This is a genomic window from Alteromonas sp. ABH4_457 (assembly GCF_056160625.1).
In genome coordinates this window covers 1-49,768 of sequence record NZ_JBSWXN010000004.1, presented here as the reverse complement: position 1 = coordinate 49,768, position 49,768 = coordinate 1, and the positions used below count along the sequence as shown (strand labels likewise).

Genomic DNA, 49,768 nt, shown 5'->3' with positions numbered 1-49,768 from the left:
TAGAGACACCAAGTTTATCAGCCACGTCCTGAATTCGCATATCCAGTTCGACACGGCGTTTGCGCACAAATTTTCCAAATCGAGTAACCATAAAAATCCCCAAAAACGAGGGTTTATAATAACGTGAATCTCATATAAAGTCAACTACATAGCAAGATCATTATCCGGCTCTCGAAATGACTCCGGCATGCATTTTTAATCACATCCTCAGCCACGTCTACGGGTTGATTATATTAACCATAAATACCCCGAAATCTACTATACTACATATTAAATCTATCAAAGCATTCTACTAACGCCAAATAATTTTAGTTTACTTTTTCATTGACTTGTGTTATTTTTGTAAGGTTAATTCTTACAATAGGTATTCGCAAAATGACATCTGAATTCATTAAGTATCTCGAATCACAATTAGCTCCAGACTCACCTTTACAGTCTGAGGTTGGTAACATCATTCTGCGCGTTTCTGATAACACTTTGGCGGCTCATCGCATTGCCCTAGCCTTGGCAAAGAAAGCCAAGGAGTATAAAGACGATCAGTCTGAAAAAATTCTCTCTGAACAGTATAGCGACATCAGCTTGGAATTCAGCAACGTTATTTTTTATAATGGCCGCAGTGTTACAAGAGCACCAAATGTTCCCAATAAACCTGCACTCTCCCCCAAAGGAATCGCCAAGGTGATCATAGAAACAACGATAAAGCGGATGGTAAATTGATTTACTTTTAGTTGTTTTTGTGTTATTATGTAGTTTCTGACTAAGAGAGGAAATACATACATGCCAAACTCACACCGCCGACCTTGTATTTTTAATTGCGTACTTAGTGGTACGTTCGCCCTGATAATCATCATGGCCGCTGCCGGACACTTTTAGCAATAATGAGGTTGAAGCACTGGGCTTCAACCTCCCCTTGACCCCCTTTTTATTGTTACACTTCTTCTTTTTCAGACAGGACTCTTTATGCTAGCTATCGCAGAAAGCCGAGCGCAATACATTGACAACTTCGTTAGCTCCGATAGCGCCATGGAAATACGTTCAACCATAACTTCAAAGCTATATGATGTCATTAAACAGGTTTTATTTAAGAACAACACACCTGACTCCATTGATGGGATCAGAAAAGCCTGCCTGAGCACCAAGCAGCAGACCTTAATCGACGTCACCAAGCTGAATAGAGATGAAATCGAAAGCAAATCCACATTACTCAATAGTGGCATTGAGTCATTTTTTACCTTTCTTAATCCTAACGACAGCGAAATCGTTCAGCTTTACGAACTTTCGACCAAAATAAAGTCTGACGCAAGACAATACAGTTCCAGAGTCATCATTAAGAATGACAGAGGGATGTTTGAAACAAACATCAAAATAACCTCTGAAGCCGTTGTCGATGCATCTCTTTTTACTATCCCAAAACAGATTCTTACGATTGAAGTTTCTGCTTACAAAGAAGAGGAAGATGATTTTTTCACCAGAACAAAAAGAGAAACGTTAATTGAGTTCCATGATGACTTAGACACCATAAGCGACAGATTTATCCTTATCGACTTCCTTGATTACCTTAGATGCATTAAAAAACAGAATTTACGCATCGAATACGGAGAATGGCGACTCACGCCATTTAATGAAACTGAATCAGAGATGCTGACTCTCGAAATTCTCAACAAACTCCCCTCTATCTTAACTGATCCAGATGGTTTGACCATGCTATCCAAATCAGTTTTTCTCTATGATTTAAACTTTTCTATCCACATAACTTCCTTAGACCTCCACGACGCGCTTAGTGTTCTGGACAACCTTTTATATTATTACGACGACGATATTCACGTCAGTAAATGGGTAAGTGACTATTTTCAAGAGTCCATACCTGTGACGCTGGCACACTGCCTACTCTCCGCAAAAGACAATAAAGATGTCGATATGATAGCTGGCCACTTTGCTAACAGTCTTTTCGACAACGGCTTTGAAGACAAGCCCGAGTTACAGAGTGCAGAGCGCATTTACAGCACATTTGATAATCTCTTCAACAAGATTGAATACGAAGTAGTCAGCTTCGACAGTTATTTGGACTCAGAAGGCAACCCCGTAGACTATGCCAGCAGACTTAAGCGGTTTTCTGAAAGCGCTGCACCGATAATCAATGATGACAACTGGTAATGAACACGCATTGACACTTGTCGTTTATTGTGTTATTATATTTTCATCAACTGAGAGAGGAATGCCAAATGACTGCCAACACCGCTATCGAGAAAATCAAAGCACTGTTTGAAGACCTGAACGCTACCATCTGCACCATCAAGCCTACAAAGACCTATCCCGAACTCGCTGGTGTCTTCATCAAACTGGCCAATGCCATCCACGCCTACGAAGGTGACAATGACGATTGGATCTATATCGGTGAAGGTTATGAGTGCAGCCTTTCAGAGATGATTCCAGCGGCTTACTGGCATTACACCCAGTGGCATGCAGGTCAGGAATCTGAAAGCTATGCAGCCCTGAGTGCTCTGGGCCAAGTCTACCAGCCGGGATTTGAGACAGAGCCTGATGCAGATGATGACAGCCAGACAGAACAATACTTTGTCTTCTCGGAACTGAATAAGATGGCTGAAGAGGATCAGAAAGCCAGCGCGTAATGACAGGAGGCTGGTGGCTCGCTCACCAGCCTGACATTCTATGAGCGAATATAGCAAGTATTGCACTGCAAACTTCATTCGGGCCTTCGCCGACACCGGCCATGAGTTTCAGCTCTATATCCAGAGACCTTGCCTTGTCGGCAGAACTGAAGCCACGTACCTATCAGCTTACGCCAGACGTAAATATAAGCCTGAGTTTATGCTTATTTCAATGTCTGAGTCCAGTCCTCATGAACGTCAAGGCGCGTAAGTTGTGAGTCTTCCAGCCACCTACACTGGACTGTCGGACAAGACCACTGAAACAGACTTAGAGAATATCGGGACGTTGCTATTTTCAGCCAATGAATACTCGATCATCACCTCTCTGGTGTCGGTGGAGCATCTGCGACGCAACCTTGTTATCAACACCATGAGCAATGCCAATGAAGCGTGTCGCGTAAAAACGTTCTCTGACTTTGAAGGACAAGGCGATCCTGATGCTTACGCCGCCTACCTTAAAAATGAAGACGAAAGAGTCATAACTGCCAACAGAGCGGGGGAGACGCAGGATACTATCTTTTTTTCTATGGGTCGTGTCCATGGTATTGACCTCCTCTTCTTTGACAATTAAGGCAGAATGATTGGTATTTTCCTCATTATTATTGACAGATGGTATCATTTGTGATATTATGTGTGCATCAACTGAGAGAGAACGCATTATGTCTATCGCCTACAGCTACCTGAGCAACACATCCTTCACCGTCACCGTTGACAATGGCAATAAAATAAAGGTGTTCGCGCAAACACCAATGAGCAGTAAAAAGTCCATAGAACAATACCTGAGCACATTCAAGCGCCGCAAGACCAAGCCAGAGTACATGGCTCTGGGATGGCCGAATAGCCTCGAAGATATGGACGGAAGCGCAGTGGTAAAAGTTCCTGAAGGCTTTAGCGGTATTTCTAATGATTCCGATCAGAGCGAGGGAGATATGGAGCAGGTTGGCACCCTTATCCTGAGTGACGGCAGGTTGCACATGCTGACATCCATCAGAGCCATTGAGGATATCCGCCGTGAGCGTCGCTATAAGAAGATGCAGGATGGCAAAATGATGGCAGCTGGCATCAGCGACCCCGAGGAATATAGGCGCTACCTACGAGATAAGGACGAAGAGTACGCCATCAAATACACCAATGGCGAATCCTCGCGTCCGTTCTATCTTTGCGCAGGCTACGAACACGGGCTTAGTTTCTAAAAGGTGGTATAGTGCCACCTCCTAAGGTTATTCAGGCCGAAATCATAGTTGGCTGCACAAGGCAATTTTTATAAACAGAAAATCTTAATCAAAACAAATGGGGTAAGACATGGCTAGTTTATTATTAACACTGTGGGCTATAGGACTGGTTTTTCTACTCTTTCTGGCTCTCGATTATTACATAAATCCGGAGCCGTTTTTCAAAACTGCACTTACAGAATTTGAGCATAAAATCTTTATAGGTTTTGCAATTTCTTTAGGTCTCCTTCTCTTCACCCCGATTGTTTATTTATGGGTGCGCGACATCTACATGGGCGAACCAGAATCATACTGGCTTCTGCTTTCTATCTTATCAGTCGGCCTGTTCGTCGCGATATCAGGTTACGTAGTAAACAAGAAGAATAAAACATAATTTATCTATACACCTAATTTCTTATCAACTGTGACCTGCATGCTCTGGTTAATGTGTATTCTGTTGACATTTGATGTACTATGTGTTACTATATGGGCAGCTAATCAACAGTGAGATTTGTGAGATTTCATTCAGATGCCTATCGCCGCTTTTTCGCACATCATCAGCGACTATCGAAGCTACTATAAAACGTACAATCCTGACGCGCTGATTAATAACTCAGTAAAAGCCGTGATTGATGCCAATTACAGTCATATCACCACGGATGAGTGGGAAGAGGCGCAGACTCATTTGTCAAACTTTACCGGTGAGATGCGGGCAGCAGCGGATGCATGTCTCGCGTCGTTAAACCTGCCTGTTGTGCCGCACAGCGAGGTGGTCGCCGAACTTGAAGAACTTAAGCAACACTCTCCCCTGCCTCTCTCCGAGGTGCCGGAAGACACATGGCACAAGCGGGACGTGCTGACAAAAACGTTCTACCTGAAGGATGATGAAGGCTCCTACACTCCACACTACGCCTTTTTCTATCCAACCGGTCATATCGATGCTGCTTATCCACTTATGATCATTGTTGAGGCCAAAGACTATGAGGTTGCAACACACATGTAGCGACACAGCAGTATTCCTGCTATGGTGGTGAAAATTTCGCCACCCGCACACCACCATGCCTCAGCCTGCCGACTTCCAGCACATCGTTTCCAAACTTGTCTTTGGAGGCGGCGACCTGATTTACAACTCTGTTCAGGATTTCCTTAGCCTTCAAGACCATCCCCTCCCCGCCTACTGGTTGGCCATTGAAAATGGCGAGGCATCACTGACTGAGAATGACAGAATAACGCTGGTGGCTGCACTTATCTCACTAGACCTTCCTCTGGTAGGTGAGCCAAACTTTCTTATCGAGGATGGCACCATCAAGATTGACGTCGACGTTAACTACGACAGTGGCCCAGTTACGCACCACGTCTGGTTTCTTCCTGAAGGTGACGACGACACGACTGACGCCACTTTCTGGATCTTCCAGAAGGACGAGTTTGACGAGTACGGCGGCATGGTTATTTTATAAACTCATATTAGTGACTTATTGCGTTGACATTTAGTTATACTTGTGTTACTATGCGATAACTGACTAAGAGACAAATGAAATTATGAACTGCATATCCACCAATCTTGAAGTACGCACCAATAAAGGCCTTGCTGAAGCAAAAGACAGCACGCTTGCTGAAGCGCTGTCAGGCAAGTTTGTTCAACCTGTTCTGCGCACAAAGGACTACGAAGTACTTCGTACTCTGGAAGTTAACCACGTCGATGAGGAAGGCTGCACGCAAAATCGTATCAGTCACTCCGTGTTTTTCTACAGTTCCGGTAAGGAAGTCGCATTGACCGATCTGACAACACTGGACTTTGTTATCGCCAAGCACTACACGAAATTAAATCAAGCTGCTAAGCAGTGAGACTACCGGTCAGATGGTGGGTAGGCCACCAGCCAGACCAAAAAATGCAAACTTTATATTGACAATATCTATAATCTGTGTTATTATGTAATCATCAACTGAGAGATGGTATCTATGCAACACATTACAACAATAACGGGTAACACAATCACCGCCGACCTCGGCCTGCCCGACCTTGCCGCGACAGTGTTTGATGATATTGAAACCCGATTCGACGACATTTGCCCGCAAAAAGGATCGCAGGTTTCTTCGCCACTTCATTTTTTGGCGCAGTCTCTGCCCTTTGCAACTGGCATTGCGGCCCTGCCCGATCCTGAAGGTAATATCAGGATCTGCATTAAGTGCGATCCGGACTACAAACTGTCTAACGTAGCGCTACGCACGCAGGCTGAAACGGTATTTAAACAGTTTAAGCATCGATTTGTCACAGGCGACGATAAAGCCTTGTATCAAATTGCTGTGGTGTGTGCGGCACTGCCAGACACCGCAAAAGTGATTTTAAAGAACGAACACGGTATCCACCTTCACCATACCCCTGTCTTCAATGACGATGGTGTCGCGGTACTGGAGGCGGACGTGGGTGGTAAGACCCTGACCGTCAACGTAACACACCGTCAGGCCGCTCAAGCGGGCTGGTCAGACACATTCACAGTCTATGTGCGCAGTTGGGACAACTAAACCCAACTGGCCACCCCTACGCGATATACGAGGTATTATATGAACGCAACTGTTTTCATCACCATGAAACGTCTGGTTAACCGCATCCGCGCCATCTACCCTGAGATGCCCATTCAGACCCTGCCCGTCTTTTTGGAGGTCACCCAACGACCCGCAGGTATCACCCCGTCTGAAGTAGCGGATATCGTGGACATGACCCGCGCCTCTGCTGGCCGCCATTGTAATCTTCTGACCAAAACCGCCATGAACAACCGCCAAGGTCTGGATCTGTGCGAGTGGAGAGAGAACAAGGAAGACAGCCGCTCCAAGCTACTGGTTCTCAACAAAAAGGGCAAGCTACTGGCCAAAGAACTGGAAGATATCTTACTGGAACTTAAAAAGTAAGACCGCCCCTTATGCCGCATTGACCTCACGACTTTACTCTATCCTTATTTAGTCGTAAGGTAGTCTGACAAACGGGTGTGGAAGTGACAAACGTGACACACTCGCGCTGTAGCCCTGCATCCGTCGTCACCATGAGGTGCAGGGTTTTTTCTATTATTTTATTGACAGGTAGTAACCTTTGTGTTATTATGCTTTCACTGACTAAGTGAAGGAACAACACCCCATGCCAACCACCAACCTCCTGAACGTGCGCAACATGAAAAGCGCTCTGATGATGGCTATCCGTAACAACATCAAAGCGTTGGTAGAAACCTATGGCGAAGAGCATGGTGGCGTGAAAGCCCTGAATATCTCTGCCTACAATGTGGAGTTCAGCGCCAAGCATATTACTCACATCAACAGCGAGGTAGGTCTGGACTGTGATGGCTACCAGTATAGTTTATCCGCCATCCTCGACTCCGGCGCACTGGATGATGTGGTCGATGCGATAGAATTCACCAAGTGCGACAGAAAAGACTAAGCGCCACGATATTCATTGAGGCGGCGTACTGCCGCCTTCCTGCTTTTCAACCCGAGTAACATTTATGCATTCACCGAAAGATCGTTTTCAAGCCTTACTGCCGTTTTTAACTCACGAAAACATGCTGACCATCATCAACACGCATAACGCCAAATTACTTTCCACGCTGGATATTGATTTGACTGAGTTGCAATGCGACAGCCTCACTGCGCTGTGCGAAAAAGCCGAAGTTCCCAAGACTGACGTCATTTCAGACAAACTCATCCGGCAACTATGCAGTGAATTGAGTGAACGCATCAGCGTGTCCGACATAGAACTCCACGACCCTATCACCGCACTGGAAAGACCTGTCAGGTCAATCGCTCTGAAGGCTCTTTCGCGGGCAGACGTCCTTAAAAACAAGCGCCCTGATGAACAGATAGGCATCGATTGCATTCGTTTGCTCTTTGAACTTCAAACAAAGACTGACACGCCGCCACCTGCTGAATTCTTCGAAGCGCTGTCATCAATATCACTATCTGGCAGCATACTGGATACTATGTGTCAGCACATTGCCGACCCCGAATTTGACAATCCAATCGCTTTTCGTTTTCGTTATGCCATGAGCGATTTTTTGACGCTTCAAGCCAATTTGCCCGCAACATCCATCGACGCGCTTTTCAGCTACCTGCAAGATTCAAATGAAGTCTGGTATGCCACATTTCTTAGACGCCTGTTTATACAGAAGCACCTGACACCTGAATTGCGCCAGCAATTGCACTGTATGTTCCCCTGCCTCGAAGAACAGGCAGATCGGCTACAAGGCTCGCTATCACTTAAGTTGACCGATGATTGAGGTAGAATGAAAGAACAGATTGCAGCTCATTATCTCATGCCATGCAAAGCGTTTTTTGAATTGCTATCAAAAGACATTCGTCCACGCACGGCGATGAAAAAAGCAGAAGAAATCCAGACCACACTGCGCGACAACTGGATGCAACAAAATCCTCTGGAGAGTGATGACGAGACACCTTCACGCCTGACCTTCAGTGGCGTCAGCATCGAATGGAGCGAATCGTCCGGACTTCGTATCGAACCCGATGGCTACGGCCCCCTCCGCATTTCACCGGAAGGCGCAAAATTAGCCATAAAACTGTACGAAGCTGGCCACTGGTTTAGTAAGGCACCTAAAAGCCTCACACCGGTTCCACAAACGCTGACTGACTATGCCAACAGCGGTGAAGCGCTCGCCGAACTGACACGCAAGGAAAATGCAGAGCGAGATGCGCTATGGGAGCAGATGAACTATCCCGATTCGATAAAGCCGGAACAGTTCACCTACAGCCTGTTAAATGAAGTCTTCATTCGCCATTTCGGGCTGGAAAGTGGCTTTCGCACTATGCTAATCGGCGACATTAAAGTGACCAAGTATGTCCGCGCCTACTCTTCCAACTCCGGCAAGACCAAGGACTACGAAGTAAAATTCTCATGGACGGCTCCGGATGGCACAGAGAAGTCGCTGACCAAAGACAGTGCATACACCCAGAATCGTCGCAACGATGCCGAGCGTAATCACGGCCTGCCCAACAGACGCGGGTGGCGATAGAGCGTCAGATGAGTCATTAAATAGCAATGTACTAGCACATCGCTATTTTTTGTTTCTTATTGACAACATGAATCGCTTGTGTTATTATGTTGGAACTGAATAAGGTATTTTTACGAGGTAATATAGAACATGAACGCACGCAATTCTCTGATCATAGCTGCAACCTGCTTCGGACTGGTCGCAACATTTGGAATAGGCGGCCTGCTTTTTGTTTTAGCCATCTGCGCGGTTCTTATCCTCCGTAATATAAACCGGACGTACCGTGAAGCCAATGAAGCTTTTCAAAGAGACAGGCAGTGGCTTTTAGAGAAGAGCAGTACCAGCAAAGGTTACCGCTCACGTCCGGCAACGACCTCTTCTGCCAGTTCCGCTGCTGTGGCGACACCAGCCGAAGCCTCCACCGTTTCTGCTTCTGACTGTTCATCTACCACCTCCTGTGATGGCGGCTGCTAAGCCGCTTTTCCCGACAGCCGACACAATGACCACATACCTATGGAAGCCACAATGACACATTCTTTTACTATGCAGTACCGAGATCCGAAAGCCGATGATTACACCAGAGACAACGCCATTTCTGAAGCCTTTCAGATCATAAAACACCTCTGCAACACGGATGATCTCAAGCAGGCTATCCTTACAGGCAAAGCGCAGACTGTCGACGTTCTCAGGCATAACGCGCAACGCTCTGTAGCCAGATTGCGTAACGCCATGCTGAGCAATGACAAGGGAATGCTGTTAACTGAGGCTGAGATTGTCGCCGATGTCCTGCTGGCCTTTCCGCAGGACGCTGTTACCCGCATGGAGCAGGAAATGATCCGAACCAATAAGTCAGGCGGCAACCTGTTCGGCTGGGTCGAGTACGCTCCGATGATGACCGGTGCCATCTTTCTGGCCGAGAATGCCCAAGCCCTCTGTGAGGCTGTCTGGGCGAATGAAAAAGAGATTACCCTTATCCTAAAAGAGAGATACACCGCAAGCCTGTTTAGTCACGCCGTAGCCAGCCTGCTCTATCCTCAGGAAGCATAACCACCTTTACTGCGCCGGTCACCTCTCTCAGTCCACGACCGGCGCAGTAACCCACTTCGTCAAAACATTACCAACGGGCAATGCTTTCTGTTTACTTTTGTTATCACTTGTGTTATTATGGCCTCATCAACTGAGAGAGGAATCTGGGAATGAAACAGTGCTATAAGCTAATCGACAATCTGACTGCTTTTGACATCACAAGAAAGGCCATGCGCGATCTCGACCTCAAAACACACAAAGTGTGGGGAAGGCTGCGCACCGACTTATCTCACAAAACAGGGTTAAGTGCTCCACACCCAGAGACACTCAAAGTTGTAAACTTTGATTTAATCAGCCGTCGCTATCCTTCTATCGACGCCTTTGATATGGCACTAACAGACGAGCAGATAGCAACTTGCCTCGTTCCACTTATCACTCCCCGCGCAGAACAGGTGTTTGAGGTTATTCAGGATACTTCAGGCAACAGCAATAGTTACAACTCCCCGAGTCGGGTTGAGTTACCAAAGGGCACGCGCCTGCTCATTAAGAGCAACGAGGGCACCAACCGTGGCGATCATTTCAACGAAATCGTCGGCACCGGCAAGAAAGTTTCTGTTTTTGAAGGCCGCTCCTTCCACCCTTATGATGTAATCCACCTCGATCCCCGCTTCTTTAAGCTGGTGGCATAGCCACCAGCTTTCGACTCACATAATGCATATGCCACTTGACTTATAGTTTTATGTGTGTTATTATGCAGTTTCTTTAGGGGATGAGGTGTTTTATGTCGGTGCGTGATTTTGTCTTTCAATCTATTCAGAAAATGCAAGATTCTGGTTACGCATTCACCCGCGCTCAGTACACAAACACACTCACCGGAACAAAACAGGCTGTCATTGAGTCTCTGTCCGTTTCGCTAAACAGTGACGGCAATGCGCTGGTGATTTTTGGCGACAACGGCTCATGCAAGAGCCTAGCGTGCAAAGCTATCGAAAGCGCAGTACAAGCGAACTCCGAGTATGAAGTCCGCACCGTATCCATGGGTAATCGAGCCTCAAAGTCTATCGGACGAGCCTTCATCTTCGGGGATGAGGACAGACAGTCTACCGGTGCCACCAGCATCAGTGGCGTACAGAAAGCCTTTGGCGGGGCAGACGCTTATGATGAGCCTTCACTCATCATTCTGGACGAGCCTGATCTGGGCTTGTCCGCAAAATATGCCCGCGCCATGGGCCGATTCATAGCTATGGAAGCCAACCGACTAAAAGACAAAGGCGTTTACGTTATTGTCGTTTCTCATAGCCGCGAACTGCTGAGCGCTTTCCTTAGTGAACTACCCCACCCTGCTTCGTATCTTGGCTTAGACACCGCTACGACACTCAGCGGCTGGCTCTCTGATGACGAAGAAAAGTCTATCGATGACTTACTCGCAATGGGCAAACTCGGGCGCATAAAAGAAATGGCGATAGACAGAGAGATAGATGCCACGCGCAAGAAAAGAGCGCAGCATTCGCGATAAGCTTGCATGGCCTGAACGCCTTTTTTCGCTGATTTCATCCAAATTTTTTCAATGGCCCCCATCACTTTCTCCATTCTTAAGCTGGTGGCATAACCACCAGCTTTCGACTCACATTATGCATAAATAAGTTGACTAAAATTATCATTTGTGTTATTATATGCTTACTGACTAAGAGAGAGGTTCACAAACATGTCTGCACAAACTCCACAAAGCTATATCGGCAAAGACGGCTATGAAAAGGTATTTGTCTCCACAGAAGGCGCGATGAACGCCCCTCGTGACACCGTATGGGATAATGGCGATATTGAGGCATACAGCACACTGGTGCCGTATGATCACAAAACAGCTACCCGTGTTTTCTTCGTCTCCGGCAAGAATGGCGATGAGTTCGGCCAGTTCGCCACCAAAGAGCAAGCTGTTACTCAGGCTGTCAAAGTGGCAGCAATGTCACCCGAAGAACGCCGTGCCATTGAGGGGTAATCCCCTCCACCGACGACTGTCTTTTTTACGGAGTATCTTTATTATGACTATGGCAAATCACGTACCACGCGACACCGGACTCATCCGCACACTGAATGAAGATGATGTGACCTTCTTCCTGACAGATCATGACGGCGCACTTAATCCCAATCCCGAGGGAATCGTGACCCGTGGACTGAGCGCCAGACTGACGGAAGAGGCTGTTGAGGCTATCAAAAGCGCATTGCCGCTGATGTTATCACCGGCTCATCAAGCTGCAATTACCCTGATAGAAGAACAGGTGGTAACCAAAGTCGTCAAACAGAAAGTAAGAGCTTCAGCTTTACTGTCATCGACGCCAGAGAGTGTCAAAAAGGCAGCCCGTTACCGCGCCTGTATCGACATACAGCGGGATATTGATAAAAACAAAAGCCAGTATCAACAGCAACTGCTTCAGCAGCTTACTGTCAATATCAACCGCCTGCTGGCATCTCTGTAAGTAATTTCACGCCGCGCCACTGACTGGCGCGTAAACTTGATTTGTCGGTAATTTAGACATATATTTGTGTTATATTTACTGACAAGAGGTGTTTATGAGCCTATTAAGCGCAGAACTTGCCGACAACAAAGGGATCATCTCCCCTAAATCCATTGCTGATCGATTTCATGTCACATTGCACGAGGTCGCTGGAATGGCAGGCGTAAGCTTAGCTGTACTGCAACGAACCCAACGCGCCCACAGCGCCAAAACGCAAAGCACCCTACGTCAGATGCTGGAAATCCTAAACATGGTAACACCGTGGGCTGGAAGCCCTCTGGCGGCTTATGCATGGTATCGCAGCGAACCCATCCCTGCATTCGGCGGCATCACCGCAGAAAGTGCGGTAAAAATGGGTAAAGCGCAGGCCGTAAAGGAATACATCGACAGCATTGCACTGGGGGGTTATGCCTAAACCTCGCTTAACCTTCAAGAAACCTGTTTCTGACGTATTTACGACTTATACCGGCCATGTGTTCCGGTGTCACGATCCTCGCTGGTCATTCCTGCCGGATTCCGGTGAAGGTGCCAGACTAAAAGGCGGACGATTCAACAAAGTAGGAACCGCTGCGCTTTATACCAGCCTGACGCTTGAAGGCGCGTATGCCGAGGCGCAGCAGGGATTTACCTACAAACCTCAGCCGCTGACTATCTGCACTTACGAAGTCGAATGCAGCGAACTGGTGGACTTAACCTGCGACCACACCTGTCAGATACTGGGTCTCGATCCGAGACTGCTCGCGGCAGGCTGGGCACTTGATCCTTATCCTGTGACCCACAAGATAGCCGATGCGCTTATCAGAGATGGAGTGGCAGGCATTATTGTACCAAGCTTTACAACCACCGCCCCCGCTGGTGCCAAAAATATCGTATTCTGGGACTGGTCAGCCACCCCACCGCATCAGGTAGTCGTGATTGACGACAATGACCGGTTACCTAAAAATCAGGATTCATGGACATAGGAGCGACAGCATTGAAATACCCTTTTATCAAAACAGCTTTACTGACTTTTAGCCTCATAATGAGTGGCATGTCGCACGCTACCAATCCTATCCCTCAGCCAATTAAGCAGGCTCCGCCCGTTTACTATTTTAACCAGTTCATGGGGTGCCTGATGGTATTAGCCACAAGGGCTGATGGCAGTGTGCCGGATAATGCAGAAATGCTGATGATACGTCTCAATGGCGTTGAATCTGTCCATTCTGCGGTCGATAAAAGCGGCCATTTGCATTTTGATATTACCACCATGAGCGGGGCGCATTATGGTGTGAGAATGCCGGACAATGAGCAGGACAAGCATGTCGACTACTACGATCAGTTAGTTTTGGGGCTGCGAAATTGCGGGATGCAGTAGCATTAAATCGCGTTTTTCTTGTTTACTTTTGGCGTTGTTTATGTTATTATTCATTCACCGACTGAGGGGAATATTAATATGCCATACGGCAAGCAGAAAGCAGCTGTACGCCAGTACTTTCAATCTCATTTTGAATTCATTAACACCCACGTCCCTGCTGTCGTGCAGCGTATCCGCGAGAAAAATGGCGACACCTGCACGTTACCGAAAACCACCATCAGCGCCGAACACATTGAGCGCTTTCTGAGCGCCATTGATGCTGCGATTGACCAGATGCTACCACATCAGCCTCAGCTGACGCTGGAGGTAGATTACCAGCCGATCTTTACCTTAGAGTCCATTATCCGAAATACCTTCGGAGACGAGACTGAGGCATTTTGCAGGCAGGCAAAATTTCCCTTTAAGCTTCAGATCCGGATTTATCAGGATAAAGTCAGCATCTTTAATAATGAGATGAAAGTACTGTAAAAGTGTTGACATATGTTATCGTTTGTGTTATTATTTGCTCACTGACTGAGAGAAGGACATACACATGACGCCAACACCTGAGCAACTGCAAATTACACTCAGCCCTTACATCGCCAAACTGGACAGCATTCAAAACAGCGACCTGAAACCTTATCCGAAAGGTGAGGCGCGTATGAAAGCACTGATTGAAGCCATGGTCGCCATGGCGGCAGCCTTCCACTTCCCTGCTCGTGTACAGTATATGTCGACGGGCGAACTCACCTTCTGTGGCGATTTAGGTAAGCCACCTCAATCCGGCTGTGAGCCTTACGGCGAAGCACTGGCGGCATGGCTTAACACCATCCCGACCCGTACTGGCATGGTCGCACACACCGGTTTTGTCATGGCCTGCAACGGGTGGTGCTACATCAACCACTTTGATGCAGAAAGACTGCTGCGCAGCATGGTACAGCCTTCCACAGTATCAGCATAAGGACACAGCAATGAGAAACGAAGAAATACAAGCGATAACAGGGACTGTACTGGATATCGCCGTTGCGGTGGCACTGGATGCACCTCATCACATTGAGCGCAACAATGACAATGAAGTGACCGGCGTATGGGTCGAAGCCGCATGGCTGGCGCAGTATATTCCTGACACCGACGCTGATGCTGGACTGGTGCAATTCTCACCTTCCGGCGACTTTGCTCAGGGCGGCGCGTTAATCAACACCATTGGTGTCGATCTGCGCCAGTACCGGACACCTGACTACGCCATTCTGGATGCGCGGCATTTTGATGCCAGTAAAGGCGATGTACTCAGGACGCCGCCGAATCAAACTCGTCAGATGGTGTACCGCCCCAACAAAAAAACAGACTTTGAAGGTAGTTGGCTGGCGAAGACACCCACCTCTTGCAGTCAGGTCTCATGGAGCCGTGACCGCAATTATACCGGTGACACTATGCTGGTGGCGGCAATGCGCTATATTGCCGCTTTACAGGCGACAAGCCATGATTAATCAGGCGCTGGAGTGGCAGGACGATCCTGCTGATTATGAATACAATGAGGACGAATTCGGCGCATTTTCTGACTTTCCGGTATCGACCACGCCACAGCGCGACCCCCTGTATAGTTAAAGATCATATGGCGATGCCGGATTCGATCCGGCGCTATCATCTTTAACTCATAATACTTTCAAATCTATTGTTGACGCTTGATGTCATTTGTGTTATTATATTTGCATCAACTGAGAGAAAGGAATTTAAACTATGGCAACGTTAATCACCAACAACCCTTCCGCCAATTTTCACACTATCAACTTTGATGTTGACGGCCTGACCTGCAAAACCCTGTACCTGATAGGCATTGCCCTGATGGGACTGGAGCAGCCGACACCCGCACAGCAATACGAAAGTCTGGGCGCAAAAAATGTGAACCTGTTTGATAACCACGATGACAGCGTGACTCTGGCTTTCTATACCGAGGAAGGTGCAGAAGAGGTGAAAGACGCAGTACTGAAAGCTGTAGAGGATTTATCAGCCCGCATAACTACCACTATCACGCATACCAAACTACTACTGGACGCTTACCCTGTCGATGCGACAGTTAACACAGCGCATGAAGGGGTCATGACCGCCTTCTGCGAAGACTACCCTCTGAAAGATGCCAACAAGCGCTCTTCATCGCCTGAATGCACCCTGTGGACAGTCACAACGGATAACGCATTGAACCTTGAGTTAGATATACTCGTTCATACAGACAGCGAGTCCGGCAAGGCAAACGTACACCTGAACATTACAGACACCCTATAGGAGGTCGCATGAAGCCATCAAAATCAAGCATGATAGAACTGGAATCTATCAGCCTTGCTGAACTGGCGGAACGCCCTGCTGGCAGCTACGGGCTTTACATTCAGGCCAAGCGAGAGGATATGGAACCCAGCCTTGTCCGGCAGCGCCTCAGCACCACCGCCAAATCCGTATTCTCCCGTACAGGGCGTACCTGCAAAGTAAGTAAAGTACTGCTGAACCATATCCCTGATGGCAATGAAGAGCCTTCAGCCTTCTTCATGACGAAAATCGAAGTCATCAAATAGTCTGCGCCGCGCCAGCCTCTCTCAGTCAACCGCTGGCGCGGCACCTTTTCTTCTTTGTTTATCCACCCTTCTGCTTCGTTCCTCTCCTGAAGTATTTTGCATTTATTGCACAAAATGAATTGACATATATTATCAGTTGTGTTATTATATCTTCACTGACTAAGAAGAGGGTAACACATGAACGACGTTAAGCACGCAACGCACTACCTGCTCGACAGCGTATGGACACTGGGCTACAAAGAGGTTGGCGAAAAGGTTGAAATCGTCAGCTATGATCGCGACAACCCGATTGGCTACGAAGACCGCAAAAGTGGCAAAATGCTGCCATCCTGCAAGGTTATCGAGGACGACAAGCGCACCGTAAGAAGCGTGAAGATTGACGACAAGACCTTCGACGTCAGCAACCCTGCCTTCATCTTCAGCTACTCAGGGTAGTCACTGTGGGGCGGCGATGCCGCCCTTGCCTCACTAACGCATTTCACTAAAACATCATTCGGAGCCTGCGACGATGAAAATAACCAGCATACCACTGCTTCACACTCACACTGTCACGGTATCAGGCAACATCACCGCCGATATGGTTACGTTCAATAAGCCTGACTCCCTGTGCAGCGAAGACGTGAACAGCTCCCTGACGCTGGAACTGTATCAGCGGGTAACGATAAAGCCGGAGCACATTGAGGCAATCAGACAAGCCTTGCCGAGCGAAGCATTCCGCCCTTACGTGGTCGAGTCACAAGCCATCGGCATGGATAGCGACAAAGGCATGCTACAACTCACTTTCACATTACAAGATGCGAATGCAGATGAATGGACGGACGAGGCGATAAAGACCGTCACCCAAAAGGCCATTGCAGACAATGCGGATAAGCTGAAAGCAGAGGCACTGCGTGAGCTGAACGACAGCTTTCGCGCCCGCATCGACACCATCAATACGCAACAAAAGCGCATGGTAACAGGGTTTCTACGCGCCCCTGCACGCATGCCTTACAAACTTAACAAAACACTGCCGGAAGAGGCGCAGGCGAATATCAAAGCCGCTGAGGCCAGAATCGAGGCACTAGAGGCGGAACTTGAAGCCGCTCATGAGGCGTATAACGATGCGGCAAGACAAGGCTTAATCACTCTTCTGGAAGCACAGGGCGAGGCCGGTAAGGCCGTTATTGCCGACGCCAAACTCAAAATATAAGCCTTTCGCCGTGCCAGCCCCCTCTCTCAGTCAACCGCTGGCGCGGCACCCCAACCGTTTATTCTTCTTCATTTTCTGGCGCTACCTTCTCCGCACAAGCCCTTTTCCCACTCTGCTTAAAATAGCATTAGAAAAACACAGATAATTCACAAGCAAAGTGATACGCAAGCGCAGAAGTCCGGGAGATCTGACGCTCACTGCTCAGGCAACTTAAGAAAACTGCATCAGGAATGCTTAACCCGATATTCACGTACCGAGTCCGTGGGTTCCTCTTCGCTTCCACCTCCCACGAGTGTCGGCATGATCCATATAATCACTTTATCCAGCCGTTCAGCCCCGTACCCCTGCTTTCGCCAGTGCCCTCTGCGCCAATGCTGCCGCATCAAACCTTCAGATACACCTTCACTTATTACCCGCTTGCGCTTCTGCGCCTCTGAAAGCCGGACATAAGTAACGGGCAAATGACCCATGGCCCGCAACTGCGACTGCGCCTTCTGTTTTTGCTTGAGTGTTTTTGCATGCAAAACTTTCTCTGTGAGCGCTGTTGGCGCATCCACATTATAGGCCGTCTCAGAAGGCCGGTAAGCTGACAGATAGCACAGGCAATTAGCCATGTACTCCATGGCCTTATGAATAGCCTCCCTCGCGCTGCTCAAATCACCCGACTCCCGCTTGGCACGAGCCTCTCTGACATCTTTTACGCCGTACTCGCTCAAAATATCATGCGGGGCTACCAAGTCCCACTTTGCTATAATGTCTTTTTCGATAGTCTGATCTATCACTTCACCAAGACCCCCCTCTGCATTTTTATCCATCAGAAGCGCAAAGTAGTCCGAAGGCGAGCGCATCCAGTGCTCAGAAGGGCTGGACGGTTCAAGAACCAGACACACCTGAAGGTAGTGCGTTCTGTCATCATCAATTACGTAGGCACCTATAATGCCTCTCTTTCCCCACATAACAGGCCGGTGAAATTGTATATAGTAAGCACCATAAGGGGATTTTAGCGCTGACAGCGGGATATCACTTGCGCTGGTATTCTCAAGCATCTCCCCGAGCGTTGAATCAAAACAAAAGATATTATTCCCATGTGCAGCGCAGGCTGCACTATACAGAGCCAGCGATATCTCTTTACTGAAATCAGTTTGAACCGTTTCAGGCTCCACCTTTTTCTTCATCAGCTCAGCATTCCACTCTCTGATTATCCTGTTACTCACCATGCTTGCACCCATCTGTGTACCCCCATGAGAGACATGCGCGTTTTTACAAAAATTGAAAAAAGGCCGGTTCTTTTGATACCAAGATGGATGAACAATCATATAATCACCTATTGCTGTTGTTTTGTTTTTCGAACTTCAGTTACGTTAAAGTCAATAAAAGGCATCTCAAGCTAAAGTTATTTTCAGCAATTATTTTGCCCTACACTTTAATAAAGTCTACGAAGTCAAAAAGCGAACATTTTTCTGAATTTATTTGCACGCTCTTCTTATTTTCCGGCGACTGAGAACTGACAGCCAGTGAAAAACGCTTTTTTTTAAAACAGAAATTCTGTTGACATATAATATCAAATGTGTTATTATATGCTCACTGACTAAGAGAGGAACGGCAGATGAAAAATCAAGTAACTGTTATCACTGGCACCACTATTTCCGGTGTATTTAAAGCTATTGGTAAGGCAAGTGCTACAAGCCGTGTCGTGGAAGGATTTAAAAATATGGCCGCAGCCCAGCGCTATGCACGCGACACCAGTATGGAGCTGCTTCGCACATATACCCGTGAAGAGACTGCCAAAATGGATGCCGATGCAGCACGCATCCGCAACCTGCCTGTACTGGCAGACTGATCTTATTTCTTAGCTGGTGGATTGAATCCACCAGCTAACTCTTGCGAGGCAATTAACGACATGACGCAGTACCAAAAACGCGGATTTCCTGTTAAACCTGTCGGCTTTAAAAAAGGCATGAGCAAGACACGTATTGCCATGGAAGTCGAAGCGCACCTGAGTCTGAAATTTGATGCACGCCAGCAAACACATCCGGCCTCATGCGCCGAGAGCATCATGCAACGATATTGCGGATTTTGATGTATTTTATTGACAAATAATATTCAACGTGTTATTATATTAACACTGATTGAGAGGATAACATCATGAATACTCCACACCCTGATATGAAATACACGCTGCAAACCACTGCGGGAAAAAATACTTTTGCGGTATTGGCCATGACAGACTTTCACGGTGCCCCAACGTATGATCAGCACCGCATCATGACCGCCCTCACCAGTGCGCTGGAGGCGGGCCTGTTCTACAACACCGACGTGTATGCCCATGCCCGTGAGCAACTGTTAGATCTCGTGCCGCAGCATGTTCACGACAGCTACGAAGGCAAAAACGAAGGCGGCGTCTTCGGGATGGACTTCTACTACGCCCGACAGACTGTTGAAGCGCGATTGGAGCATTACGCCAACCTCATCGCCTACCGCGCCATTGAAGCACTCAGCCCGCTCAAGGTCGGTGATGCGTTCAAAAAATTCACCTTCTCACACCACACGTTTTCTACGGTGGTCGTGCGTGGCCTAGAGCCGCACAACGGCGTGATCTTATTTGAAGGCCGCAAGCGTGGCTCTGCGAGTCGCCATCAGTTTGCACTTGGCGCTAATGATCCGCGCCTGCTCAGCCGCCTTGCTCCGTTCGACGTAAAAGGCGACAGCGCAACAACGACGGGCAGCACGATTGTCATCAAAATCGGTGGTAGCCGGAACCTGTTTCCTCTCGTCAGCCTGCCTGCTGCTGCTTAAATACCTGATCCCAAAGGAGCGCGATATGCAATCCACCACACTGCGCACATTACCTCTGGCAACACTACAGGAGTTGCTTGAGCAGTGTGATTTGCCCCAGACCAAGGAAGGCTTACTATCGCGCTTTCAGGTTGCCATCATCTTTTCAGGCAATGACAAAGGTGAAAAGTTTGCCACGCTGGACACGCGGGATCAGGACGCACGCTGGTGGCATGAAAACCGACATACCAAAAATAAATACTGGCGGGAATCCAGCCCAGCGTTGTATTGCTTTACCGATTATTCAGACTCAGAAGAACGCTCTCTGTATATGGTCGCACTTCGTGCCATCAATCCAACCTCCTGCGCCAGACATCTTGCGTTCATAGTCCACAACGAATGATATAAAACTTTATTGACATGCGATGTGTGTTGTGTTATTATGTTTGCACTGACTGAGACAAGGACTGAATGCCATGAAAATTAAAACCATCAATTTCCCCACAACGTCATTACCGCTCTACATCATTGAAGAGGATATCACGCCCGAGGATGTCATGGCAGTAGGTGATATCCCCGTCAACACGGATTTTGTCAGCACATCACCCGTGCAACTTGAGGCGGGCAAACTGTTTACCGTTATGCCATCACTGAAGCCGGTGTTGAACGAATTGATTAAGAAAGCCCAAGATCAGGCAACCATATCTGACTTTCATCTCGACATGGCCAAGAACATTCTGGACGGCATGGCCGGAACATTTACTGATGTGGTTAAAGGAACTTACACCCGCATCGGCTTTCGTCAGCATATCCAGCCGCAGGTGGATGCGCTTAATGCCAAGGTTGAGGCCGAGCATGAATGTTTGACCGAAGCGGCGGTGATACGCATGAACGTCGCGCTGGAACGACTGGTGGAATCTCTGAACAATGACACCTATAACTACACCCTCGACGCAATGGGCGGTCAACTCGATGACTTCCCGATGTCGGACGCCCAGCAGGACGAGGTATCCCGCGAAGCGGCTAAGATCAAGTCAGTACAGGCGCAAATCAAGGCGCTGACCGAAGAACTGCACGGGCTACAACACAACCAGAAAATTCTCCAGCAGCAGACGGTCACAGACGTCCTGTGTAACAGCGCAGGAGAATCTGACAAAGCCGATGTGCATCGTTTCATTCTTGAAGTGCAACATGATGCTAACGAATACGACTCCGGCGAAGTAGAGTTCGACTAATCTTTTCGCCGCGCCAGCATCTCTCTCGGTCAACCGCTGGCGTGGCAACTCACAGCAGTATTGATAACATAAAGTATTGACATGTATTATACTTTGTGTTATTATATTATCACTGACTGATGAGGAAAGCAAAATGGCCAAAGTAATCACACTGCAAAAACCCGACATTCAAATTAACGTCTTAGGCAACAACCTGCAACTCACCACCCGCCCTGCTGAACTGGTGGTTGAGAATGGCAACCTCATCTGCCGAGATATCGACGCCCTTGCCTATGACTGCGAAATACGCGGTTGTATGTGGATTGCTGAGCCACTTCGAGCGTGGGCTGAAGCACAAAACGGCTACTGGGACTGGGAAAATCCCGAAACCATCTCCTTTACTCCTGACACTGAAACCACCTTCGTCGTGTGAGTTTCAGTGCAATCTTAGTCGATGACGCACTGGCGCGATATCGTTTTTACCTGTTGCGCCAACGGGCTACCGCGTAGCCCGCCCCCAGATCACGCAAGGCAAAGAGCATGAACACTGATATTGCATATCCCGAAAAGCCCCAGTCACTTGAGAACAAAGCGACTACCAGCTTTCTCAACCCGCGCCTTTTCCGTCAGTCAAATATTCCCTGCGTGGTCGCTGAGGACGGCGTAACCGTGCTTTTCGCCTCAGACAAGGCCAAGGCAGGCTATTGCCTGATAAACGCCCGTGAGGCCGGTGAGGCGCTTTATCTGACCGTATGCAGCTACCACACTGAGATCATCCCCGTCAAAGCACTGGATGACTATGACGCAGCCAGAAAGACTGCACAGGAGGCACGCCGCCAGCAGGCAAAAATACAACGGGCCGAAGCACTCAAAAACGAGAAGTGTCGCGCCAAGGCACACAACCAGTCCCTGAACATTCCCTTTAAATGGGCACTGGACAACAAGACGGTCTTATCCGGCCTGTCTTACCACAGCTCAGGTGATGGCCTGAACCGCGCCAGCGTCACCCACGTCCGAGTCATGGAGGATTTCAAAGACGGGCGATTCTCCCGCGAGGCTGGCGACTTTCTGTGTGGCAAGGATAACAGCAAATACCAAGGCTACAGCGAACCGGAGGCATGGGAAAACAGCGCCCGTAAGGTAACCTGCAAACAATGCCTGAAGGCGGCAAAACGGTTTCAGTCCTGAAACCTCTGCCTGTACTGATGCAGGCAGTGTGTTAAAAACAGCTCTTTAATTTTACGCACAACCTCCTTTGTGTTATTATGCCTGTACTGACACCCTTGTCATTACAGGTATACAATGAAGACATTCTTAATAGCAGCATTACTTTCGGGCAACACAGCAACGGTCAGCTACCCAGTAAACACACCCGCCACACCAATCCAGTTACAGGTACACCCATGGACAAACAAGGGCATGGCCGATCAGTACCTTGATTTAGCTGAGCAGCAAATTGACATCCTCTTTCAGGGCATCCCCTTTCACTCCTGCACACTCTACCGCCAGAAGGACATGTACCGTTTTTTTGACTGTGATCTGCTGCGCATAGTGGATAACAAAGTGGAAATTGAGCACCGTCACCCGCTGATTCAGGCGATGGCACAAGGCGGGAACAGTCCCGCCCAATAGAGCCTGACATCCTGTCAGATCTTATTCTTGTTGCTCGACCCATACAATCCTGTTTCCCTGATGCCCCTGCAAATACTTTATAAATTAATATTTTATTGACTTAAAGCATCTCTTGTGTTATTATGTGCTCACTGACTGAGAGGGTATATATATGAACAAATTCACATTAGGTATTGTACTGGTATTAGCGGCTTTCACCGGAGTGTCATATTATTTTGGCGGACTCGTGCTGGTGGGATGCGGACTTATCAGTCTTGCATTATTTACAGGCGTAGCCGCACTGGCTATCGGTTCTTTTGATGCAGACGTTGCCCCTGAAGACGCCGAATATGACAGGGAAAACCAGTGGAAGTATGGCCGGTGATCTCCAAATACGTGACGGACACTGCCAATGAATCTGCCTGACGATATCACTGATGTACTGCATGCCCTGCCCGATGCAGTCAATGGCCACGGACTCGGATTCTATTTTGAGGAAGGCGGTTGCTGGGGGTTCGCGCTGGCGATGCAACAATGGCTGTCTGTGCAGAATATCGAATGTCAGCTTATTGTCATGAGCGACTGCATGCACGCCATGGTCAGAGTGGCTGATACGGCTATTGACCATCAGGGTGCCTCGCGGGTGCCTGCATTCACCGCAACAAGCCATGCATCGCTGGTGGCTCAGGCTTATACCTGCGGGATAGACGCTGCAAATCTGACTGTTGATACGGAACTGGCGCAGGAAGTGATCCGGACGGCCTGCGAACTGGCAAAGGAGCGTCATTAAAGCAGTCTGCTGAATTCAACATCACAAAATCACGACAACTGACAGTAAAATTGAAAATGGAGTTACACATGAGAAAAACCTTCAAATATCTTTCAGCCGCACTGGTTGCATTTGCCTCACTGGCGCTGAGTGGCTGTGGCGCTGACAGCCCTGTTTACCCTGACAAAGTAGCACTGAGCGACTGGAAACTGAATTCGTCAGATAAAGGCCAGATCTACCTGATCTCAGAAGAAGAACGGCAGAAAGCCATCAGCGGCATCGCCCAGTACAAAAGCGCCGGTGGTGAATTTCCTCAGGATTATTTTAAAGCCAGTCCGTTGAAAAAAGATGGCGTTTATGATCTCACTCTCAACTCCCCTGTCAGTCTTGACGGTTGACTAAAAACGCAACGAGCGCAACAAAGGCGTGAATTTAAATGCTATATTAATTTGACAAACCCTCATTTAACTGTATAAATTAACAGGTGCAATATGGCGTGAATGTCCACTACTCAGCTTGCCAAAAAACACGGCGTCTCATCTCAAACCATTAGGCGTGATGTCGAAGCGGGTGTGTATGAAAAAGTTGAAAAGTTACCGAGTGGCCATTACCGAATTTTCGTCCCTGAAGGTGTAGTTATTGGTTATGTCAGAGTCAGTAGTGCAAAGCAAAAAAGCAGCCTTGCTACGCAGGAAGCGATCATCAGAGACGCTTACTCTGACGCTGCAATCATCAGCGACATTACCAGCAGCTTTAACTTCCACCGAAAAGGACTCCAGCACCTACTGGAACGCGCAGTGCGCGGTGATGTCATCCATGTTGTGGTTGCCTCACAAGATCGCCTTGCCCGCTCTGGATTCGAACTTATCAAGCACCTTATCGAACTATCAGGAGGACAAGTCACAACACTGGATGACGCGCCTGACGCCGCTGAGCCGTTTGATACAAACACCCTTGTCGGTTTTATTACCAGCTTCTGCAACAGCTACTACGGCAAGCGAAGCGCCAAACGTCGTCGTAAAAGCCACTAAGAAAATACGTTTTTTTCCGCACGATGAAGAGAAGTATAAGCAAGCACTTTTCTTGTACCGCCGCGCCTACAACCTTGCCGTAGAACGCTACCGCGAAGGCACACATCGTGATGAAAAAGGTGAGTTAATCAACCTTCGCCCTTGGGTGAAATCTATCTGCGAACCTGAGCAGAAAGGCGCTGGGCGTGTTTACAACTCACTGATCTGCGACAACGCAGTACGCGAAGCGACGAAAACCTTCGTTGCGGTGCGTAAGAAAAATAAGCAATTGAGCAAAGGAAACTCACCTGCTCAAATGCATTTTAAGTCCCGCCGTGGAGACGTACATTCCTTCAGAATGTGCCGCCTGCCAGCGGGGCTAAACCCCGCCGTAAAGGCGCTGGACAAGATCACACTGACTGAATCTGTACCGCCTGAAGCTGTCGATCAGTCCGTGACAGTTACCTGTAACAAAGGCCGCTGGTTCATCAATGTTCAGCAGCACATGACGCTAAAATCCGAGAAACAAGGTCAGGCTAAATGTGTGAGCATCGATCAGGGCGTGCGAACTTTCGCCACCTGCTACAGCCCGAGCGAAGTCATTGTCGCAGGTGACAATGTAGCGAAAGAAAAGTTATTTCCGCTGATGAAAAAAGTGGATAACCTGCTTTCGCAAAGACAGCGAATACTGAATCAATGTAAGGGCATCAAATTCCCCGACATGCCGCAGTGGGCAAGGGATAGACTAACCTACATTGATAAAACTATTCGCCATCTGAAGTGCAAAAAGGAAGATATCGTCAGGGATCTGCACCAGCGTCTGGCGCACTACCTGACCGAAGAATACGATGTGATTTTTCTGCCGCACTTTCAGACCCGAGGCATGGTAAAGCGCACCAAAGGCCGTGTCCTTCGTCGAAACACTTGCCGCCAGATGTTGAGCCTTGAGCATTACGCTTTCAAGCTACGCCTTAAATGGCTGGCGAAAAAGAAAGGCAAGTTAGTTTTCGACACTAACGAAAGCCACACTTCCAAAACTGTGTCTCACACGGGGCGGGTCATTGAAAACTTAGGCGGCAGAAAAATAATACACGATGAAAATAAACGCATAGATCGCGACATTAACGGCGCTCGCGGCATTTTCATCAAAACACTTTCACAGGCAACTTGAGCCTTAATCATAACAGCGAAACCCGCATTCCCGCATTTTGTGGCGTTCGTTGCGATTTTAATCAAGGGCAAGCATGCAAAGTGGGTGGTTGTGGTAGTCGCTGCGAGCCAGCGCTCAAGAAACATTGCCGCTGCCTTCGATACGGATAACTTTGCCACAACCGACCCGTCAGCAAGTATGTTGCTGAGTCCCGAGGGCGCGACATTACGGCCTGACAAAGGCGCACAATACTTTCCTGCCTCATTCATGAAACATCCGGAACGCATTGATGCCAGCATTTATCGTGCCCTGACCGGTGATAAGCTGTAGATTTATCTCTCCCAATCTTAAGTGCCGCATGAAACCGGCACTTAGCAACCAACCTCAAGCAGTCTGTTCAGGTTAAATCTTTTATTTGACAATCATTCACCTTTGTGTTACTATTGTTCTATCAACTGAGAAGGAACCCAACCATGAGTAACGCATTCAAGCCGCAAGTGCCGACAGAGAATCCTGCCAAGCATTTTCATCAGGTGAATATCAAGGATGTGGTATTTGCCGGACAGGCGCTGGCCTTCTGGAGCAAAGACGCCCCAATGACCTCGCCGGAGGATTTACCTCGGCTGGACATCGAAAAATCAGACATTCTTATCAGCCAGCTTGATGCGCTTAAAACGCTATTGCTAGCCCACCGCGCTTCCCTGCTTGACCGTGACATTATCACCGTCTCGGTTAAAACCAAGGGCACCAAGCGGCTGCATATTGCTTTCAAGCCTACTGAAGGGGATACGGTAGAGGTAGTGTCTTCGTATGTCGATAATGAGATATACACCCCTGACGGCAACCTGCTGTTTGAGCATTACAGCCCGACACTGAAAGACGGAAAGATCACTGCACTGACACGGGAAGGAAAAACCTTTCACCTCAGCGCACCCCTGACCATTCCCGAATAACGATTATGCCGCGCCAGCATCTCTCTCAGTCAACCGCTGGCGCGGCCTCCCCCTTAAGCACACGACCATGACACGAGCACACCGACGCATTAAACTCTCCACCGACTATGGTGACGATGAGACTTTTACTATCACATACAATGGCGATCAGTTTGTCCTGACAGTAGAACCTGAATACCGGCGCAATGGCACGCAGAACTACGATGGCTATTTTCCCCGCTATTGCTCCACAATAGGATCAGCAAAAGCCAGCCTCACACGCTTTATGGGCAAGCCGCCCAATCCGTGGCGAGAAGAAAAGTAAAACCTTGGTGTTGACATGTGTTATCGTTCGTGTTATTATATATCTACTGACTGAGAGAAGGAATACCCATGAAATTAGACGCAGCCACTTATGACAACATCCGGTTTGTTCAGATCAAAGAACCCGTGACAGAAGGCGATATTGAACGCACTGACAATGATTGCTTTCGCCTGTCACCTGAAGCTACAGATACCCTTCAGGCTATCTTTCCGTATTTCAATTGCGGCACCACCCGCCCTGAAATCAGCACACCGGAAGACGCCGCTTCCGTGTTTAACAAGCTGATTGAAGGTATAATCAAGAACACAAACGAGCTTATGTGCAGCGCACTGCGGGAAGCCAAAGGCACCCGTGAAGTGATAAAACACTTTCCTGAAGCTGAGCGGAACGTCATTGCTGCTCTGGAGAAGTCACTGGAAGAAAAAATTCTTTCCGGCGCAAAGTCTGCTCAAAGGGAAGGCGAATTCTTAGAAAACTACCTCTATCAATGTGTAGAGGATTTCATCAATAAACACACCCGCGCTCCTGAGACAGGTACGCTGACAATTCTGACCTTCGGCCATACCCCCGAAGCAAAGGACAATTATATCGCCAAACTGAGCGAAAACTTCGGACTGATTCCTGAAATAAAAGAGCCTGTCAGAGGGCCAACAGGCGCAGGCTGGTACATCCAAATTAACATTGAGTGCAGCCCCGAAAAAGCCGTGAGACTCGCACAATGCATCGAGATTGCGCATACTGATAACCTAAAGTCAGAACACTACGCTGGCCAGTTCATTTACAAAGAGAATGTTCATTCATTCTTCAGCCTGAATCCTAATTTTACGCCACGCAGCCAGCACATGCTCCGCGAGGACGATCAGGCGCTATACATCGACCAAAAAGTCGCTTTTAAACCACTGAGTATAGATTAATACAATGACGCGCCAGCATCTCTCAGTCACCGCTGGCGCGTTACTCTAAATGCATAGTTGACATCACCTCTCGTATGTGTTACTATATATGCACTGACTGAGAGGAATCCGCATGAGCACAACGCGCAAACTTGACACTTACTTTGACAACAATCCACTCGGCGTGGCCGCTGATCACTTCGGTCTCGACTGGGATGACGACATCCTGCCTGTAACCGGTGGCGATCACCATGTGAGTGTGGAAGAGACACGCCGCTGGCAGTTCGGTAACGTGGTCGTAGCTATCTACCGGATGGTATCAGGCCGCTATGAACTGACGGCCTATGCAGCATAGGGGATCACCCCCCTGTCTCATCAGCAACCACCGTGATCTGGCCGAGTCCGGTAATGTTCATCTCAAGGTTGTATTCACCTATTGCGGCGCAGGACGCCAGCAGGTTGACAGCTAAAGCTGAAATCACAGCTTCCTGCGACATCCCTGTATCCTGCGCATATTGATTGATAATGTCATTGATTTGCTGAGTATGATGCAGCTGTATTTTCTCCTGCCCGTCCTCTGCTAACTCAATCTTATCCTGACTCATCCATCTCTCCTAGTTGCTGTGTTTGTCCAGACTACCGGTATTTCAATAGGATTGCATCCCGAAACACCTTCTCTTTTTATTGACATGTGAAATCACTTGTGTTATTATATGTTCACTGACTGAGAGAGAGAATGTATATGACTACTTTAGCAACGATCACCCGCCCTACCCTGACTGAAATCAACGATGAGTACCAGTGCGACACAGCTTACCTGCTGGTAAAGAACGACCCGAATACGCTGGAACTGTTATTTAAAAACCTGTTTGTGGTAGCGCGGCGGTTTCTGGGATTCAGCACCCGTGGCAGCAGCGGCGTATTTACGACCACTCCTTATTCAGACTCGCTTCTGAAGGCCAGCCCTGATAGCCGTAAGCGTCTGGCATGGAGCCGTGAAGGCAACCGGATCATCATCGAACCCAACAGCAGAACCCCTGCTGGCAAAGAAAAGACAGTACTGGTGCTCACTACCACCAATATACACCTGCTCAAAGCCCTGAGAGACACGCAGAAAGAGCTGGACAGGGAAGATCGCACCACCATTACCTCCGACATGGTAAACAGCAACGTGGTGTACGGCATGCTGCTGGTGGAATACTGGGACGACATGCTGCGCTTTGCCGCCACCCACGCAAGCTACGATACCAAATGGCAAAGTCTGGTCGCGTAAGCGGCCAGTGTTACCTTATTGAGTTGACTTGTGCTATCGCTTGTGTTATTATATGTCTACTGAATGATGGAGTGATATTGATGTCAAATCGGTACGAAGGTCACTGCTACCGCTGTGGCCGCGAAGTCGGCAAAGGCAAGGGATTTGCGGAAGGCACGCACAAGCACCACCGCGAGATGGGAATCACAGCCAGAACGGTCATCCGCTGCAAGCAATGCCACAAAAAACAATTTATGAATGGCAACGCTGAGAAGCTTATCCGGACGCTGGTTAACAACAACCTGCACCCCTCGGAATGGGAAGCAACCATCTATTTTGACAATATCGGCAGAGGTCACATCCGTATTGCGGCGACCCCGAAAGGCTGTCCGAAACCGGTGATGCTGATCACGTCCATCACCTCTCGCCAGCCTTCCGAAGGCGAGATAGCGGTAAAGCAGGCCGCGCTTGGCGCTCGGATAGCTCGAATTCAGGAACGCATACAGCAGATAAACACCGGCACATAAGGAATACCATGATAGAACACACTATCCTCAGCAGCAAATTCCGTCAGGCCAGAGCAGAGAACCTGATCGAAGAGGCACAGGAAATACTGGATGATGCCATTCACAGCCTGTTTGAGCGTGCCGCAAGTCCCAATGCTCCCTGCCCGTTCGAGGATGAGGAGGCTTACGAGGCACACATGGATGCAGCAAGCCACGATGCTTCCGATCTGAATAATTCCGGATGGGACGCCCAGATCCGGCATATTGTGGATGCAGGTGCGGCGCAATGCGTCATGGACAAACTGGACGATATTTTGAGCACATGAAGACAAACATCGTATTGCTGAATATTGTTCCTTTTTCTTTATTCCTACATTGACATTAATTCTCTCTTGTGTTACTATATGCTTACTGACTGAGAGGATCACACATGACTACACTGGCAACCATCAACACCGTTGAATTCCAACCTGAAAACAATCCGGAAGTGAACGACATCGCACACGCGATGCTGGTAAACAACTCCCTCCTGATGGATACGTTTTTTCAGGGGCTGTTTGTGGTTGCCAGACGCTTTTTAGGCTACTCCCCTCGCGGAACCAGCTTCCCCTTCACCACCCGCGCTTTTTCGCAAAACCAGCTGAAAAACAGCATCCATGAGCGTCAGGACTTGCAATGGGGTCGCGACAATGGCCGCATTATTATCGAACCTAATGCCGCCACGCCGTCTGTTAAAGGCCGCGAAGCCCTCACTCTACAACTGGACGGGACTGACCACCAGCTGGAAAAGCAACTCTGGAAAACAAACGAACTACGCGAACCAGAAGACAAGCTGAAGTTCAACGCTAACGACACCAAGGCGCTGAACAGCAACGCCATCTACAGCCAGCTTGTTCACGAATACTGGGACAGCATGTTGCGATTTGCACGCAATAATCAAAGCTACCACCCAGCGTGGCAGCAGGTAGGAGCCTGATATGCCTGAGTCAACTTACTTTTTTCATAACTGGGCGCGAGAGCGCTGGACAGTCACCCGAAACGGCGAAATCGGCGTCGGGGAGCAACCGTGGATTCTCGACGATACCGGCTGCATCAATGGAATGGGTGACTTTCGCACCAAGCGCAAGGCGCAGACATGGATTAGCAATGGGTGCCCTGTCGAGGATGGCGAGACGCTCATCTGGGCGAAAAACAGCCAAGACGCCTTCCGGCAGTCTCAGGCACTGCCGGAGAGCAAAAAGAAATGAGAGTATTCGGCAAGGGCCAAAAATATCCCGCCTCTGTCATCAAAGTTGGTGCCATTCTGTACCGGTTCAGTGCTTTTACGGACGATGATGGCAAGACAAGCATTAACCTTGAGGAGTGGCATGTCAGAAGCATCAAGCGTAAGCGCGGCAGCCAGTCAAAATATGGCATCAAGCGATTCGATGCGGAATTCAATCAGGACAAGTACGTCAACCTTACGCACAAGGTGAAAGATCTGACATGGGGCAAGCGCTCGCGCAAGAACGGCGACTTCGGCTTCCTGCCCTCCATTCCCGAATACTACAGAAGGCAATTCAGGGTTGGCTCTGATTTACCCACAGGCATTTACACTACACCACTGGCGGCACTGAAATTTGCTATCAAAGACAAGGAAGATGAAATTCGCCGGTTTGCTGACTACCAAAAAGAAGAAGACGATCCGGAAGAGATCGCACTCTGGGAGGAATCAGTCGAAGAATCACAGAAAGAGCTGCGACTTCTCAAGGCAAGACTGACCCGTTTAAAAAAGTAAAGCAGGAGATATCAATGTACGCTATGTTCGTCAATCGTGAGCCTGAACTGTTAGATAACCACAAAAACATTGTGACGAGAAAGGCAGAGGTAATGGCCAAAGATCCCGAGGCCGAAGTTGATATCACAACACCGCACTATTGTGGCCATTGCCAGTCACCGTTTTTCACCTCACATGACGCGCTTTTCTGTCCCTGTGACGATCCGGACTATCGCCTGTTTTAACCACACTAAAGCGCCTGCCAGTTGACTGACATCGCCATGATAGCAACCAGAGGCGCAAAACCAAGCCACAATCAAATACCTAACCCCATATCAGGCAGCGACTGACGCTCAGGTGTCCCTAAAGACGGTGACGGCCTGACAGACCGATTGACAAACTCACGCGCATTTTTAAGGCCCATATCTCTGTATGCGTCTTCCAGCCATTTCAGGGCGTTCATTGCAAAATCTAATTTGTCTTCAGGCATGACGATTACTTTCCGTTCTTCTACCTGACCAACCGATGGGAAAGGCATAGAGGGTGTTTGATTGATTTGGCCCTCACTCACACCCTGCATTGTCCCTGACTGACCTTCAAAAGCGTAACAACACGACTTATCTTCAGCCGATATATCAGACCCCTTGTAAGACATTTCCTCGAAAGCCAAAGAACATTTAGGGGTTGAGAACGGCGACAGCAGGCTAGAGGAAATCTTAATCGTGGCGCACAACACAACATCCCCCTTTTCAAAGCGCTCGGGGTCGCTACTAAGCCACATTCTATCACCATTAACAACGTACACACCTTCGGACTGTTCAAGCGACAGGTTTTTGATATCCTGCACCGATGTTATCTGTGTATTACTCATACATCACCTTATTGTATTAATACCTTGTTTATAAAATTACTTTAGCATGAAAGGCGGCAAAAAGTCATTCTCAGACACAAAAAAAGGCCGAATCACTCGGCCTTTTTTAATCTATCCTCACGACAGCAAGCGCATCAGGCAAAGCCCCTCATTATTGACGGCCTTACCTCTTTATTCAATTTGTCGACAGCAGCATCAACCGCCTTCGCTTGTTGCTGATAATCACGCAGGCGTTTCGCCATATCCATTCGGGCTTCTTTCATCAGTGACGAGAGCGAACCCCGTCCTGACGCCACACCCAACAGCAGCGTACTGGCACCGGAAGAGGCCACCTCACGCAAACTCTTATGATAAATTCGCACCCAGCGGTATCGTGGCGACCCATGATGATGTTCTGTCGTAGCCTCCACTGTCCATTCACCTGCGCGGTATGTTCTTTTCATCTCAACCCCCTCCGGTTACTTGCACGATTCAATGACACTGGCTACCTTACCGACTTTCTGTCGGTAGTTATTCGCGTTCCCGTCATTAAAAATCGTCAGGGTGATAGTTTCACCATCTGGGTAAGTCACATCATAACGCCATCGCGGCACCGCATTTTCTGTCGGCAGTGATGTCTGCATTCTCACAGAGCGAAAATGCCGCACGTTTAACCATGTAAGATCGAAACTACCCACCCCTGCTGCATCACCCACAATCAGACTACACCCCTTGGCGTCTACAATGGTGGTCGGCATACTCTCGGCATTCGCCATATTAGCTGACAAGCCCATTGCTGTTACGGTGGCGATAATCAACCCTGCTGCCCGAAATGATGCTTTCATTCGCTCTTATTCCTTCATTGATTCTGAGTCTTTATATTATCACTATTATTATTATTTGTCAACTGTATTACGGTTAACCCTCCACCTTCCGCATGTTTTTACAAGCATGTTTTCTCTATCTTTGCTGTTTACTTTTGGTTCTCGCTGTGTTATTATTTCATTATCGAAATTCAAGAAGACAGCAGATGAAATTACGTCACGAATCCGTTTTGCAAAATCACATCCTGACAATAGAGAAAACCATCACGGACACAGATCTGGTCATCAAAGACATAACACCGGAAACTCGTAAAGCGTTTTGCTGGGGCGTACCGAAAGTGATTTTTCGCGCCACACTGAAACCGGAGCTTATTGCGGACATCGAAACCGCCATGCCAACCCCTGTCCCGCTCGGCAAGCTTAAAGACGGCGTGGAATTCGTCTTGCGTTCTGACATCATCCTCAGCGACAGGATATCTGACGAACAGGCTGATAAATTTCGCGCTGAGATTGAAAAACTGCAAGAAAAGGCAGGTAAGAAAATCACGGCGAATCAGATGATGCGGCATTTTATCGAAGAGCTTAGAACAGAGTTGCAGCTCATCGTCAATCAATGGAACGCCAGTGTACTGGAGCGACTGGCAGTCAACATCCACTCCCCCACTATCATGGCCCAGTCAGTTTTGGAGGAGTCTGAGAAAAAGACCGATCAAGAAAGGCTGGCTAAAATCAAGCACCTTGAGAGAGCCATGGAGGCCGTATCCGAGCAGATCAACGAACTTCAGGAAGAGTCCCGCAGCCTTGCTGAAGAGAAGCTCAGAATTGAACGCAAGTCTGTCATGGACTATCTGGCCCGTCACTGCGACAAGACCAGCCGCGCCATGTTCAATGAGGTTTACCTGCAATATGCCAACAAATCAGCACACCCATAAGGAACATGCCTATGAACACAACCGATACGCTGCTGTTTATCACCAGCCGCCTAGCGGAAAAAAGCAGCACACCAAAGCACTCAGTTATCAGTATCGAGCCGAGCGCCGCCGCCGAATTCCTGAGCAGAAAGCCTGAATCAGGGGAAACCGAGGTCATTGGCGAACTTACCTACACAGCTCAGCCTCGCGTACAGACGCTGGAAGAGGCGACAGCGCTTCAGGCTGAAAACATCATGTTTGCAGTCGGCACGCGCAATGGCGAAAATCTCAGTAAACTCATGGATATACGAACACAACCACAGGCGGCATTTGCTACGTGCGAGTTTCTTAATCCGGACTACTTCTACGTCTTCCCTGTGAAGGCTGAGATCACTCAGGTGTTCCATAGCGAGGAAGAACTGGCAGCAGTGTGGGAGGTGGCGTGAGTCACCTCTAAAATATCACATTCAGGTTGACTTATAGTTTAGGTTGTGTTATTATTGTTTCACTTACTGGGAGAAGGGATTACTATGACTTTAAGCAGCATAAAAGATTACTTTATTGACTATGCACGAGACTCTCGGACATCCGGCGGGCAGCAGTTAGAAGATGCTATCGCAGGCATGACTGACGACATCGGCGATCTGCATGAGAAAACATGCAAAGACGGAACGCAGTGCCTGTACTGGCCACTGGATGACAAGCATGTACTGGCATTCTTTAATCGCAGCGAGACCGGAGCCATGACAAGTCCCGACAACCATGTTGCGTACCTCTACGGCCAGCCTGACTGGGATGAGGCTGATGCAGAAGCGTTGGTAATCAGCCATTCAAAACCTTAAGGGCCATTGACGCACCGGTACTGCCCAGCCGGTTACCGGTGCAATCCCCCAGTAATTGAGCAAACCCTGTCTGGGTACAGGCCAATGTAAAGCCTGACAGCATCACGCCCTCAGATAGGGAGATTGCCACCGCATACCTGCGCAGCCTGTCAGCCGTGATAAAATAATCAATTTTGTTGACACATAATATCGTTTGTGTTATTATAATCTCACTGACTGAGAGAAAGGAATTGCAATCATGAGTATAGCTGACGCTTGCGCACAATGGGGCGCTGACATCAAAAACGAGGTAATGCATGATACGTGGGGCCATCTGGGGCCAACCTCGGGCAAGCACAGCCTCATTATCACGCTCGCCTACTCCGAATTCGGCGATACCGTCATGGTTAACACCCAGCACCCAACGTTGGAAGAATCCCCGTGGCACCATGCGAATATGCAGAAGCTGGTTAACGAACTGACTGACGGCGATGACATTGAACAGGGCGGCGTATACCGGTTCGAGGGCACCTGCACCTACGGCTACACAAAAGAGGATGTCCAGAATGAGTTTCGGGATCGCATCAGTGATTGCGAATACGATGCAGAACGGGACGCCTTGGACGGCAAAGCCAAGCTTGAAATGCTCAAAACCATGACTGGGCAGGGCACGGCTGAAGAAATGCTGGAGGCGCACTCTCTGGAGCATCTGAATACCTGCTTGAAAGCTTGCGAAATTGATGAGCTATCTGCCCTGCACGTCATCACGATGACAGACTGGGAAGGGGATATCACCACGCTGGTGGAGCCTGTTTAGGCTCCAACCACTGCATCTACACACCCCTTACATCACCATGATTGAATTTTTGTAGCTAACTTCTACAATTATTTTTGTGCTCTGATGGAACATCTGAAATAGGCACCTTTAAGAACGGCAGATTCAAAAAGGAACCACCCCCATCTGTGTGAAAAACATTATCAAACCGGATTAATCTTGTTGACGTGTGATGTCATTTGTGTTATTATTATTTCACTGACTGACAGGAAGCGACATCATGGAATTTACCACTATTCGTAAGAACAACAAAAAAGTCATTTCCGGACACATTAACAGTGCCGCTGTCGTTGCAGTATTCCGTCAGGGGGGTTACCACCCGATGGACAAAACCACAGCCCTGACACTGGTGCAGGAAGGCAAGATCAGAAACGTCTACCTCGACAATAACGAGCGCCTGACTATGGACATGACTGACCGCACTATCGGCCAGTATGTTACGACCTTTCCTTCACTGGCACTGGCAGAGTCTCACCTGTACTCTAAAGACTATGCTCGTATTCATCCTGACAATGAACTGGCGGCATTTACACGCAGCCATTGACCCCGTTCGCCGCGCCAGCATCTCTCTCAGTCAACCGCTGGCGCGGCACTAACCACCTATACCACTGCCCGTGGGTGTAGGTGTATCGGTAGCGACATAATCAACGCGCAAAAAGCCATAAAAACACGTAAGAATGTTGACATGTGTCATCAAATGTGTTATTATATTTGCAACAACTGAGAGAGAACAATACCATAATGAAGACACGCACCACACCCCAGCCTCTGCGCCGTGATACCGCCGACAAAGAAGTGCAGGCGCTGCTGGGCGCAGGCAATGCAGGCCAGCTGGAATCCGACGTGGTGTACACCACCCAGCTGCATGTCCTCAAGTCCAACGCCTATTACATCGGGCAGCTGTGTGTAGAGGAAGATCACGGCTTTTGGTCTGCCACGCCCTACTCCCGCGAGTCAGGGTACTTCCCCACCCGAGAGGCGGCGGAGGCGGCACTGGAGGGTTACCGCCAATCCACTATGCAGTTGCACTAAGCACCTGCTTGTTTTCGCTGGTGGTATCACCACCAGCCTTGAACCTGAATGCAGCTGAGAGAGACGATTATGCAATTATTTGGTATTTACGCTTCACAGTACGAAAATACAGAAATCATCCACTACGTGGCGATTGATGCTGCCACCAAAAGCATCACCCACAGCAGTGAGCCTGACAGCGCCGAGGATGGCACTGGCGACCACCTGCGCGACACCGTGCAGATTGAGCACAACGGCGAGTATTTCGAGTTCCCGTGCGAAGATGGCGATCTGACAGAACAGGGTAAGCTTGAACTGACCAACCTCTATGAGGAAACCATGCTGGCTGACATTGCCCAAGATCCCGCCTTGCTGAAGCATATTGCCTGACAAAGAGCATGGCGGCTGACCCTGCGTCCGCCGCCTGTGTGTTTTTCGGCCCTTGGAATACCCGACTTTTCTTATTTGTGTTGACATTTAGTATTTACTGTGATATTATATATTCACTGACTGAGAGGACACTTGTATGACACAGAGCAAACCGGTTTTTCAAGACACACACATCACCGACATCCAGCGCGGCGACACCGTTGAACACAACGGCAAGCTGATGACCGTCAGCAAGTACGATATTAAACACGGCGGCTTCATGGGGTCTACCCTGTGCGGCGACTCCTACAAACTCGGCACAGTGTCTGTGAAAAAAGTGGTGGGCTGGGTATAACCCAGCTGCCCTGAACAAGGATATCGGGAATGATAAGCAACCATCAGATTAAACGCTTCAGCAAAGACGGCCTGACTGTTGAAACATGGACATTTTGCTTTATTGACTTCAACGTCCATCTGGATAGCTACACTTGTGGCGTGCGCCAGACCAAGCGACACAAACCGCGCATCGACAAGCGCTGGGAGCGCCTCCATGAGCGCAGAAGGAACATCGACAAGCCTGCCGTACCAAAGGACGTGAACGATGAACTGCTGATTTGGATACAAAGCCAGATCACGCCGCGCTATGACATCAAATAACTTTTCCGGTGCTGGTGGTTCATCCACCAGCAAAATAACCCTTTTTCTGTTGACATGTGATATCACTTGTGTTATTATGCATTCACTGACTGAGAGAAAGGAAATACATCATGACAAAACACATCATTAAAACAACCACCAACAATGGCCTAACCGTTGAGACGTGGGAATTCAGCAATATCGGAACCAACCTGCGCCTTGACAGATACACCTTCGGCCACCGTCCTACCACCCGACACAAGGCTAAACCCGAAAAAATCTGGGATCGCATTAAAAAACGCGAATGTAACACTGACGAGCCTGCCGTACCGGTGGCTGTGAAACAGCAGGCCGTCGACTGGCTGATCAGCACAATCACAGTCAGCTTCACTACTGCTGAGTAACGCACAGGCTCTTGATTCAGGCGGAAATTCCCGCCTGACAACCTCTATTGAATTGACTGCATTGTTAATTTGTGTTAATATACTATCACTGGTTAAGAGAGAACTGCACCATGAACAACTCCATCGTATATAACACTCCTCACAAGCTTCGTAACAACGCCGATGTCAAAGCAGCATTTGGCAAAAGCAAGACCTCACAGGGCGTTGACAGCTTCGAAGACATGGCATCAGGCCGCTTCGTGGCCACCGTGGTAAGTACACCGGATTACAAAATCGAGCGGGTCACCTGCGTGAACTACGAAGAATACGGCAAGATCCTTAACTGCACCTTCTGGCGGTTCGTAAAATACGGGTTTGATACCACGGAAATTCACGACCCTAAAGATCTCGAAGCAGCCGTAGAAGCTTTCTACGCAGAACACCCGTCTCTGGCGTCCTGACATCTGACAGCAGGTGAGTTACCTCACCTGCCCCAATACCCTGAGGATAATAAACATGAGCAAGTCCGCCACCCCTGTCACTCCCGATAGCCTCCATACGTGGGCCATGCTCTATACCCGAACAGCAAAACAGGAAGGCAGGGAACGCACACTACCAACCTTTCAAGAGGCTGCCAGCCACTTCAGTGTCGAACTCGAAGATATTGAACATCTCATCTACGACTACGATGGTGAGGGCTATCTCGGTGAGATCACAGGATTCCGCTCCGTATCGTTCAGACACAGCGCAACCCGCATCAAAGATATTGCAGACTATCAGATAGAAGCAGACTTAATCTAATCTTTTGTTGACAGTCGCTCTCATATGTGTTACTATGTATTTACTGACTGAGAGGATACCGCATGACAGCCATTGAACAGATTCTTCGCACCCACGCCCTTGGCGACAACCTGCCACTGAGCATCACCAGCATCAAACACTTTACAGCACAGCGCTGCATCGACCTTAACTCAGTTGAAGACTTAGGCGTTGACCAAATCCTGATTGGCACCGTGCCTACAGGGAATATCGCCCTGCTGACCCGAGACAGCATTTACCAGCTCCGGTTCGCGTTTCTGGTTGACCCAGAGCGTGACGACCCCATCACCGAAGTATATGGCAATTTCTCCGATGCGGAGATTGTCGGTGAAGCGATCAAGGCAAAGCGCATTATTCATGTTTTCAACCGCGCCAATGACGCCTATCGCCCAGAGGTGGAGCTGAGTGAGATCCACGCCTTTACCACCCGTGAGGCGGCAGAAGAGTACCTGAAAAGCCTCTGAACTACCTTCTGATACGGCGCGTTTACCCCCGCGCCGACCACATTCCCGACATACCCTTGATTAAAACCGCAGTGCAGTATTTTTACATTCCCATGTTGACTTTTGATGACTTTTGTGTTATTATTTGTTCACCGACTGAGAAATGGAATCAATAATGAAAGACACTATCATCAAAGCAGCAGAAAAAACATTCGGCACAGTTGTCGCGGTTCAGAAAAACATACTTCTGATCAATCGTACTAAGCATTCCACCCAAACCCCTGACAATGAATACATGACCATCAAAGGCGGTGAGAACGAAAATGGCATCTCATTCCATTCCGGTGAGTACTGTATGTCTCTGGTCGATGCTGTCATCAGCCTGCACCGCCGCTCGGGCGTGACGTCCTCAAACTCTGAGTTTGATAAGTTAGTTCAGTCTCTAAGCTGAAAAACATCAGTGCCAGCGCAACAACTGGCACTCCATTTTCTGCAATACTATATTGACAAGCGAACCCTTCTGTGTTATTATGTTCTCACTGACTGAGAGAGGAAACGCACAATGAAACTGACTTTACAAAATACCGGTATCAACAGAAAAGCCATCGTTATCGACACACCTATCACGGTAGCCGATCTGATCACAGACACCCCCCGCGTGTCCGATGAAACATTTATCACTGCTTACCCAACCCTGAGCCTGACAGGCGCACTCAGACCTGAAGTGGCAGCGGAGATTGAAGCCAAAATCCCGCAGAGCGTTTTAAGAAGCTACAGCGACATCCTGAAAGAAACGAAAGGCAACGAGCATATCGAACTGAGCTTTGTCGGCTTGTCAAAAGCCCTGCAACGCACCCGCTTTCTTGAAGCCACAGAAAAGCTGACTGCTATGAGCACTGATGAGGCGTCACTCCTGAAGCTGAAGACGCAGATCGCTGAGGAACTTAACCAGAAGCTGAATAAGATGGTGTCGCTCGTTAATCGCGATGTAACCGAAGCAGCGGAAGGCTACGTGCAAAATCCGGACAACATCTACCGACACATTGTCGGCAATACGGACGACAAGGTAGAGTCACAGGCCGAAATTGACGCACTGGATGCAGAAGCCCGCGAACTGCAAGCGCAAATCAATGCACTGAAGTCCAAACGCACGGAGCTGACCGACAAAAGCCACAGCCTGAAGCAGCAGGTGGCAATCAACTTCCTGCGTGAGCGCGGCGAGTCCGTGATCCACGACATGCTGGACAACATCATACTGAAGCGTAAAGAAGCCAACTTTTTCGGCGACATCTAAGCCGCTCCCTACAGGGCGGTGCCGCCGCCCTGCACTTGCCTGACGGCACATTCTGTTATTCTTGATATCAAGTCCACTGGCTGTGCTGGTGGCTTCGTCATTCTGCACGCAAAAAAGTCACTTTATTTTCAATATTGTGTTGACATATGTTAACCTTTGTGTTATTATGTATTTACTGACTGAGAGAGGAATGACACATGACACACCCTGCGCAAAAAGTTACTGTTATCACTGGCACCACCCTGACCGGCGTATTCAAAACGCTGGGCGTAAATAATGCACTTGCCAATACCGTTAACGGCTTTAAAAACATGGCAGCAGCACAGCGCTATGCCCGCGATACCAGTGCCGAACTGGTTCACACCTACAAGGTGCTTGAGACCAAGGAAATGGACTTAAGCATTGCCAAAATCCGTGGCGAGAAGATTTTCGACTACGGCTCCGCCTACCTCACCGCGTAACGCTTGGCGGCTGGCAGGATTCACGCTACGGCCCCCTGTCAGCCAATAATTCCCCTTGCAGCGAGAGAACGGAATCCCGTCCTCTCCCTCAGAACAACAACTAAAAGGTAGCACCACATGGAATTATCAGTATCAGAACAAGTCCGTAAGCTGGAGCGCAAAGCAGAGCGCTTTGACGAGGCCGTTGATCGCATCATGGACTTAAAGCGATTGATTGAAGATCTTGACGCTGGTGAAATCTCGCAGACCGGTGTTATCAGAAAGGTTAAAAGCCTTATAAGCTTTTACGAACCGAGTTCACGCGCTTGGATTGCAAAAGTAGAAGAACAGGGTTACCAGCAGGGGGAACCTGAGAAGTATTCAGGCAGCACTTTTAACGGTGAAAAGATCCTTGAAGTTAAAGCCACCAGAGAAGGTGAGGTATTCGCCATTACAGTTACCGGCCCGCACTCTGTCGGCTTTATGAGTGATGATTGCAGCTATAAGTCGGGCCTAGATTACATCCTGTGCGATATCCAAAATACGAATGGCCTGACGCTGAACAAGTAACTTATTCAGCAACAGATGTGAGGCTGCAATTTTATAAAGAGAGTAAAAAGTCTCTGAATTATGTTGACATGTAGTGATGTTTGTGTTATTATGTATTCACTGACTGAGAGAGAGATGACTGCCATGACTACCACTACTCTGTTACATGCTGAACAACCTGCCTTCGCTACCCGTGCAGCGGCGACTATCGCGTTTCACAACCCGACTGCGGAGTCTCCCGTATCCGGTATCAGCTTTGTGTTCGGCGCGGAGGAATCTGCAAGCCTTGCAGCAACGCCAAGCAGCATGTTTCTCAATCCGGCTATCATCCATGCACGGGATGCTGACGATGGCAAATCTGCTTTTGAGGTAATCGAGTCTATCCTGCGCCGCCTTAAAGTGGCCCACAATGTCACCCGTATTGAGCAGGTGGACACAGAAGACAACAAAACTATCTTTGTTGTGACTTATAACAAGGCTGTTCACTAAGTTTTTGTGCGGCTGGTGGCATCCACCAGCCAAACTACCGCATTATCGCACCGCAGAGCCACAGAGAGAGGACTTTATGCAAATTGCCGCCATGTACTCCCGCGTTTTCCAGCACCGCACTGTAAGACACCCTGTGGCTATTGAGAGCGATACGTTCCAGATCTCCCCGCTCGGCGAAATATTGCCTGTTCCCGAGCATCCAGAACTGTCCGTTAAGTTCGGCGAGTATATGTATGACTTTGTGACTGTCACCCACGGTGGCCAGTCCCGTGACTTTGACTGCATAAACGGGCAGATGACGGAGGAATCCAGAGACGATCTGTTCGACTTCTACGAAGAGACTATGCTCAAGGAAGCCGCAGACGCCGTAGCCGAGACCCAATGGTTTGGCCGCAAGTTCAAACCTTACAGACCGGTCGTCAGAGAGTAACCCTTAATGCCGCGCCAGCCCCTCTCTCAGTCAACCGCTGGCGCGGCAACCCTCACCGGCCTGCCGGATACTGACAATCCTGTTCGATATGTGTCAGTATAGAACCTCTTCAAAACGGATTAATCACAGTAAAGGAAACAATATGGCCGCAAAAAAAAGAAAAACCGCAGCAAAAAAAAGAAAGTCCGTACCTATAGCGGTTTACAACCAATGGTTCCAGAAGGTTGAAAAGCTGACAATCAGCAAAAACGCACTCAAAAGCCGTCAGGCAGAAAAGTACTCACCCCGCTGGATAGGCTATTTCGCGAATGGCTGTACGCCATCTGTTGCTATCCTTAAGGATAAATTACATAAATTCTGAGCACGACCTGCCACCGCCGCGCCAGCCTCTCTCAGTCAACCGCTGGCGCGGCCTCTTCAGCACTTATCAGCCCGCTCTTTTCCGGTATTTCTGCGCCCTGTGTTATGCTTGACTCTCTGAGGGATAACATTACCGGAACACTATATGACTGCACAATTTTTCTCTGTCCAATCGACCACACCCGAATGCACCACCCGAGATGATATTAACAATATGCTGGTGCTGGCCACCCGTGGCGGCCTCAATCTCTCCGGCCATGCTTTCAGGGCCGGTGATGACATCACCCTTATCCTGCATAACGTCACCGCCCCAGCGTCCGCCCGTGATCTGCCACGCCAGATCCTGATAAACACAGCCACAGGGCTTAAACAGGGCGACATGGTGTATGTTGACGGGAAGCTTTGCGAGGTTACGGTTCACGATTCCTCCAGAGCACTCGAAGCTCTCGAAGAAATAGACTACGGCAGACTGAAAGTGATCAACAACGCTCCCACACTCACTGAGTTCCGTCAGGCTGCTTTCAGCCTCGAAAATACTTGCCAGCAACACACCGACAGCAGCACCCACCTCCCTGATCAGGTAATAAACGACATCATGTCACGCCATGGCCTGACTGTTGAGGATGTACTTAACCAAATCTGATTTTCCTTCCCTTGTGCTATTTGTGTTGACGCCTGTCGTCATTTGTGTTATTATCTTGTCATATCCGAAGAACACCGGATGCAGCCTGTCCGGTGCAATACTTGCCCGCCGCGCCAGCCTCTCTCAGTCAACCGCTGGCGCGGCTCCCCTGTAACGGATGTAACCTCCGACAGACTGACTATGAGGCCGATGTGCAGAATGACAAAACAACTTTACACTGCTGAAGCCCTTACCCCCGCAGAGCAGCCCTCCGGCACAATGGACAATATTCTGATCTTGCGTATCGGTGACGAAGGGAATGTGGCTGTCAATGTTGTCAGGACGCAAGGAAAGTTGCTCATGACCCTGTATTCTTCAGGAATCGACTCTGACTACAACAGAATGCGCAAAAGATGGGCGGATAACTCAGCCGGACTGAACACAGGCGATTTGGCGTATGTCGACGACATCCTTTGCAAGGTGACTGCTGTTTTCGGCTACCATGCAGACTGCGGCGTGCTGGAAGAGGTAGATGACGGCCCGTCCCTTGCTGAGTTTCGACGGACGGTATTACAAGCAGGGAACCCCGCTTATACCGGTGACGGTAACGACAAGGTTTTTACTGACTCACTACTCAACAGAATAATGGAGAACACCGGTAAGTCAGTCGAAGACATTATCGAGGAAATAGAGGCGCAAAAGACACCCATTTTAAGTTGACAAAGTAGCGCTACTTGTGTTAATATTAGTGCGTCAACTGAGAGAGAGAAGTTTGCCATGAGCATCATCATTCAACATCAGCGCGAAAAAATCAGTCAGCTTCAAAGTCAGATTGCCTATCTGGAAAATGACGTACTGCCTAACAAATTGGAAGCTTGGGAGCGAAAAGAATACGAAACGGTTCTTGCCGATTACAAGTCGGAACTCGCTGCCACCGAAGCTGCCATAGCGCAGGCATCATAGACAATCACCCGCAACCTCTTTGCCGCCCTGCCTCTCAGTCAACCCGTGGGGCGGCACCCCTGTTTTTGAAAGCAAGGACAACCCATGGCTGCACTAGCTAGCGAATTCATGGAAATGGAAGATGAGTTCGTGACAGTAATTTATCCACGGCACAAGGCGTGCGATAATCACCGTTAATAAATTGACTTTCGATATCATTTGTGTTATTATGTGTTCACTGACTGAGAGAGGGAACACCCCATGCTGAAGATTGACCACAACATCACCGCGCACCTCAACAAAACCGGACTGAAACACATGAAAGGCGGAGCCATCGCAGAGATGGCCGCTGCACAAATCACCGGAATGTTGCCTGCTCTGCTGAAAAAGACCCCTGTGCCAACCGAAGCGTCTGTTCTCAGCAAGTGGCTGTCTGCCACTATGACGCACTATATCAATGATCCAACCGTGGTCGATTTTATGCTGGTGGAATTCGACAACGCTGAGTTGCTGATGCCACTGCTGATGAACTATAAAACCGGTGCAGAACTGACCATCACCTCACTGGCAATGCGCGACAACATGACGCTGTATGAGGCGGTGCAGTACCTGCCGAGCGTGACGGTTGCTCATATGCTGAAGGAGCACGCGGACGAACTGGCAAGTCAGATCTTATTCCTTACGGACACACTGCCTGAGGAGCTGAACCCTGCCATGTTGAGCCGCCATGTTGCAAGACACATCAAAACCATTCTGAAGGGTGACATTGAAGTGTCCTTAAAGTGTCTGGAGAAGGTTGCCTGATGGCAGCCACCCATAACCGGCCTGTCTCACGCAAGGAGAAACTATGAGCATCAGCCTGATCCAAATAAAAAACGCCCTTCGCGAAAAGTTGTCAGACAATACCGTCACGGATTTTGACTTTGACAAAGCCGCACTGGCGGATGCCATCGCCGCGCAGCTGCCTGACAACAGCAACGCACTAAAAGTCGCTGATGGCGGCGGTCAGTGTACCTACGGCTACCAGAGTATCTCTCTGCCCGATAACGACCCCAGCACCTTTACCGTTATCCTTACAGACGAAACCGGCTGCAATCTCCCTCCTGATGAGGACGAATATATCATCGCCCTGTATCCTCACGAGCACTGGAGTGATTACGAGCCGCTTATTCTCATCAGTAGTGATACGAAACAATCCTGAGTAACAGCTGGCGAAAGCCAGCTTAAAGGGCAGATCGCCTATCTGCAAAACGAGGTACTGCCCAACAAAATGGAAGCATGGGAGCGCAAAGAATACGAAGCCGCCCTCCTGTAGCCTGCTTGCATGATTTAGCTGGTCAGGCGCGATAAAGTATCTCATAATACGACGGATTTTTATCGCTTTATCATTACGGATTATCTATGATTACTCTTAACAAGCCGCACAGCTCCCTTTTCACCGCCGCCAGTCTGGTGATCATACTAACAGGCATTAATCTCGCACAGAGCATTGTTGTACCACTGTTGCTGGCGTTATTTGTCGCCATCTTAAGTTATCCTATTGTCACAGGACTGGAGCGCCTTAAGATCCCCGAAACAGCCGCCGTACTCATCGCCGTGGCCATCATCTTATTCACGGGCACGGCGCTGGGGCAATTTGTTAATACCTCCATCAAAAGCTTCAGCGCTAACGCCCCAGCCTACAAGGCACAGCTGGCGGAACATCTGGATAAAATTACTTTTTTGCGCGAGATAGAACTGTTCGACAAATCCCTGTCTGAGACCCTGACAGCGATGAATCCCGAGCAGGCCATGAGTATTGGTGTCAATGTCCTATCCAATGCCAGCAGCATCGTAAGTAATACATTCTTAATATTACTCGCCGCCATCTTTATTTTGCTGGAAGCGAAATTGTTTCGCGATAAGATCCATGTCTTGTCCGGTAGCGGCAACCTGTCGCAGAAAATTGATAACTTCATTGAGTCAGTAAAAGGTTACATGCTTATCAAAACAGGCATCAGCCTGCTGACAGGGGCTGTTATCAGCCTGTCTCTCTGGCTGATTGGCGTCGAACACTTTCTGCTATGGGGCTTGCTGGCGTTCCTGTTTAATTATGTTCCTACTATCGGCTCTATTATTGCCGCTGTTCCACCTGTCTGCCTCGCCTTCGTACAAATGGGATCAGGCACCGCCCTGCTGGTGGCCGGAGTTTTTATCGCGGCAAACGTGATCATAGGCAATGTGATTGAACCCAAATTCATGGGGCAAGGACTTGGCCTGTCCACTACCGTTGTGTTCCTGTCTCTGGTGTTCTGGGGGTGGCTGCTTGGCAGTGTTGGCATGCTATTGAGCATTCCACTGACAATGATGCTGAAAATCGCCAGCAACAACAGCGAAAACTGGCACTGGCTCGCCGTTATTCTCAGCGATAAGCGCCAATAATGGCGCTCTTCTCACCTCTTCAGATTTTCTTCAGCTACTCTTATCTTTTATTGACACGTACACTCGGTTGTGTTATTATATATTCACTGACTTAGAGAGGTTCAATATGAATTTACATGCTGACTTACAAAATCTTCGCGGCAACACCATCATTCAAATTCGCAACCTGATTGCACGCATCGGCGCACCCTCACCGCTCGCCGCATCGGCAGGCTTGGCCGGAGAGCGCTTTCTGGCTATTCCAGAATGCCAGGCTTTTATCAATGATGAACGCCTTTGCTTCATCAATACCGAGCGCGGCCTGCTGGAAGATGGCACACAGATAGAACTCAACTTCATTCTCTCAAATCACTTGGAAGAATTACTGGTCGAGCTGGATGATTTAGCTTTACGCTAAATCATCCCCATTGTTGATTAACGCCAGCCTAAGGAAAACACGCATGAAAAATCATCTTGAGGCTGGCACGAACGCCAATACTGTCAAACAGTGGCTGAAAGAATACCTGAACAACGCTGCGCGATAACTTCCCCCTCTCTTCGGAGAGAGGAACCTGTTTTTTTTGCTCTCAATCCACTTACGCCCTCGGTTAAAACCGCAAAACAATTTCCGTGCGCGAAAATAAAACCTTTTGATTGACATGTTGTATCGCTTGTGTTATTATATATTCACTGACTGAGAGGATGCACATATGACCGACAATCAAGTCCACGTATTTCAGGTTTCCGGCTTAGGCACTGCCCCTTTCAAGCTGGTGGGTTTCTACAAAATGCCCTCCCCAGCCTTGGCAGAACATAACCCCCACGGTTACAACATGGCGCTGGCAGCAATGCCTGAAGGTGTGGCATGCGGCAGCTGCAACCACTGCGGCACTCCTATCGTAAATAACTTTATCATTGAGTCCTCTGACGGCCAGAAAAGCGCTGTAGGCTGCGACTGCGTGGCAAAAACCGGTGATAAAGGTCTTGTCAGCAGCATTAAGCTTAAACAGCGCCAAATCAACCGTGAGAAACGCGAGGCAGCACGGCAGGCCAGAGAGGCTGCACGCGAGCAGTCAGAGCGCAAAGCTAACGGCGGCAAAACCAATTCGGAGATCCGCACCGAGAAACTGGCTGCACTGGATGCAACGGTAACCGAATTTGAAGATACACTGGCAGACCGCCTGCATGATATTGCCAAAGCGGTTTACGACAACCGTGGCAACGGCGTTTTCCTTCGCGACATGGCAAAGTATCTTTTAGAAGGTCGCCTGCTGGAGATCTCACCGCGTGCAATGACCATTGTGACAGAAGTGGCTGCAAAAGCCCTGTCAGGCTCAGCACGCAAAGCAGGCAAGGCATACGCCGCGAAACATGAGGAAGTAAAAGCCCGTCTGACTACCGCCCGCGATGAGCAAAAAGCACTTGCTGACAAGATTTATCAACAAAGGCTGGCGGCCTACCGTGACAAAGGATAAGGCCACCTTATCCGCCCATAATATCCGGAATTGTATTGACATATATTAATCATTGTGTTATTATATTTCTACTGACTAAGAGATGGAGCCGCCATGCCACGCAAACGCCGCAACCGGAATACATTCGCTGAAAACCTGCTGTACGGCTTTGCCATGCTTGCCGGTGTCACCGGTATTGTCGCCGCAGTGGCCGTAGGCGCATTAACCCTCCATCCTTCAAATCCCCACAATGCTGAAGGACTATGGATTCTTACCGTGTTTGCCGTACTGTCCGGAATAATTATGCGACAGGGCTACAACCTGTGCGATTTTAATAACTAAGTTTACTGACCTGACTATCAACTGAGAGTATGACTATGAGCACAAACACCCCTGTTATCAGCCTGTGGCACGACAACCCGACCGGCATTACGCATGAAGAACTGAACCGCAACATCCGCAAAAACCAGATCGCTGACATTAACCGTGAGGCCAGTGAAGGCTTTAACCGGATTGCCGCCAGCCTGACTGACATCAACAAGGCATTTATAGCCTCTGTCAGACGCAGCACGTTCGGCATAGACATGATCCGAGCCATGAACAGCGGCAACATCTCATGCCTGCCCGAGAAGGCGCTGAAGTACATCGCGAGTTCGGCTGCTATCCACCACAAAACGCAGGACGCTGACACCCTAAAAGCCCGTCTTGAGGTCTTGCGTAATGACGCTGTGAATATCGACGTAAAGGCCCGCATGGCAAAAGCCAATCTGAAAGCGCCTGCCGACCACGATCCGGCAGATCACGACTACGGGTACTTTTTCAAATATCCGCAGTGACAGAACCGACTCAGGCCAGCCCCAGTGCTGGCCACCTGTTATTCTTGGTAACAAGCCAGTGCGCCCTCTTCGCTCCCGTGCGAAATTTTCTTGACTTTTTTGGCATTATTTTCACTCCCTCGGTTGACATATAGTGTCACCTGTGTTATTATGTATTCGCTGACTGAGAGAGAGAACACACATGACTAAACGCACTGCACTGCTTAACGAAAACCAAATGTCTTTTGCCGATCTGGGCCTGATGGAAGCGCACCCTGCCGTAACCGCTGCTGCCAAACCTAAAAAGGCAACTAAGAAGAAAGCCGCTGTAAAATCTGACGATGCGGCAACCAAGGCGCTGCAAGCCCTGCTGCCAGCGGTA

At 48.8% G+C, this 49,768-nt stretch carries 93 protein-coding genes (1 of these 93 cut by a window edge); 87 read left to right on the top strand and 6 right to left on the bottom strand.

The window, feature by feature from the left end:
* On the bottom strand, positions 1-91 hold the start of the coding sequence (locus tag ACXAGR_RS09750; RefSeq protein WP_474849683.1) for a helix-turn-helix domain-containing protein. 266 nt of this gene lie to the left of the window's left edge; only the first 91 of its 357 coding nucleotides appear in the window; it begins with the start codon at positions 89-91; the stop codon falls past the left edge of the window.
* Positions 92-375: 284 nt separating this feature from the next.
* Between ACXAGR_RS09750 and ACXAGR_RS09745 the strand changes: the two genes are divergently transcribed.
* From ACXAGR_RS09745 to ACXAGR_RS09595, 31 genes are all read left to right on the top strand, one after another.
* Positions 376-717: a hypothetical protein gene (locus tag ACXAGR_RS09745; protein ID WP_474849681.1), complete on the top strand. Its 342-nt coding sequence runs from the start codon at positions 376-378 to the stop codon at positions 715-717.
* A gap of 243 nt (positions 718-960) precedes the next feature.
* Complete coding sequence (locus ACXAGR_RS09740) at positions 961-2,154, top strand: hypothetical protein (RefSeq protein WP_474849679.1); 1,194 nt, start codon at positions 961-963, stop codon at positions 2,152-2,154.
* Positions 2,155-2,222: 68 nt separating this feature from the next.
* Positions 2,223-2,630 (top strand): hypothetical protein, encoded by a 408-nt coding sequence (locus ACXAGR_RS09735; RefSeq protein ID WP_474849677.1) that lies wholly within the window; start codon positions 2,223-2,225, stop codon positions 2,628-2,630.
* Between the two features lie 253 nt (positions 2,631-2,883).
* Positions 2,884-3,240, top strand: coding sequence for a hypothetical protein (locus ACXAGR_RS09730; protein WP_474849675.1), 357 nt, complete (start codon positions 2,884-2,886; stop codon positions 3,238-3,240).
* Positions 3,241-3,298: 58 nt separating this feature from the next.
* Positions 3,299-3,862: a hypothetical protein gene (locus ACXAGR_RS09725; RefSeq protein ID WP_474849673.1), complete on the top strand. Its 564-nt coding sequence runs from the start codon at positions 3,299-3,301 to the stop codon at positions 3,860-3,862.
* Between the two features lie 109 nt (positions 3,863-3,971).
* Entirely contained in the window at positions 3,972-4,274 is a 303-nt protein-coding gene (locus ACXAGR_RS09720) for a hypothetical protein (protein WP_474849671.1), read from the top strand.
* Between the two features lie 135 nt (positions 4,275-4,409).
* Positions 4,410-4,883, top strand: coding sequence for a hypothetical protein (locus ACXAGR_RS09715; protein ID WP_474849669.1), 474 nt, complete (start codon positions 4,410-4,412; stop codon positions 4,881-4,883).
* Between the two features lie 55 nt (positions 4,884-4,938).
* Positions 4,939-5,337: a hypothetical protein gene (locus ACXAGR_RS09710; protein ID WP_474849667.1), complete on the top strand. Its 399-nt coding sequence runs from the start codon at positions 4,939-4,941 to the stop codon at positions 5,335-5,337.
* Positions 5,338-5,419: 82 nt separating this feature from the next.
* On the top strand, positions 5,420-5,725 hold the full coding sequence (locus ACXAGR_RS09705; protein ID WP_474849665.1) for a hypothetical protein: 306 nt from the start codon (positions 5,420-5,422) through the stop codon (positions 5,723-5,725).
* A gap of 114 nt (positions 5,726-5,839) precedes the next feature.
* Complete coding sequence (locus ACXAGR_RS09700; protein WP_474849663.1) at positions 5,840-6,403, top strand: hypothetical protein; 564 nt, start codon at positions 5,840-5,842, stop codon at positions 6,401-6,403.
* 39 nt (positions 6,404-6,442) lie between these two features.
* Complete coding sequence (locus ACXAGR_RS09695; RefSeq protein ID WP_474849661.1) at positions 6,443-6,787, top strand: hypothetical protein; 345 nt, start codon at positions 6,443-6,445, stop codon at positions 6,785-6,787.
* A gap of 223 nt (positions 6,788-7,010) precedes the next feature.
* Positions 7,011-7,307, top strand: coding sequence for a hypothetical protein (locus ACXAGR_RS09690; RefSeq protein ID WP_474849659.1), 297 nt, complete (start codon positions 7,011-7,013; stop codon positions 7,305-7,307).
* Positions 7,308-7,371: 64 nt separating this feature from the next.
* Positions 7,372-8,142: a hypothetical protein gene (locus ACXAGR_RS09685; protein WP_474849657.1), complete on the top strand. Its 771-nt coding sequence runs from the start codon at positions 7,372-7,374 to the stop codon at positions 8,140-8,142.
* 6 nt (positions 8,143-8,148) lie between these two features.
* On the top strand, positions 8,149-8,892 hold the full coding sequence (locus ACXAGR_RS09680) for a hypothetical protein (RefSeq protein ID WP_474849655.1): 744 nt from the start codon (positions 8,149-8,151) through the stop codon (positions 8,890-8,892).
* 129 nt (positions 8,893-9,021) lie between these two features.
* Positions 9,022-9,345 carry a hypothetical protein gene (locus ACXAGR_RS09675; protein WP_474849653.1) on the top strand — a complete coding sequence of 108 codons (324 nt, stop codon included), beginning with the start codon at positions 9,022-9,024 and terminating at the stop codon, positions 9,343-9,345.
* Positions 9,346-9,396: 51 nt separating this feature from the next.
* Entirely contained in the window at positions 9,397-9,918 is a 522-nt protein-coding gene (locus tag ACXAGR_RS09670) for a hypothetical protein (RefSeq protein ID WP_474849651.1), read from the top strand.
* Positions 9,919-10,067: 149 nt separating this feature from the next.
* Complete coding sequence (locus ACXAGR_RS09665; protein WP_474849649.1) at positions 10,068-10,586, top strand: hypothetical protein; 519 nt, start codon at positions 10,068-10,070, stop codon at positions 10,584-10,586.
* A 92-nt stretch (positions 10,587-10,678) separates the two neighbouring features.
* Positions 10,679-11,413 (top strand): P-loop NTPase family protein, encoded by a 735-nt coding sequence (locus tag ACXAGR_RS09660; RefSeq protein WP_474849647.1) that lies wholly within the window; start codon positions 10,679-10,681, stop codon positions 11,411-11,413.
* A 189-nt stretch (positions 11,414-11,602) separates the two neighbouring features.
* Positions 11,603-11,893 carry a hypothetical protein gene (locus ACXAGR_RS09655; protein ID WP_474849645.1) on the top strand — a complete coding sequence of 97 codons (291 nt, stop codon included), beginning with the start codon at positions 11,603-11,605 and terminating at the stop codon, positions 11,891-11,893.
* Positions 11,894-11,936: 43 nt separating this feature from the next.
* The gene (locus ACXAGR_RS09650; RefSeq protein WP_474849643.1) at positions 11,937-12,371 is read left to right on the top strand and encodes a hypothetical protein; all 435 of its coding nucleotides are present in this window, start codon (positions 11,937-11,939) and stop codon (positions 12,369-12,371) included.
* 94 nt (positions 12,372-12,465) lie between these two features.
* Positions 12,466-12,825: an antitoxin Xre/MbcA/ParS toxin-binding domain-containing protein gene (locus tag ACXAGR_RS09645; RefSeq protein ID WP_474849641.1), complete on the top strand. Its 360-nt coding sequence runs from the start codon at positions 12,466-12,468 to the stop codon at positions 12,823-12,825.
* Positions 12,818-13,372, top strand: a complete 555-nt coding sequence (locus ACXAGR_RS09640; protein WP_474849639.1) for an RES family NAD+ phosphorylase — start codon at positions 12,818-12,820, stop codon at positions 13,370-13,372. The genes ACXAGR_RS09645 and ACXAGR_RS09640 overlap by 8 nt, the downstream gene beginning before the upstream one ends.
* 68 nt (positions 13,373-13,440) lie before the next feature.
* The gene (locus ACXAGR_RS09635) at positions 13,441-13,764 is read left to right on the top strand and encodes a hypothetical protein (protein WP_474849637.1); all 324 of its coding nucleotides are present in this window, start codon (positions 13,441-13,443) and stop codon (positions 13,762-13,764) included.
* 78 nt (positions 13,765-13,842) lie between these two features.
* A complete protein-coding gene (locus ACXAGR_RS09630; RefSeq protein WP_474849635.1) occupies positions 13,843-14,232 on the top strand; it encodes a hypothetical protein in 390 nt (129 codons plus the stop codon).
* A 64-nt stretch (positions 14,233-14,296) separates the two neighbouring features.
* A complete protein-coding gene (locus tag ACXAGR_RS09625; RefSeq protein ID WP_474849633.1) occupies positions 14,297-14,704 on the top strand; it encodes a hypothetical protein in 408 nt (135 codons plus the stop codon).
* Between the two features lie 10 nt (positions 14,705-14,714).
* Positions 14,715-15,230: a hypothetical protein gene (locus ACXAGR_RS09620; RefSeq protein WP_474849631.1), complete on the top strand. Its 516-nt coding sequence runs from the start codon at positions 14,715-14,717 to the stop codon at positions 15,228-15,230.
* Positions 15,223-15,348 (top strand): hypothetical protein, encoded by a 126-nt coding sequence (locus ACXAGR_RS09615; protein WP_474849630.1) that lies wholly within the window; start codon positions 15,223-15,225, stop codon positions 15,346-15,348. Before ACXAGR_RS09620 ends, ACXAGR_RS09615 begins: the two co-directional genes overlap by 8 nt.
* Before the next feature lie 132 nt (positions 15,349-15,480).
* Complete coding sequence (locus tag ACXAGR_RS09610) at positions 15,481-16,023, top strand: KH domain-containing protein (RefSeq protein WP_474849628.1); 543 nt, start codon at positions 15,481-15,483, stop codon at positions 16,021-16,023.
* Between the two features lie 8 nt (positions 16,024-16,031).
* Positions 16,032-16,307 carry a hypothetical protein gene (locus tag ACXAGR_RS09605; protein ID WP_474849626.1) on the top strand — a complete coding sequence of 92 codons (276 nt, stop codon included), beginning with the start codon at positions 16,032-16,034 and terminating at the stop codon, positions 16,305-16,307.
* Between the two features lie 177 nt (positions 16,308-16,484).
* Positions 16,485-16,742: a hypothetical protein gene (locus tag ACXAGR_RS09600; RefSeq protein ID WP_474849624.1), complete on the top strand. Its 258-nt coding sequence runs from the start codon at positions 16,485-16,487 to the stop codon at positions 16,740-16,742.
* 73 nt (positions 16,743-16,815) lie between these two features.
* Positions 16,816-17,496 carry a hypothetical protein gene (locus tag ACXAGR_RS09595; protein ID WP_474849622.1) on the top strand — a complete coding sequence of 227 codons (681 nt, stop codon included), beginning with the start codon at positions 16,816-16,818 and terminating at the stop codon, positions 17,494-17,496.
* 224 nt (positions 17,497-17,720) lie between these two features.
* Here the strand turns inward: ACXAGR_RS09595 and ACXAGR_RS09590 are convergent, their stop codons facing one another.
* The gene (locus ACXAGR_RS09590; RefSeq protein ID WP_474849620.1) at positions 17,721-18,725 is read right to left on the bottom strand and encodes an AcrVA2 family anti-CRISPR protein; all 1,005 of its coding nucleotides are present in this window, start codon (positions 18,723-18,725) and stop codon (positions 17,721-17,723) included.
* Positions 18,726-19,102: 377 nt separating this feature from the next.
* On the opposite strand from ACXAGR_RS09590, the gene ACXAGR_RS09585 reads away from it, so the two are divergent.
* The 18 genes from ACXAGR_RS09585 (at position 19,103) to ACXAGR_RS09500 (ending at position 28,530) form a co-directional block, all read left to right on the top strand.
* Positions 19,103-19,336 (top strand): hypothetical protein, encoded by a 234-nt coding sequence (locus ACXAGR_RS09585; protein ID WP_474849618.1) that lies wholly within the window; start codon positions 19,103-19,105, stop codon positions 19,334-19,336.
* A gap of 60 nt (positions 19,337-19,396) precedes the next feature.
* Positions 19,397-19,576, top strand: coding sequence for a hypothetical protein (locus ACXAGR_RS09580; protein ID WP_474849616.1), 180 nt, complete (start codon positions 19,397-19,399; stop codon positions 19,574-19,576).
* Positions 19,577-19,641: 65 nt separating this feature from the next.
* A complete protein-coding gene (locus tag ACXAGR_RS09575) occupies positions 19,642-20,292 on the top strand; it encodes a hypothetical protein (protein WP_474849614.1) in 651 nt (216 codons plus the stop codon).
* Between the two features lie 25 nt (positions 20,293-20,317).
* Positions 20,318-20,674 carry a hypothetical protein gene (locus ACXAGR_RS09570; protein ID WP_474849612.1) on the top strand — a complete coding sequence of 119 codons (357 nt, stop codon included), beginning with the start codon at positions 20,318-20,320 and terminating at the stop codon, positions 20,672-20,674.
* A 73-nt stretch (positions 20,675-20,747) separates the two neighbouring features.
* A complete protein-coding gene (locus ACXAGR_RS09565) occupies positions 20,748-21,506 on the top strand; it encodes a hypothetical protein (protein WP_474849610.1) in 759 nt (252 codons plus the stop codon).
* Between the two features lie 133 nt (positions 21,507-21,639).
* Entirely contained in the window at positions 21,640-21,918 is a 279-nt protein-coding gene (locus tag ACXAGR_RS09560; RefSeq protein WP_474849608.1) for a hypothetical protein, read from the top strand.
* A 107-nt stretch (positions 21,919-22,025) separates the two neighbouring features.
* The gene (locus tag ACXAGR_RS09555; protein WP_474849606.1) at positions 22,026-22,673 is read left to right on the top strand and encodes a hypothetical protein; all 648 of its coding nucleotides are present in this window, start codon (positions 22,026-22,028) and stop codon (positions 22,671-22,673) included.
* A gap of 114 nt (positions 22,674-22,787) precedes the next feature.
* Positions 22,788-23,117 carry a hypothetical protein gene (locus tag ACXAGR_RS09550; RefSeq protein WP_474849604.1) on the top strand — a complete coding sequence of 110 codons (330 nt, stop codon included), beginning with the start codon at positions 22,788-22,790 and terminating at the stop codon, positions 23,115-23,117.
* Positions 23,118-23,268: 151 nt separating this feature from the next.
* Entirely contained in the window at positions 23,269-23,481 is a 213-nt protein-coding gene (locus tag ACXAGR_RS09545) for a hypothetical protein (RefSeq protein ID WP_474849602.1), read from the top strand.
* A 27-nt stretch (positions 23,482-23,508) separates the two neighbouring features.
* Positions 23,509-23,886 carry a hypothetical protein gene (locus ACXAGR_RS09540; RefSeq protein ID WP_474849600.1) on the top strand — a complete coding sequence of 126 codons (378 nt, stop codon included), beginning with the start codon at positions 23,509-23,511 and terminating at the stop codon, positions 23,884-23,886.
* Positions 23,887-23,954: 68 nt separating this feature from the next.
* Complete coding sequence (locus tag ACXAGR_RS09535) at positions 23,955-24,263, top strand: hypothetical protein (protein WP_474849598.1); 309 nt, start codon at positions 23,955-23,957, stop codon at positions 24,261-24,263.
* 102 nt (positions 24,264-24,365) lie between these two features.
* Positions 24,366-24,896 carry an IS607 family transposase gene (locus tag ACXAGR_RS09530; RefSeq protein ID WP_474849596.1) on the top strand — a complete coding sequence of 177 codons (531 nt, stop codon included), beginning with the start codon at positions 24,366-24,368 and terminating at the stop codon, positions 24,894-24,896.
* Positions 24,897-24,948: 52 nt separating this feature from the next.
* Positions 24,949-26,046, top strand: coding sequence for a zinc ribbon domain-containing protein (locus ACXAGR_RS09525; RefSeq protein ID WP_474849594.1), 1,098 nt, complete (start codon positions 24,949-24,951; stop codon positions 26,044-26,046).
* Between the two features lie 39 nt (positions 26,047-26,085).
* Positions 26,086-26,355, top strand: coding sequence for a hypothetical protein (locus ACXAGR_RS09520; RefSeq protein WP_474849593.1), 270 nt, complete (start codon positions 26,086-26,088; stop codon positions 26,353-26,355).
* A gap of 143 nt (positions 26,356-26,498) precedes the next feature.
* Positions 26,499-26,978 (top strand): hypothetical protein, encoded by a 480-nt coding sequence (locus tag ACXAGR_RS09515; RefSeq protein ID WP_474849591.1) that lies wholly within the window; start codon positions 26,499-26,501, stop codon positions 26,976-26,978.
* A gap of 67 nt (positions 26,979-27,045) precedes the next feature.
* Entirely contained in the window at positions 27,046-27,282 is a 237-nt protein-coding gene (locus ACXAGR_RS09510) for a hypothetical protein (RefSeq protein WP_474849589.1), read from the top strand.
* 68 nt (positions 27,283-27,350) lie between these two features.
* Positions 27,351-28,196 carry a hypothetical protein gene (locus ACXAGR_RS09505; RefSeq protein ID WP_474849587.1) on the top strand — a complete coding sequence of 282 codons (846 nt, stop codon included), beginning with the start codon at positions 27,351-27,353 and terminating at the stop codon, positions 28,194-28,196.
* A 112-nt stretch (positions 28,197-28,308) separates the two neighbouring features.
* Complete coding sequence (locus tag ACXAGR_RS09500) at positions 28,309-28,530, top strand: hypothetical protein (RefSeq protein WP_474849585.1); 222 nt, start codon at positions 28,309-28,311, stop codon at positions 28,528-28,530.
* A 4-nt stretch (positions 28,531-28,534) separates the two neighbouring features.
* Here ACXAGR_RS09500 and ACXAGR_RS09495 read toward each other — a convergent pair whose 3' ends face one another.
* A complete protein-coding gene (locus tag ACXAGR_RS09495) occupies positions 28,535-28,780 on the bottom strand; it encodes a hypothetical protein (protein ID WP_474849583.1) in 246 nt (81 codons plus the stop codon).
* A 137-nt stretch (positions 28,781-28,917) separates the two neighbouring features.
* Between ACXAGR_RS09495 and ACXAGR_RS09490 the strand changes: the two genes are divergently transcribed.
* The 7 genes from ACXAGR_RS09490 to ACXAGR_RS09460 all read left to right on the top strand — a co-directional run bounded on the left by ACXAGR_RS09490 (position 28,918) and on the right by ACXAGR_RS09460 (position 31,934).
* A complete protein-coding gene (locus ACXAGR_RS09490; protein ID WP_474849581.1) occupies positions 28,918-29,448 on the top strand; it encodes a hypothetical protein in 531 nt (176 codons plus the stop codon).
* A gap of 80 nt (positions 29,449-29,528) precedes the next feature.
* The gene (locus ACXAGR_RS09485) at positions 29,529-29,954 is read left to right on the top strand and encodes a hypothetical protein (protein WP_474849579.1); all 426 of its coding nucleotides are present in this window, start codon (positions 29,529-29,531) and stop codon (positions 29,952-29,954) included.
* Between the two features lie 8 nt (positions 29,955-29,962).
* Positions 29,963-30,259 (top strand): hypothetical protein, encoded by a 297-nt coding sequence (locus tag ACXAGR_RS09480; RefSeq protein WP_474849577.1) that lies wholly within the window; start codon positions 29,963-29,965, stop codon positions 30,257-30,259.
* Positions 30,260-30,363: 104 nt separating this feature from the next.
* Positions 30,364-30,909 (top strand): hypothetical protein, encoded by a 546-nt coding sequence (locus ACXAGR_RS09475; protein WP_474849576.1) that lies wholly within the window; start codon positions 30,364-30,366, stop codon positions 30,907-30,909.
* 1 nt (position 30,910) lies between these two features.
* On the top strand, positions 30,911-31,180 hold the full coding sequence (locus ACXAGR_RS09470; RefSeq protein ID WP_474849574.1) for a hypothetical protein: 270 nt from the start codon (positions 30,911-30,913) through the stop codon (positions 31,178-31,180).
* Positions 31,177-31,710, top strand: a complete 534-nt coding sequence (locus ACXAGR_RS09465) for a hypothetical protein (RefSeq protein ID WP_474849572.1) — start codon at positions 31,177-31,179, stop codon at positions 31,708-31,710. Before ACXAGR_RS09470 ends, ACXAGR_RS09465 begins: the two co-directional genes overlap by 4 nt.
* 14 nt (positions 31,711-31,724) lie before the next feature.
* Positions 31,725-31,934: a hypothetical protein gene (locus ACXAGR_RS09460; protein WP_474849570.1), complete on the top strand. Its 210-nt coding sequence runs from the start codon at positions 31,725-31,727 to the stop codon at positions 31,932-31,934.
* Between the two features lie 71 nt (positions 31,935-32,005).
* Here ACXAGR_RS09460 and ACXAGR_RS09455 read toward each other — a convergent pair whose 3' ends face one another.
* The 3 genes from ACXAGR_RS09455 to ACXAGR_RS09445 form a co-directional block, all read right to left on the bottom strand.
* Positions 32,006-32,560, bottom strand: a complete 555-nt coding sequence (locus ACXAGR_RS09455; protein WP_474849568.1) for a hypothetical protein — start codon at positions 32,558-32,560, stop codon at positions 32,006-32,008.
* A 134-nt stretch (positions 32,561-32,694) separates the two neighbouring features.
* Positions 32,695-33,003 (bottom strand): hypothetical protein, encoded by a 309-nt coding sequence (locus ACXAGR_RS09450; protein WP_474849566.1) that lies wholly within the window; start codon positions 33,001-33,003, stop codon positions 32,695-32,697.
* A 15-nt stretch (positions 33,004-33,018) separates the two neighbouring features.
* Positions 33,019-33,384, bottom strand: coding sequence for a hypothetical protein (locus ACXAGR_RS09445; RefSeq protein WP_474849564.1), 366 nt, complete (start codon positions 33,382-33,384; stop codon positions 33,019-33,021).
* Positions 33,385-33,569: 185 nt separating this feature from the next.
* Here ACXAGR_RS09445 and ACXAGR_RS09440 point away from each other — a divergent pair, with 185 nt between their 5' ends.
* The 31 genes from ACXAGR_RS09440 to ACXAGR_RS09290 form a co-directional block, all read left to right on the top strand.
* On the top strand, positions 33,570-34,295 hold the full coding sequence (locus ACXAGR_RS09440; protein WP_474849562.1) for a hypothetical protein: 726 nt from the start codon (positions 33,570-33,572) through the stop codon (positions 34,293-34,295).
* A gap of 11 nt (positions 34,296-34,306) precedes the next feature.
* Positions 34,307-34,720, top strand: a complete 414-nt coding sequence (locus ACXAGR_RS09435) for a hypothetical protein (protein WP_474849560.1) — start codon at positions 34,307-34,309, stop codon at positions 34,718-34,720.
* Positions 34,721-34,804: 84 nt separating this feature from the next.
* A complete protein-coding gene (locus ACXAGR_RS09430) occupies positions 34,805-35,116 on the top strand; it encodes a hypothetical protein (RefSeq protein ID WP_474849558.1) in 312 nt (103 codons plus the stop codon).
* Between the two features lie 238 nt (positions 35,117-35,354).
* A complete protein-coding gene (locus ACXAGR_RS09425; protein ID WP_474849556.1) occupies positions 35,355-35,912 on the top strand; it encodes a hypothetical protein in 558 nt (185 codons plus the stop codon).
* 238 nt (positions 35,913-36,150) lie between these two features.
* Positions 36,151-36,474, top strand: coding sequence for a hypothetical protein (locus ACXAGR_RS09420; RefSeq protein ID WP_474849554.1), 324 nt, complete (start codon positions 36,151-36,153; stop codon positions 36,472-36,474).
* A gap of 197 nt (positions 36,475-36,671) precedes the next feature.
* Complete coding sequence (locus ACXAGR_RS09415) at positions 36,672-36,962, top strand: hypothetical protein (RefSeq protein WP_474849552.1); 291 nt, start codon at positions 36,672-36,674, stop codon at positions 36,960-36,962.
* A 48-nt stretch (positions 36,963-37,010) separates the two neighbouring features.
* Complete coding sequence (locus ACXAGR_RS09410) at positions 37,011-37,331, top strand: hypothetical protein (protein ID WP_474849551.1); 321 nt, start codon at positions 37,011-37,013, stop codon at positions 37,329-37,331.
* Positions 37,332-37,467: 136 nt separating this feature from the next.
* Complete coding sequence (locus tag ACXAGR_RS09405) at positions 37,468-37,665, top strand: hypothetical protein (protein ID WP_474849549.1); 198 nt, start codon at positions 37,468-37,470, stop codon at positions 37,663-37,665.
* A gap of 29 nt (positions 37,666-37,694) precedes the next feature.
* A complete protein-coding gene (locus ACXAGR_RS09400) occupies positions 37,695-37,967 on the top strand; it encodes a hypothetical protein (RefSeq protein ID WP_474849547.1) in 273 nt (90 codons plus the stop codon).
* Positions 37,968-38,077: 110 nt separating this feature from the next.
* Positions 38,078-38,350 carry a hypothetical protein gene (locus tag ACXAGR_RS09395; RefSeq protein ID WP_474849545.1) on the top strand — a complete coding sequence of 91 codons (273 nt, stop codon included), beginning with the start codon at positions 38,078-38,080 and terminating at the stop codon, positions 38,348-38,350.
* A 110-nt stretch (positions 38,351-38,460) separates the two neighbouring features.
* Positions 38,461-38,790 (top strand): hypothetical protein, encoded by a 330-nt coding sequence (locus tag ACXAGR_RS09390; RefSeq protein WP_474849543.1) that lies wholly within the window; start codon positions 38,461-38,463, stop codon positions 38,788-38,790.
* A gap of 55 nt (positions 38,791-38,845) precedes the next feature.
* Positions 38,846-39,130: a hypothetical protein gene (locus ACXAGR_RS09385; protein WP_474849541.1), complete on the top strand. Its 285-nt coding sequence runs from the start codon at positions 38,846-38,848 to the stop codon at positions 39,128-39,130.
* 62 nt (positions 39,131-39,192) lie between these two features.
* Complete coding sequence (locus ACXAGR_RS09380) at positions 39,193-39,612, top strand: hypothetical protein (RefSeq protein ID WP_474849539.1); 420 nt, start codon at positions 39,193-39,195, stop codon at positions 39,610-39,612.
* Between the two features lie 154 nt (positions 39,613-39,766).
* Positions 39,767-40,042 (top strand): hypothetical protein, encoded by a 276-nt coding sequence (locus ACXAGR_RS09375; protein WP_474849537.1) that lies wholly within the window; start codon positions 39,767-39,769, stop codon positions 40,040-40,042.
* Positions 40,043-40,153: 111 nt separating this feature from the next.
* The gene (locus tag ACXAGR_RS09370) at positions 40,154-40,885 is read left to right on the top strand and encodes a hypothetical protein (protein ID WP_474849536.1); all 732 of its coding nucleotides are present in this window, start codon (positions 40,154-40,156) and stop codon (positions 40,883-40,885) included.
* A gap of 197 nt (positions 40,886-41,082) precedes the next feature.
* On the top strand, positions 41,083-41,346 hold the full coding sequence (locus tag ACXAGR_RS09365) for a hypothetical protein (RefSeq protein ID WP_474849534.1): 264 nt from the start codon (positions 41,083-41,085) through the stop codon (positions 41,344-41,346).
* 117 nt (positions 41,347-41,463) lie between these two features.
* Positions 41,464-41,895, top strand: a complete 432-nt coding sequence (locus ACXAGR_RS09360) for a hypothetical protein (RefSeq protein WP_474849532.1) — start codon at positions 41,464-41,466, stop codon at positions 41,893-41,895.
* A gap of 123 nt (positions 41,896-42,018) precedes the next feature.
* On the top strand, positions 42,019-42,363 hold the full coding sequence (locus ACXAGR_RS09355; RefSeq protein WP_474849530.1) for a hypothetical protein: 345 nt from the start codon (positions 42,019-42,021) through the stop codon (positions 42,361-42,363).
* A 76-nt stretch (positions 42,364-42,439) separates the two neighbouring features.
* Entirely contained in the window at positions 42,440-42,793 is a 354-nt protein-coding gene (locus ACXAGR_RS09350; RefSeq protein ID WP_474849528.1) for a hypothetical protein, read from the top strand.
* A gap of 142 nt (positions 42,794-42,935) precedes the next feature.
* Positions 42,936-43,154 carry a hypothetical protein gene (locus ACXAGR_RS09345; protein WP_474849526.1) on the top strand — a complete coding sequence of 73 codons (219 nt, stop codon included), beginning with the start codon at positions 42,936-42,938 and terminating at the stop codon, positions 43,152-43,154.
* Between the two features lie 144 nt (positions 43,155-43,298).
* Entirely contained in the window at positions 43,299-43,796 is a 498-nt protein-coding gene (locus ACXAGR_RS09340) for a hypothetical protein (RefSeq protein WP_474849524.1), read from the top strand.
* A 198-nt stretch (positions 43,797-43,994) separates the two neighbouring features.
* Positions 43,995-44,495, top strand: a complete 501-nt coding sequence (locus ACXAGR_RS09335) for a hypothetical protein (protein WP_474849522.1) — start codon at positions 43,995-43,997, stop codon at positions 44,493-44,495.
* A gap of 57 nt (positions 44,496-44,552) precedes the next feature.
* A complete protein-coding gene (locus tag ACXAGR_RS09330) occupies positions 44,553-44,738 on the top strand; it encodes a hypothetical protein (protein ID WP_474849520.1) in 186 nt (61 codons plus the stop codon).
* Between the two features lie 240 nt (positions 44,739-44,978).
* Positions 44,979-45,521: a hypothetical protein gene (locus ACXAGR_RS09325; RefSeq protein ID WP_474849518.1), complete on the top strand. Its 543-nt coding sequence runs from the start codon at positions 44,979-44,981 to the stop codon at positions 45,519-45,521.
* A gap of 43 nt (positions 45,522-45,564) precedes the next feature.
* Positions 45,565-45,918 carry a hypothetical protein gene (locus ACXAGR_RS09320; RefSeq protein WP_474849516.1) on the top strand — a complete coding sequence of 118 codons (354 nt, stop codon included), beginning with the start codon at positions 45,565-45,567 and terminating at the stop codon, positions 45,916-45,918.
* A gap of 200 nt (positions 45,919-46,118) precedes the next feature.
* Complete coding sequence (locus ACXAGR_RS09315) at positions 46,119-47,138, top strand: AI-2E family transporter (RefSeq protein ID WP_474849514.1); 1,020 nt, start codon at positions 46,119-46,121, stop codon at positions 47,136-47,138.
* A 106-nt stretch (positions 47,139-47,244) separates the two neighbouring features.
* Positions 47,245-47,535: a hypothetical protein gene (locus ACXAGR_RS09310; RefSeq protein ID WP_474849512.1), complete on the top strand. Its 291-nt coding sequence runs from the start codon at positions 47,245-47,247 to the stop codon at positions 47,533-47,535.
* Positions 47,536-47,827: 292 nt separating this feature from the next.
* Positions 47,828-48,592, top strand: a complete 765-nt coding sequence (locus ACXAGR_RS09305; protein ID WP_474849510.1) for a hypothetical protein — start codon at positions 47,828-47,830, stop codon at positions 48,590-48,592.
* Between the two features lie 93 nt (positions 48,593-48,685).
* Positions 48,686-48,913, top strand: coding sequence for a hypothetical protein (locus ACXAGR_RS09300; protein ID WP_474849508.1), 228 nt, complete (start codon positions 48,686-48,688; stop codon positions 48,911-48,913).
* Positions 48,914-48,948: 35 nt separating this feature from the next.
* Complete coding sequence (locus tag ACXAGR_RS09295) at positions 48,949-49,407, top strand: hypothetical protein (RefSeq protein WP_474849506.1); 459 nt, start codon at positions 48,949-48,951, stop codon at positions 49,405-49,407.
* A gap of 181 nt (positions 49,408-49,588) precedes the next feature.
* Positions 49,589-49,768 (top strand): hypothetical protein (locus ACXAGR_RS09290; RefSeq protein ID WP_474849504.1); only part of this gene is annotated, 180 nt, incomplete at its 3' end.

Bases quoted from the DNA above. Each gene is read 5' to 3' on its own strand.
- ACXAGR_RS09700 (WP_474849663.1), top strand. From the start codon at position 5,840: ATGCAACACATTACAACAATAACGGGTAACACAATCACCGCCGACCTC.
- ACXAGR_RS09740 (WP_474849679.1), top strand. From the start codon at position 961: ATGCTAGCTATCGCAGAAAGCCGAGCGCAATACATTGACAACTTCGTT.
- ACXAGR_RS09715 (WP_474849669.1), top strand. From the start codon at position 4,410: ATGCCTATCGCCGCTTTTTCGCACATCATCAGCGACTATCGAAGCTAC.
- ACXAGR_RS09495 (WP_474849583.1), bottom strand. From the start codon at position 28,780: ATGAGTCAGGATAAGATTGAGTTAGCAGAGGACGGGCAGGAGAAAATA.
- ACXAGR_RS09650 (WP_474849643.1), top strand. From the start codon at position 11,937: ATGACTATGGCAAATCACGTACCACGCGACACCGGACTCATCCGCACA.
- ACXAGR_RS09535 (WP_474849598.1), top strand. From the start codon at position 23,955: ATGAGAAAAACCTTCAAATATCTTTCAGCCGCACTGGTTGCATTTGCC.
- ACXAGR_RS09570 (WP_474849612.1), top strand. From the start codon at position 20,318: ATGCAATCCACCACACTGCGCACATTACCTCTGGCAACACTACAGGAG.
- ACXAGR_RS09355 (WP_474849530.1), top strand. From the start codon at position 42,019: ATGACTACCACTACTCTGTTACATGCTGAACAACCTGCCTTCGCTACC.
- ACXAGR_RS09670 (WP_474849651.1), top strand. From the start codon at position 9,397: ATGACACATTCTTTTACTATGCAGTACCGAGATCCGAAAGCCGATGAT.
- ACXAGR_RS09565 (WP_474849610.1), top strand. From the start codon at position 20,748: ATGAAAATTAAAACCATCAATTTCCCCACAACGTCATTACCGCTCTAC.
- ACXAGR_RS09300 (WP_474849508.1), top strand. From the start codon at position 48,686: ATGCCACGCAAACGCCGCAACCGGAATACATTCGCTGAAAACCTGCTG.
- ACXAGR_RS09440 (WP_474849562.1), top strand. From the start codon at position 33,570: ATGAAATTACGTCACGAATCCGTTTTGCAAAATCACATCCTGACAATA.
- ACXAGR_RS09560 (WP_474849608.1), top strand. From the start codon at position 21,640: ATGGCCAAAGTAATCACACTGCAAAAACCCGACATTCAAATTAACGTC.
- ACXAGR_RS09695 (WP_474849661.1), top strand. From the start codon at position 6,443: ATGAACGCAACTGTTTTCATCACCATGAAACGTCTGGTTAACCGCATC.
- ACXAGR_RS09335 (WP_474849522.1), top strand. From the start codon at position 43,995: ATGACAAAACAACTTTACACTGCTGAAGCCCTTACCCCCGCAGAGCAG.
- ACXAGR_RS09310 (WP_474849512.1), top strand. From the start codon at position 47,245: ATGAATTTACATGCTGACTTACAAAATCTTCGCGGCAACACCATCATT.
- ACXAGR_RS09545 (WP_474849602.1), top strand. From the start codon at position 23,269: ATGAACAAATTCACATTAGGTATTGTACTGGTATTAGCGGCTTTCACC.
- ACXAGR_RS09405 (WP_474849549.1), top strand. From the start codon at position 37,468: ATGACACAGAGCAAACCGGTTTTTCAAGACACACACATCACCGACATC.
- ACXAGR_RS09450 (WP_474849566.1), bottom strand. From the start codon at position 33,003: ATGAAAAGAACATACCGCGCAGGTGAATGGACAGTGGAGGCTACGACA.
- ACXAGR_RS09415 (WP_474849552.1), top strand. From the start codon at position 36,672: ATGAAGACACGCACCACACCCCAGCCTCTGCGCCGTGATACCGCCGAC.
- ACXAGR_RS09660 (WP_474849647.1), top strand. From the start codon at position 10,679: ATGTCGGTGCGTGATTTTGTCTTTCAATCTATTCAGAAAATGCAAGAT.
- ACXAGR_RS09605 (WP_474849626.1), top strand. From the start codon at position 16,032: ATGAAGCCATCAAAATCAAGCATGATAGAACTGGAATCTATCAGCCTT.
- ACXAGR_RS09640 (WP_474849639.1), top strand. From the start codon at position 12,818: ATGCCTAAACCTCGCTTAACCTTCAAGAAACCTGTTTCTGACGTATTT.
- ACXAGR_RS09515 (WP_474849591.1), top strand. From the start codon at position 26,499: ATGAGTAACGCATTCAAGCCGCAAGTGCCGACAGAGAATCCTGCCAAG.
- ACXAGR_RS09585 (WP_474849618.1), top strand. From the start codon at position 19,103: ATGAAAAATCAAGTAACTGTTATCACTGGCACCACTATTTCCGGTGTA.
- ACXAGR_RS09720 (WP_474849671.1), top strand. From the start codon at position 3,972: ATGGCTAGTTTATTATTAACACTGTGGGCTATAGGACTGGTTTTTCTA.
- ACXAGR_RS09595 (WP_474849622.1), top strand. From the start codon at position 16,816: ATGAAAATAACCAGCATACCACTGCTTCACACTCACACTGTCACGGTA.
- ACXAGR_RS09710 (WP_474849667.1), top strand. From the start codon at position 4,939: ATGCCTCAGCCTGCCGACTTCCAGCACATCGTTTCCAAACTTGTCTTT.
- ACXAGR_RS09470 (WP_474849574.1), top strand. From the start codon at position 30,911: ATGCCTGAGTCAACTTACTTTTTTCATAACTGGGCGCGAGAGCGCTGG.
- ACXAGR_RS09435 (WP_474849560.1), top strand. From the start codon at position 34,307: ATGAACACAACCGATACGCTGCTGTTTATCACCAGCCGCCTAGCGGAA.
- ACXAGR_RS09635 (WP_474849637.1), top strand. From the start codon at position 13,441: ATGTCGCACGCTACCAATCCTATCCCTCAGCCAATTAAGCAGGCTCCG.
- ACXAGR_RS09580 (WP_474849616.1), top strand. From the start codon at position 19,397: ATGACGCAGTACCAAAAACGCGGATTTCCTGTTAAACCTGTCGGCTTT.
- ACXAGR_RS09625 (WP_474849633.1), top strand. From the start codon at position 14,297: ATGACGCCAACACCTGAGCAACTGCAAATTACACTCAGCCCTTACATC.
- ACXAGR_RS09460 (WP_474849570.1), top strand. From the start codon at position 31,725: ATGTACGCTATGTTCGTCAATCGTGAGCCTGAACTGTTAGATAACCAC.
- ACXAGR_RS09550 (WP_474849604.1), top strand. From the start codon at position 22,788: ATGAAGACATTCTTAATAGCAGCATTACTTTCGGGCAACACAGCAACG.
- ACXAGR_RS09620 (WP_474849631.1), top strand. From the start codon at position 14,715: ATGAGAAACGAAGAAATACAAGCGATAACAGGGACTGTACTGGATATC.
- ACXAGR_RS09320 (WP_474849516.1), top strand. From the start codon at position 45,565: ATGAGCATCAGCCTGATCCAAATAAAAAACGCCCTTCGCGAAAAGTTG.
- ACXAGR_RS09735 (WP_474849677.1), top strand. From the start codon at position 2,223: ATGACTGCCAACACCGCTATCGAGAAAATCAAAGCACTGTTTGAAGAC.
- ACXAGR_RS09680 (WP_474849655.1), top strand. From the start codon at position 8,149: ATGAAAGAACAGATTGCAGCTCATTATCTCATGCCATGCAAAGCGTTT.
- ACXAGR_RS09675 (WP_474849653.1), top strand. From the start codon at position 9,022: ATGAACGCACGCAATTCTCTGATCATAGCTGCAACCTGCTTCGGACTG.
- ACXAGR_RS09380 (WP_474849539.1), top strand. From the start codon at position 39,193: ATGACAGCCATTGAACAGATTCTTCGCACCCACGCCCTTGGCGACAAC.
- ACXAGR_RS09345 (WP_474849526.1), top strand. From the start codon at position 42,936: ATGGCCGCAAAAAAAAGAAAAACCGCAGCAAAAAAAAGAAAGTCCGTA.
- ACXAGR_RS09395 (WP_474849545.1), top strand. From the start codon at position 38,078: ATGACAAAACACATCATTAAAACAACCACCAACAATGGCCTAACCGTT.
- ACXAGR_RS09315 (WP_474849514.1), top strand. From the start codon at position 46,119: ATGATTACTCTTAACAAGCCGCACAGCTCCCTTTTCACCGCCGCCAGT.
- ACXAGR_RS09540 (WP_474849600.1), top strand. From the start codon at position 23,509: ATGAATCTGCCTGACGATATCACTGATGTACTGCATGCCCTGCCCGAT.
- ACXAGR_RS09325 (WP_474849518.1), top strand. From the start codon at position 44,979: ATGCTGAAGATTGACCACAACATCACCGCGCACCTCAACAAAACCGGA.
- ACXAGR_RS09600 (WP_474849624.1), top strand. From the start codon at position 16,485: ATGAACGACGTTAAGCACGCAACGCACTACCTGCTCGACAGCGTATGG.
- ACXAGR_RS09455 (WP_474849568.1), bottom strand. From the start codon at position 32,560: ATGAGTAATACACAGATAACATCGGTGCAGGATATCAAAAACCTGTCG.
- ACXAGR_RS09430 (WP_474849558.1), top strand. From the start codon at position 34,805: ATGACTTTAAGCAGCATAAAAGATTACTTTATTGACTATGCACGAGAC.
- ACXAGR_RS09655 (WP_474849645.1), top strand. From the start codon at position 11,603: ATGTCTGCACAAACTCCACAAAGCTATATCGGCAAAGACGGCTATGAA.
- ACXAGR_RS09305 (WP_474849510.1), top strand. From the start codon at position 47,828: ATGACCGACAATCAAGTCCACGTATTTCAGGTTTCCGGCTTAGGCACT.
- ACXAGR_RS09500 (WP_474849585.1), top strand. From the start codon at position 28,309: ATGAGCACAACGCGCAAACTTGACACTTACTTTGACAACAATCCACTC.
- ACXAGR_RS09665 (WP_474849649.1), top strand. From the start codon at position 10,068: ATGAAACAGTGCTATAAGCTAATCGACAATCTGACTGCTTTTGACATC.
- ACXAGR_RS09645 (WP_474849641.1), top strand. From the start codon at position 12,466: ATGAGCCTATTAAGCGCAGAACTTGCCGACAACAAAGGGATCATCTCC.
- ACXAGR_RS09480 (WP_474849577.1), top strand. From the start codon at position 29,963: ATGATAGAACACACTATCCTCAGCAGCAAATTCCGTCAGGCCAGAGCA.
- ACXAGR_RS09375 (WP_474849537.1), top strand. From the start codon at position 39,767: ATGAAAGACACTATCATCAAAGCAGCAGAAAAAACATTCGGCACAGTT.
- ACXAGR_RS09410 (WP_474849551.1), top strand. From the start codon at position 37,011: ATGCAGCTGAGAGAGACGATTATGCAATTATTTGGTATTTACGCTTCA.
- ACXAGR_RS09485 (WP_474849579.1), top strand. From the start codon at position 29,529: ATGTCAAATCGGTACGAAGGTCACTGCTACCGCTGTGGCCGCGAAGTC.
- ACXAGR_RS09575 (WP_474849614.1), top strand. From the start codon at position 19,642: ATGAATACTCCACACCCTGATATGAAATACACGCTGCAAACCACTGCG.
- ACXAGR_RS09705 (WP_474849665.1), top strand. From the start codon at position 5,420: ATGAACTGCATATCCACCAATCTTGAAGTACGCACCAATAAAGGCCTT.
- ACXAGR_RS09685 (WP_474849657.1), top strand. From the start codon at position 7,372: ATGCATTCACCGAAAGATCGTTTTCAAGCCTTACTGCCGTTTTTAACT.
- ACXAGR_RS09350 (WP_474849528.1), top strand. From the start codon at position 42,440: ATGCAAATTGCCGCCATGTACTCCCGCGTTTTCCAGCACCGCACTGTA.
- ACXAGR_RS09295 (WP_474849506.1), top strand. From the start codon at position 48,949: ATGAGCACAAACACCCCTGTTATCAGCCTGTGGCACGACAACCCGACC.
- ACXAGR_RS09370 (WP_474849536.1), top strand. From the start codon at position 40,154: ATGAAACTGACTTTACAAAATACCGGTATCAACAGAAAAGCCATCGTT.
- ACXAGR_RS09385 (WP_474849541.1), top strand. From the start codon at position 38,846: ATGAGCAAGTCCGCCACCCCTGTCACTCCCGATAGCCTCCATACGTGG.
- ACXAGR_RS09465 (WP_474849572.1), top strand. From the start codon at position 31,177: ATGAGAGTATTCGGCAAGGGCCAAAAATATCCCGCCTCTGTCATCAAA.
- ACXAGR_RS09475 (WP_474849576.1), top strand. From the start codon at position 30,364: ATGACTACACTGGCAACCATCAACACCGTTGAATTCCAACCTGAAAAC.
- ACXAGR_RS09365 (WP_474849534.1), top strand. From the start codon at position 41,083: ATGACACACCCTGCGCAAAAAGTTACTGTTATCACTGGCACCACCCTG.
- ACXAGR_RS09510 (WP_474849589.1), top strand. From the start codon at position 27,046: ATGACACGAGCACACCGACGCATTAAACTCTCCACCGACTATGGTGAC.
- ACXAGR_RS09420 (WP_474849554.1), top strand. From the start codon at position 36,151: ATGGAATTTACCACTATTCGTAAGAACAACAAAAAAGTCATTTCCGGA.
- ACXAGR_RS09630 (WP_474849635.1), top strand. From the start codon at position 13,843: ATGCCATACGGCAAGCAGAAAGCAGCTGTACGCCAGTACTTTCAATCT.
- ACXAGR_RS09490 (WP_474849581.1), top strand. From the start codon at position 28,918: ATGACTACTTTAGCAACGATCACCCGCCCTACCCTGACTGAAATCAAC.
- ACXAGR_RS09590 (WP_474849620.1), bottom strand. From the start codon at position 18,725: ATGGGTGCAAGCATGGTGAGTAACAGGATAATCAGAGAGTGGAATGCT.
- ACXAGR_RS09400 (WP_474849547.1), top strand. From the start codon at position 37,695: ATGATAAGCAACCATCAGATTAAACGCTTCAGCAAAGACGGCCTGACT.
- ACXAGR_RS09725 (WP_474849673.1), top strand. From the start codon at position 3,299: ATGTGTGCATCAACTGAGAGAGAACGCATTATGTCTATCGCCTACAGC.
- ACXAGR_RS09745 (WP_474849681.1), top strand. From the start codon at position 376: ATGACATCTGAATTCATTAAGTATCTCGAATCACAATTAGCTCCAGAC.
- ACXAGR_RS09610 (WP_474849628.1), top strand. From the start codon at position 15,481: ATGGCAACGTTAATCACCAACAACCCTTCCGCCAATTTTCACACTATC.
- ACXAGR_RS09615 (WP_474849630.1), top strand. From the start codon at position 15,223: ATGATTAATCAGGCGCTGGAGTGGCAGGACGATCCTGCTGATTATGAA.
- ACXAGR_RS09360 (WP_474849532.1), top strand. From the start codon at position 41,464: ATGGAATTATCAGTATCAGAACAAGTCCGTAAGCTGGAGCGCAAAGCA.
- ACXAGR_RS09505 (WP_474849587.1), top strand. From the start codon at position 27,351: ATGAAATTAGACGCAGCCACTTATGACAACATCCGGTTTGTTCAGATC.
- ACXAGR_RS09425 (WP_474849556.1), top strand. From the start codon at position 35,355: ATGAGTATAGCTGACGCTTGCGCACAATGGGGCGCTGACATCAAAAAC.
- ACXAGR_RS09340 (WP_474849524.1), top strand. From the start codon at position 43,299: ATGACTGCACAATTTTTCTCTGTCCAATCGACCACACCCGAATGCACC.
- ACXAGR_RS09690 (WP_474849659.1), top strand. From the start codon at position 7,011: ATGCCAACCACCAACCTCCTGAACGTGCGCAACATGAAAAGCGCTCTG.
- ACXAGR_RS09530 (WP_474849596.1), top strand. From the start codon at position 24,366: ATGTCCACTACTCAGCTTGCCAAAAAACACGGCGTCTCATCTCAAACC.
- ACXAGR_RS09555 (WP_474849606.1), top strand. From the start codon at position 22,026: ATGAACACTGATATTGCATATCCCGAAAAGCCCCAGTCACTTGAGAAC.
- ACXAGR_RS09330 (WP_474849520.1), top strand. From the start codon at position 44,553: ATGAGCATCATCATTCAACATCAGCGCGAAAAAATCAGTCAGCTTCAA.
- ACXAGR_RS09390 (WP_474849543.1), top strand. From the start codon at position 38,461: ATGAACAACTCCATCGTATATAACACTCCTCACAAGCTTCGTAACAAC.
- ACXAGR_RS09445 (WP_474849564.1), bottom strand. From the start codon at position 33,384: ATGAAAGCATCATTTCGGGCAGCAGGGTTGATTATCGCCACCGTAACA.